Source organism: Segatella hominis (genome assembly GCF_019249725.2).
In the GTDB taxonomy this organism is placed as follows: domain Bacteria; phylum Bacteroidota; class Bacteroidia; order Bacteroidales; family Bacteroidaceae; genus Prevotella.
Genome location: NZ_CP137559.1, coordinates 2,759,557 through 2,817,227, shown reverse-complemented (window position 1 = coordinate 2,817,227; position 57,671 = coordinate 2,759,557). Strand labels below are relative to the sequence as shown.

At 43.5% G+C, this 57,671-nt stretch carries 53 protein-coding genes (2 of these 53 only partly in view); 29 read left to right on the top strand and 24 right to left on the bottom strand.

Annotated features, from left to right (window positions below):
• The 5 genes from KUA50_RS11445 to KUA50_RS11425 all read left to right on the top strand — a co-directional run.
• A protein-coding gene (locus KUA50_RS11445; protein WP_413777463.1) for a S8 family serine peptidase crosses the window boundary here: on the top strand, positions 1–183 show its final stretch. Its footprint begins 1,191 nt before the window's first position; the window shows 183 of its 1,374 coding nt (coding positions 1,192–1,374); the start codon falls outside the window, past its left edge; the stop codon is at positions 181–183.
• A 20-nt stretch (positions 184–203) separates the two neighbouring features.
• Entirely contained in the window at positions 204–941 is a 738-nt protein-coding gene (locus KUA50_RS11440) for a DUF1573 domain-containing protein (RefSeq protein ID WP_218456050.1), read from the top strand.
• A 34-nt stretch (positions 942–975) separates the two neighbouring features.
• Positions 976–1,467: a lipocalin family protein gene (locus KUA50_RS11435; RefSeq protein ID WP_218456051.1), complete on the top strand. Its 492-nt coding sequence runs from the start codon at positions 976–978 to the stop codon at positions 1,465–1,467.
• A 285-nt stretch (positions 1,468–1,752) separates the two neighbouring features.
• Complete coding sequence (locus tag KUA50_RS11430; protein WP_218456052.1) at positions 1,753–3,711, top strand: helix-hairpin-helix domain-containing protein; 1,959 nt, start codon at positions 1,753–1,755, stop codon at positions 3,709–3,711.
• A 156-nt stretch (positions 3,712–3,867) separates the two neighbouring features.
• Positions 3,868–4,797, top strand: a complete 930-nt coding sequence (locus KUA50_RS11425; protein ID WP_118116010.1) for a glycosyltransferase family 2 protein — start codon at positions 3,868–3,870, stop codon at positions 4,795–4,797.
• Positions 4,798–4,874: 77 nt separating this feature from the next.
• On the opposite strand, the gene KUA50_RS11420 is transcribed toward KUA50_RS11425, so the two are convergent.
• Entirely contained in the window at positions 4,875–6,587 is a 1,713-nt protein-coding gene (locus KUA50_RS11420; protein ID WP_218456053.1) for an ArnT family glycosyltransferase, read from the bottom strand.
• A 141-nt stretch (positions 6,588–6,728) separates the two neighbouring features.
• Between KUA50_RS11420 and KUA50_RS11415 the strand changes: the two genes are divergently transcribed.
• Both KUA50_RS11415 and KUA50_RS11410 read left to right on the top strand, forming a co-directional pair.
• Positions 6,729–8,669, top strand: coding sequence for an LTA synthase family protein (locus KUA50_RS11415; protein WP_218456054.1), 1,941 nt, complete (start codon positions 6,729–6,731; stop codon positions 8,667–8,669).
• A gap of 379 nt (positions 8,670–9,048) precedes the next feature.
• A complete protein-coding gene (locus tag KUA50_RS11410) occupies positions 9,049–10,203 on the top strand; it encodes an AAA family ATPase (RefSeq protein ID WP_218456055.1) in 1,155 nt (384 codons plus the stop codon).
• A 74-nt stretch (positions 10,204–10,277) separates the two neighbouring features.
• Here the strand turns inward: KUA50_RS11410 and glf are convergent, their stop codons facing one another.
• From glf to KUA50_RS11380, 6 genes are all read right to left on the bottom strand, one after another.
• A complete protein-coding gene (gene glf, locus KUA50_RS11405) occupies positions 10,278–11,459 on the bottom strand; it encodes a UDP-galactopyranose mutase (protein WP_218456056.1) in 1,182 nt (393 codons plus the stop codon).
• A gap of 5 nt (positions 11,460–11,464) precedes the next feature.
• Positions 11,465–12,625: a glycosyltransferase family 4 protein gene (locus KUA50_RS11400; RefSeq protein WP_218456057.1), complete on the bottom strand. Its 1,161-nt coding sequence runs from the start codon at positions 12,623–12,625 to the stop codon at positions 11,465–11,467.
• A 1-nt stretch (position 12,626) separates the two neighbouring features.
• Positions 12,627–13,466 carry a glycosyltransferase family 2 protein gene (locus KUA50_RS11395; protein WP_218456058.1) on the bottom strand — a complete coding sequence of 280 codons (840 nt, stop codon included), beginning with the start codon at positions 13,464–13,466 and terminating at the stop codon, positions 12,627–12,629.
• The gene (locus tag KUA50_RS11390) at positions 13,466–14,464 is read right to left on the bottom strand and encodes a glycosyltransferase family 2 protein (protein WP_218456059.1); all 999 of its coding nucleotides are present in this window, start codon (positions 14,462–14,464) and stop codon (positions 13,466–13,468) included. Before KUA50_RS11390 ends, KUA50_RS11395 begins: the two co-directional genes overlap by 1 nt.
• Positions 14,461–15,384 carry a glycosyltransferase family 8 protein gene (locus KUA50_RS11385; protein ID WP_256624123.1) on the bottom strand — a complete coding sequence of 308 codons (924 nt, stop codon included), beginning with the start codon at positions 15,382–15,384 and terminating at the stop codon, positions 14,461–14,463. The genes KUA50_RS11390 and KUA50_RS11385 overlap by 4 nt, the downstream gene beginning before the upstream one ends.
• Positions 15,385–15,482: 98 nt before the next feature.
• The gene (locus tag KUA50_RS11380; protein WP_218456060.1) at positions 15,483–16,520 is read right to left on the bottom strand and encodes a galactofuranosyltransferase; all 1,038 of its coding nucleotides are present in this window, start codon (positions 16,518–16,520) and stop codon (positions 15,483–15,485) included.
• Positions 16,521–16,651: 131 nt separating this feature from the next.
• Here KUA50_RS11380 and KUA50_RS11375 point away from each other — a divergent pair, with 131 nt between their 5' ends.
• Positions 16,652–17,470, top strand: a complete 819-nt coding sequence (locus KUA50_RS11375) for a glycosyltransferase family 2 protein (RefSeq protein WP_218456061.1) — start codon at positions 16,652–16,654, stop codon at positions 17,468–17,470.
• An 83-nt stretch (positions 17,471–17,553) separates the two neighbouring features.
• Here KUA50_RS11375 and KUA50_RS11370 read toward each other — a convergent pair whose 3' ends face one another.
• The 6 genes from KUA50_RS11370 to KUA50_RS11345 form a co-directional block, all read right to left on the bottom strand.
• On the bottom strand, positions 17,554–18,309 hold the full coding sequence (locus KUA50_RS11370) for a lipopolysaccharide kinase InaA family protein (RefSeq protein WP_218456062.1): 756 nt from the start codon (positions 18,307–18,309) through the stop codon (positions 17,554–17,556).
• A gap of 41 nt (positions 18,310–18,350) precedes the next feature.
• Complete coding sequence (locus tag KUA50_RS11365) at positions 18,351–19,274, bottom strand: lysophospholipid acyltransferase family protein (RefSeq protein ID WP_218456063.1); 924 nt, start codon at positions 19,272–19,274, stop codon at positions 18,351–18,353.
• An 85-nt stretch (positions 19,275–19,359) separates the two neighbouring features.
• Positions 19,360–21,213 carry an ABC transporter ATP-binding protein gene (locus KUA50_RS11360; RefSeq protein ID WP_218456064.1) on the bottom strand — a complete coding sequence of 618 codons (1,854 nt, stop codon included), beginning with the start codon at positions 21,211–21,213 and terminating at the stop codon, positions 19,360–19,362.
• A gap of 130 nt (positions 21,214–21,343) precedes the next feature.
• The gene (gene miaB / locus KUA50_RS11355) at positions 21,344–22,678 is read right to left on the bottom strand and encodes a tRNA (N6-isopentenyl adenosine(37)-C2)-methylthiotransferase MiaB (RefSeq protein ID WP_218456065.1); all 1,335 of its coding nucleotides are present in this window, start codon (positions 22,676–22,678) and stop codon (positions 21,344–21,346) included.
• Positions 22,679–22,781: 103 nt separating this feature from the next.
• Positions 22,782–23,753, bottom strand: coding sequence for a phosphatase PAP2 family protein (locus KUA50_RS11350; RefSeq protein ID WP_218456066.1), 972 nt, complete (start codon positions 23,751–23,753; stop codon positions 22,782–22,784).
• A 113-nt stretch (positions 23,754–23,866) separates the two neighbouring features.
• The gene (locus tag KUA50_RS11345; protein ID WP_218456067.1) at positions 23,867–24,862 is read right to left on the bottom strand and encodes an NAD-dependent epimerase/dehydratase family protein; all 996 of its coding nucleotides are present in this window, start codon (positions 24,860–24,862) and stop codon (positions 23,867–23,869) included.
• 124 nt (positions 24,863–24,986) lie between these two features.
• Here KUA50_RS11345 and KUA50_RS11340 point away from each other — a divergent pair, with 124 nt between their 5' ends.
• Positions 24,987–26,252 carry a serine/threonine protein kinase gene (locus tag KUA50_RS11340; protein ID WP_218456068.1) on the top strand — a complete coding sequence of 422 codons (1,266 nt, stop codon included), beginning with the start codon at positions 24,987–24,989 and terminating at the stop codon, positions 26,250–26,252.
• An 87-nt stretch (positions 26,253–26,339) separates the two neighbouring features.
• On the opposite strand, the gene KUA50_RS11335 is transcribed toward KUA50_RS11340, so the two are convergent.
• The 7 genes from KUA50_RS11335 to KUA50_RS11305 form a co-directional block, all read right to left on the bottom strand.
• Positions 26,340–26,846, bottom strand: a complete 507-nt coding sequence (locus KUA50_RS11335; RefSeq protein ID WP_218456069.1) for a hypothetical protein — start codon at positions 26,844–26,846, stop codon at positions 26,340–26,342.
• A 4-nt stretch (positions 26,847–26,850) separates the two neighbouring features.
• A complete protein-coding gene (locus KUA50_RS11330) occupies positions 26,851–27,339 on the bottom strand; it encodes a hypothetical protein (protein ID WP_218456070.1) in 489 nt (162 codons plus the stop codon).
• Between the two features lie 62 nt (positions 27,340–27,401).
• A complete protein-coding gene (locus KUA50_RS11325) occupies positions 27,402–28,928 on the bottom strand; it encodes a hypothetical protein (protein WP_218456071.1) in 1,527 nt (508 codons plus the stop codon).
• A 12-nt stretch (positions 28,929–28,940) separates the two neighbouring features.
• Entirely contained in the window at positions 28,941–29,927 is a 987-nt protein-coding gene (locus tag KUA50_RS11320; protein WP_218456072.1) for a hypothetical protein, read from the bottom strand.
• Between the two features lie 54 nt (positions 29,928–29,981).
• On the bottom strand, positions 29,982–30,938 hold the full coding sequence (locus tag KUA50_RS11315) for a hypothetical protein (protein WP_218456073.1): 957 nt from the start codon (positions 30,936–30,938) through the stop codon (positions 29,982–29,984).
• Positions 30,939–30,993: 55 nt separating this feature from the next.
• Positions 30,994–31,968: a DUF6175 family protein gene (locus KUA50_RS11310; RefSeq protein ID WP_218456074.1), complete on the bottom strand. Its 975-nt coding sequence runs from the start codon at positions 31,966–31,968 to the stop codon at positions 30,994–30,996.
• Between the two features lie 18 nt (positions 31,969–31,986).
• On the bottom strand, positions 31,987–32,481 hold the full coding sequence (locus tag KUA50_RS11305; RefSeq protein ID WP_218456075.1) for a hypothetical protein: 495 nt from the start codon (positions 32,479–32,481) through the stop codon (positions 31,987–31,989).
• Between the two features lie 209 nt (positions 32,482–32,690).
• Between KUA50_RS11305 and KUA50_RS11300 the strand changes: the two genes are divergently transcribed.
• Positions 32,691–33,260, top strand: a complete 570-nt coding sequence (locus tag KUA50_RS11300) for a hypothetical protein (protein ID WP_218456076.1) — start codon at positions 32,691–32,693, stop codon at positions 33,258–33,260.
• 283 nt (positions 33,261–33,543) lie between these two features.
• Here the strand turns inward: KUA50_RS11300 and KUA50_RS11295 are convergent, their stop codons facing one another.
• Complete coding sequence (locus tag KUA50_RS11295; protein ID WP_134843474.1) at positions 33,544–35,253, bottom strand: Na/Pi cotransporter family protein; 1,710 nt, start codon at positions 35,251–35,253, stop codon at positions 33,544–33,546.
• A 149-nt stretch (positions 35,254–35,402) separates the two neighbouring features.
• On the opposite strand from KUA50_RS11295, the gene KUA50_RS11290 reads away from it, so the two are divergent.
• Positions 35,403–37,067: a nucleoside kinase gene (locus KUA50_RS11290; protein ID WP_218456077.1), complete on the top strand. Its 1,665-nt coding sequence runs from the start codon at positions 35,403–35,405 to the stop codon at positions 37,065–37,067.
• Positions 37,068–37,195: 128 nt separating this feature from the next.
• On the opposite strand, the gene upp is transcribed toward KUA50_RS11290, so the two are convergent.
• Complete coding sequence (upp, locus tag KUA50_RS11285) at positions 37,196–37,855, bottom strand: uracil phosphoribosyltransferase (RefSeq protein WP_218456078.1); 660 nt, start codon at positions 37,853–37,855, stop codon at positions 37,196–37,198.
• 670 nt (positions 37,856–38,525) lie between these two features.
• On the opposite strand from upp, the gene pckA reads away from it, so the two are divergent.
• The 11 genes from pckA to KUA50_RS11230 all read left to right on the top strand — a co-directional run bounded on the left by pckA (position 38,526) and on the right by KUA50_RS11230 (position 50,442).
• Positions 38,526–40,139, top strand: a complete 1,614-nt coding sequence (gene pckA / locus KUA50_RS11280; protein ID WP_022121513.1) for a phosphoenolpyruvate carboxykinase (ATP) — start codon at positions 38,526–38,528, stop codon at positions 40,137–40,139.
• Positions 40,140–40,452: 313 nt separating this feature from the next.
• Positions 40,453–41,871, top strand: coding sequence for a DUF6242 domain-containing protein (locus tag KUA50_RS11275; protein ID WP_218456079.1), 1,419 nt, complete (start codon positions 40,453–40,455; stop codon positions 41,869–41,871).
• A 44-nt stretch (positions 41,872–41,915) separates the two neighbouring features.
• Complete coding sequence (locus KUA50_RS11270) at positions 41,916–42,599, top strand: DUF6089 family protein (protein ID WP_218456080.1); 684 nt, start codon at positions 41,916–41,918, stop codon at positions 42,597–42,599.
• The gene (locus tag KUA50_RS11265; protein ID WP_022110605.1) at positions 42,599–43,351 is read left to right on the top strand and encodes an isoprenyl transferase; all 753 of its coding nucleotides are present in this window, start codon (positions 42,599–42,601) and stop codon (positions 43,349–43,351) included. Before KUA50_RS11270 ends, KUA50_RS11265 begins: the two co-directional genes overlap by 1 nt.
• A 63-nt stretch (positions 43,352–43,414) precedes the next feature.
• Positions 43,415–46,051 (top strand): outer membrane protein assembly factor, encoded by a 2,637-nt coding sequence (locus KUA50_RS11260; protein ID WP_022110604.1) that lies wholly within the window; start codon positions 43,415–43,417, stop codon positions 46,049–46,051.
• A 77-nt stretch (positions 46,052–46,128) separates the two neighbouring features.
• Positions 46,129–46,644, top strand: coding sequence for an OmpH family outer membrane protein (locus KUA50_RS11255; protein ID WP_218456081.1), 516 nt, complete (start codon positions 46,129–46,131; stop codon positions 46,642–46,644).
• Between the two features lie 99 nt (positions 46,645–46,743).
• The gene (locus tag KUA50_RS11250; protein ID WP_218456082.1) at positions 46,744–47,229 is read left to right on the top strand and encodes an OmpH family outer membrane protein; all 486 of its coding nucleotides are present in this window, start codon (positions 46,744–46,746) and stop codon (positions 47,227–47,229) included.
• Positions 47,230–47,346: 117 nt separating this feature from the next.
• A complete protein-coding gene (locus KUA50_RS11245) occupies positions 47,347–47,922 on the top strand; it encodes an OmpH family outer membrane protein (protein WP_218456187.1) in 576 nt (191 codons plus the stop codon).
• A complete protein-coding gene (murI, locus tag KUA50_RS11240) occupies positions 47,919–48,755 on the top strand; it encodes a glutamate racemase (protein ID WP_134844621.1) in 837 nt (278 codons plus the stop codon). The genes KUA50_RS11245 and murI overlap by 4 nt, the downstream gene beginning before the upstream one ends.
• A gap of 90 nt (positions 48,756–48,845) precedes the next feature.
• The gene (gene rbfA / locus KUA50_RS11235; protein WP_022327967.1) at positions 48,846–49,181 is read left to right on the top strand and encodes a 30S ribosome-binding factor RbfA; all 336 of its coding nucleotides are present in this window, start codon (positions 48,846–48,848) and stop codon (positions 49,179–49,181) included.
• A 31-nt stretch (positions 49,182–49,212) separates the two neighbouring features.
• Complete coding sequence (locus tag KUA50_RS11230; RefSeq protein WP_218456083.1) at positions 49,213–50,442, top strand: FtsX-like permease family protein; 1,230 nt, start codon at positions 49,213–49,215, stop codon at positions 50,440–50,442.
• Positions 50,443–50,578: 136 nt separating this feature from the next.
• Here the strand turns inward: KUA50_RS11230 and KUA50_RS11225 are convergent, their stop codons facing one another.
• Positions 50,579–51,217, bottom strand: coding sequence for an O-methyltransferase (locus KUA50_RS11225; protein WP_218456084.1), 639 nt, complete (start codon positions 51,215–51,217; stop codon positions 50,579–50,581).
• Positions 51,218–51,260: 43 nt separating this feature from the next.
• Entirely contained in the window at positions 51,261–51,695 is a 435-nt protein-coding gene (gene aroQ, locus KUA50_RS11220; protein ID WP_218456085.1) for a type II 3-dehydroquinate dehydratase, read from the bottom strand.
• Between the two features lie 124 nt (positions 51,696–51,819).
• Here aroQ and xerD point away from each other — a divergent pair, with 124 nt between their 5' ends.
• From xerD to tyrS, 7 genes are all read left to right on the top strand, one after another.
• A complete protein-coding gene (gene xerD / locus KUA50_RS11215) occupies positions 51,820–52,779 on the top strand; it encodes a site-specific tyrosine recombinase XerD (RefSeq protein WP_118115954.1) in 960 nt (319 codons plus the stop codon).
• Between the two features lie 119 nt (positions 52,780–52,898).
• Positions 52,899–54,173, top strand: coding sequence for a methionine adenosyltransferase (gene metK / locus KUA50_RS11210; RefSeq protein ID WP_218456086.1), 1,275 nt, complete (start codon positions 52,899–52,901; stop codon positions 54,171–54,173).
• An 83-nt stretch (positions 54,174–54,256) separates the two neighbouring features.
• Positions 54,257–55,276 (top strand): DUF4271 domain-containing protein, encoded by a 1,020-nt coding sequence (locus KUA50_RS11205; RefSeq protein WP_218456087.1) that lies wholly within the window; start codon positions 54,257–54,259, stop codon positions 55,274–55,276.
• A gap of 7 nt (positions 55,277–55,283) precedes the next feature.
• Positions 55,284–56,033, top strand: a complete 750-nt coding sequence (locus KUA50_RS11200) for a uroporphyrinogen-III synthase (RefSeq protein ID WP_022110592.1) — start codon at positions 55,284–55,286, stop codon at positions 56,031–56,033.
• A 106-nt stretch (positions 56,034–56,139) separates the two neighbouring features.
• Positions 56,140–56,547: a ribonuclease P protein component gene (locus KUA50_RS11195; protein ID WP_218456088.1), complete on the top strand. Its 408-nt coding sequence runs from the start codon at positions 56,140–56,142 to the stop codon at positions 56,545–56,547.
• Positions 56,544–56,765: a membrane protein insertion efficiency factor YidD gene (yidD, locus tag KUA50_RS11190; protein WP_118115948.1), complete on the top strand. Its 222-nt coding sequence runs from the start codon at positions 56,544–56,546 to the stop codon at positions 56,763–56,765. The genes KUA50_RS11195 and yidD overlap by 4 nt, the downstream gene beginning before the upstream one ends.
• A 62-nt stretch (positions 56,766–56,827) precedes the next feature.
• Positions 56,828–57,671: the 5' portion of a tyrosine--tRNA ligase gene (tyrS, locus tag KUA50_RS11185; protein ID WP_118115946.1), read on the top strand. The gene runs 458 nt beyond the window's last position; the window shows 844 of its 1,302 coding nt (coding positions 1–844); the start codon lies at positions 56,828–56,830; the stop codon falls past the right edge of the window.

The following is a 57,671-nucleotide window of genomic DNA, read 5'->3' as shown; positions in this document are numbered from 1 at the left end:
GAGAGTGGATACACTTGTGCTGTTGGTGATGCCAATGTGGCTTCTGCTACGATAGAAGGTACTACTCTCACCGTAAAGGGACTTGCTGTAGGAAGTACTACTCTGACAGTATCAGTTGGCGGCAAGCAGCAGACTGTGAGCATTATAGTTCGTAAGAATGCCAGCAACAACGGTTGGATGTAATCTAAAAGATAATTACTGAGATGGGAAAGAGATTCACGATGATCTTCATTGCTCTCAGCCTGATGAGCATGAGTCAGGCTTGGGCACAAAAACTCAAGTTTGACCAGCAGCTCATCGATGCCGGTACGATGACCGAGGATGATGCGCCACGAACCTATTCGTTTGTAGGTAGAAACGTGAGTGGTAAGATGCTGGAAATATCCCGTATTCAGACCACCTGTGGTTGCACCAAGTCGAGTGTCAGTCAGATGAGACTACAGCCAGGTGATAGCTGTAAGATAGAATTGACGTTTACTCCTCATGGTTATCCTGGCACTATAGACACCCGCGCTTTTGTCCATCTGAAGGATTCGGACAGAGAACCGGTCACAAAGATTGGACTGAGGGGCATGGTTCTTCCAAGTGCGGATGTCTGGTATCGCTTCAAGTATAAGATGGGCGACCTGAGACTGAAGCAGGCTAAGGTAACATTCAATGAGGTGACGGCAGGTATGAAGGCTGAGGCTCGCATTCTCTGTGGCAATAGCGGGAAGAAACCGCTGAAGATCAGCAGTCTGGTGCTTCCACAGTATGCACAAGTGAAAACAGAGCCGGAAATCATCCCTGCTGGTGATGAGGCAGACTTGGTGATTACGCTGGATGTGGATAAAATCCCGCCGATGATGAAGCCGAATTTCACTTTCCCGATTATTCTGGAGGGTGTGGACGCCAAGCCGAGTGACCGTACGATTATGGTCGTAGTGAATCGCAATCAGTAATGATAAATCATAAGAAAAGAAAGAATTAAAGAATATGAAACATTTAATCAAACTCTTCACCCTGTTGGTGGTTATGCTCCTTTCTGTGGGTTTCGTATCTTGTAGCAGCGATGATGATGAACCTGCAGAGCAGCCGATAGCTGTGACTCCTGCTAATCTTGATGGAGTATGGAAAATGACTGCCTGGAACAATGGTCAGCCAATGCCTGAGGGCACATATTGCTATGTGGTTTTCCATCGCCGTGATAATACTATGGAGATGTACGACAACATGAACAGTATGTATGCAGTTCATACTACCGGTTCCTTCTTTGTGAAGCAGGATCCATATTTGGGTTATATTGTTGGCGGTACCTACGATAATGGTGTTGGTGATTGGAACCAGCAGTATATCGTGAGCAATCTTTATAAGAGCGGTTCTATGATCTGGACTGCCAAGGATGATGCTAACGATGTTTGCCGCTATGAGCGTTGCGGCGAAGTGCCAGCTGAGATTATCAAAGAGGCAAGTGATTTGAAAGACTAATATAACCAGGCTCTTTAGTTTTTTGAAGACTGATCTTATTTTTTTGAAAAACTATCATAGAGTTTTATATTAGCTCAGCATACCAATAAAAGAGACGTATGGGTGATTTCTTTCACTCGTACGTCTCTTTGTTTTTCCATTTTCCATTTCTCCTTTCTCATTTTATTTCCCTTTCTTTTGGCGTTTCGAGATAAATATTGTATTTTTGCGGCAGGATAAGGGTGGTGCTCTTATTGCATCATTTTCTGTCAAAATCGATATTGTACAAATTATAAGCGAAAACGAATGAAGAATGCAATCTATTATAGGTGTATGTTAGTGGTACTGTTTCTGGTGAATAGTATCCAGGTAAGTGATGCCCAATCTTGGCAGGAATACCTTGAACAACTCAGTGAACAGGAGGAATATGAGGATATGAATTGGGAAAGCTATGAAGATGTTCTGGAGGGATATGCTGAAAATCCGATCAATCTCAATACCGCTACCAAGGAAGAGCTGGAACAGTTTCCCTTCCTCTCTGCCCAACAGATAGAGGATATCCAGGCCTACATCTATCAATATGGTGAGATGAAAAGTCTGGGTGAACTGGCGATGATAGAAAGTATCAGTTGGTATGAGCGGCAGTTGCTTTGTTGTTTTGTCTATGCCGGGGAAGTGAAGAGGCGTTCTTTCCCTTCTTTTTCCCAAATAGCAAAATATGGAAAGCATGAAACGGTGGCTGCCGTAAAGGTTCCTCTTTATGAGCGAAAGGGAGACAAGGATGGGTATTGGGGTTATCCTTATAAGCATTGGTTGCGTTATCAGTTTCATTATAGTGACTATGTAAAGATGGGCTTTGTGGCTTCGCAGGATGCGGGAGAGCCGTTTTTTGGTGGTAAGAACAACTTGGGTTATGATTTTTATTCCTATTATCTGCAGATACGGAAATGGGGCAAGTTGAAAAATCTGACTTTGGGTAAGTATCGTCTTCGGGAAGGTATGGGACTGATATTAAATAATGATTTCGGTTTCGGAAAACTCTCCATGCTCTCGTCATTGGGGCGCATGGGAACTTCCATTCGCACACATTCTTCAAGATATGCTGCTAATTATCTGCAAGGAGTTGCAGCCACGCTGAATGTTTGCAAGGGATTGGATGTGAGTGCCTTTCTATCTTACCGCAAAATAGATGCTACGGTAAAGAAAGATTCTATTTCAACGATTGTAACTACAGGAATGCATCGCACGGAGAAGGAAATCGAGAAGCAAGGCATCGCTTCTGCTTTTCTGTTGGGCGGTAATCTGCATTATACTAAGAATGGCTTTCATATCGGTGCTACGGGCATCTGTTATTCTTATTCCTTGCCGCTTCATCCCAATAAATCCCAACTCTATAAGCGCTTTGCTCCCGAAGGCAAGAACTTTTGGAATGCAAGTATCGACTATGGTTATATTTCTCATCGGCTCACGCTGCAGGGAGAGGTGGCGACGGGAGATTGTGGAGTAGTAGCTACGGTCAATACGGCGAGTTATCTGCTTTCAGAACAGTTTTCGGTCTTGGCTCTTTATCGTTTTTATCCTTATTGTTATTATGCAATATACAGTAATAGCTATAGTGCTGGCAGCAGCGTGCAGGATGAAAGTGGCTGCTATGTGGGACTGCGATGGTCGCCTTCTTCTAAATGGGTATGTGATATTTATGGGGATGTGGCTTATTTTGCCTGGCCGAAATATCGAATGAAGGGGAGTTCTTATGCGATGGATTATTTGGCGAGCATCATCTTCCAGCCTTCCCGCTCTCTCCGTCTTGGCGCCCGTTATCAGTATAAGCAGAAATATGATGTTACTACGCAGCGAGCCCGCCTGTATTGTGGAATCGAAAAAGGAGCATGGAGCAGTAAAACTCAGGTGGATGCCACCTTCCTGTCGCAAAACTACGGAATGATGGTCAATGAATCTATGGAATATCGCTTTCGGTGGCTGAGGCTGAATGCTTTCTTGGGCTATTTCCGTACCAAGGATTATGAGAGTCGTGTCTATGCTTTTGAACCGGGATTGCTTTATACGATGAGTTTCGGTAGTTATTTTGGTGAAGGTATCCGATGTGGACTGCGGGCGAAGGCTGAAATCGGAAAGCATTGGGTGCTGGTTTGCAAGGGAGCCATGACGAAATATTTCGACCGCAATCATATTTCGTCAGGATTACAACAAATCAATGGCTCTGCTCAGACTGATTTGGAAATTCAGGTGAAATGGAAGTTCTGATGAATTACTGGTGAATGATTGTGTTGCGAAAAGCAGTTCTGAAAATCCAATAAATACTCTGTTGGGGAAATAATATCAGGTGGATTTCATAAAAGATGAGGTTTGGGCTTGGTTGTTTAAGATTTTTCTTGTATTTTTGCAGAAAAACAGATTGATATGAAAATAAACATCGTAATACCTTGCTATAATGAGCAGGAGGTTTTGCCTAAGACCCTGGAAGTTTTGGGGAATTTGGTGGCGAAAATCAAGGCAGAGACGGGTGCTGAAACCAATTTGCTATTGGTGGATGACGGCAGTCGCGATACTACCTGGCAACTCATCCGGGAAGGGGCAGAAAAACATTCGTACGTGAGAGGAATCAAACTTTCTCATAACCGAGGGCACCAGAATGCACTCTGGGCAGGTATGGAGGCTTCCATCGACCATTGTGATGCGATGGTGAGCATCGATGCGGATCTGCAGGATGATGAGAATGTAATCATCGATATGGTGCGCCAGGTGCAGGAAGGCAAAGATATCATCTATGGTGTGCGCAAGGAGCGTAAGACAGATACTTTCTTTAAGCGCTTTACCGCCCAGGCTTTTTATAAGCTGATGCAGAGTGTGGATAAGGAGACGGTTTACAATCATGCCGACTTCCGTATGATGACGAATCGCACGCTGAAGGCGCTGATGCAGTATCCAGAGCGCAATCTTTTCTTGCGTGCCATTGTTCGCCAACTCGGTTTCCAGGAGGGCTTTGTTTATTACGACCGCAAGGCGCGTGAGGCAGGCGAGAGTAAATATCCGCTTACCAAGATGCTGAGTTTCAGTATCGATGGCATCACTTCATTCTCTGTAGCTCCTTTGCGTTTCATCACCTTTGTAGGATTGCTGATGACATTGGTGTCTTTCATCATGATTATCTTTGCGCTGATAGAACATTTCCAGGGCAAGACGATACAGGGTTGGACTTCCTTGCTTGTTTCCCTCTGGTTCATCGGTGGCATTATCACTACTGGCGTGGGTGTTACAGGTGTCTATATCGGAAAAATCTATACCGAGGTAAAACGCAGACCGAGATATTTTATCGAGGAAAGAGTATAATTCATATTGAAATCATAAAAAATAAGAAGGGGTGTGTCGTGGATTTATGACACACCCCCTCTTTTGAAATATTTTTTTTAGTTGCAAGCCAAATTAGCGCTTGTTTTCACGAAACGGTAGAAACCTACGGGGCAGCGGGTTTCTGCAGTTCTCGGAATCTCCCATACCTTTTCGAAAGTATAATTCCTGCCATATTTCTCCGTGAAAATCTGGATATCATCATTTGATACCATCACGATGCCGTCTTGTGGAAGTGTCTTGTCGAACTGCTGGATCTTGTCGCCTAAATAGAAGTTGAGGCTGAAGAAGTGGAGCATATCGATTGACATGTAGGAATAGAGCTTGGATGTATCAAACTTCTTTTCTATTACTGGTGCCCAGCGCTTGTCGGCCTTGGTGTTGAGCACAGTTGGCTGAAGCGTAGAGTCCAGTATCAAGAAGAGGCTGATGATGGTAATCAACGTATGACCTACGATGCTGCCAGTATGATTCCTGCGGAGTGATTGGAACGTAGCATAAATGCCATAAATGCACAATATGAAGAACAGATATCCTATGCCTTCTGCGATACTCTGAGGTCCTTTTTCCAAAGCATGGAGCATGGCTGCGTTTTCTGCTGCATGTCTGCCGTGGAAGATAGTGTCAGGTATCAATCCGCATGAAACTGCGATTCTTGCTACGATAAGCAGGATGGCGAGCGATGCTATTACCCCTCCATATACCTTGAATGCTCCCATCTTCTCCTTCATCATCCAAACGATGTATTCAGCGATGAGATAAGCCATGAACGGATAGCAAGGCAGCAGGTAAACGCTTCGCTTGCTCTTCGGGATGCAGTAGAAGAAGAGTACCAGGAGGAAAGCAAGCCAGGTGAATACCTGGAGCGAGGTAGCCTTTTTCGCATTCTCTACAAACTTACTCTTGGAGAATTTCTTCCAGGGCAGGATAAAGAGAGAGAACAATAATAATAAGGTATAAGGCAGCCAACCGGTGATGAGCGTAAGCAGATTGTACCAGGCAGGGTTTTCATGCGACTCGTAGGCCATCTTTCCCATAAAGCGGTCGATATTCTCTTCCTTTACCAGTTCCAGGAACTCGTTGCCACCCTGGAGATAGGCGGCATAGTACCAGCAGAATGGGATGATGAGAGAGAGTACCGCAGTTGCTGCCATTCGCCAGACGATGCCCCAGAAATTTTCTCTCTGTGTGAGCATGAAGACACCCATCACAAAACAAGGCAGGATGATGCCTACTGGTCCCTTGGTCAGCGTGGCGCCACTCATGCAGAGGATGGCAAGCCAGGGCAGTTGATGTTTTCCCTTTTCCCACCAACGGTAGAGCAGATACATGGCTCCCACCATGAAGGCGGTGTTCACCATATCCACACGGCAGTTGATTCCTGCACGATGCACTTCGAAAGCAGTCAGCGTGAGGATGGCTGCGATGAGACTCGTCTGGGTATCCTTGCGCTTGGCAAAGAATATAAAGCCGCCGATGGTCATCAATATCAGCGATACAGCAGACGGCAGACGGGATGTGAATTCGCTTACGTGTCCGGCAAAGAGCGAGAAGAAGGCGATGCACCAGTGGAAGAATGGTGGTTTGTAAGGAATATCGCCTCCATTATTGATAGGCAATATCCAGTTGCCATGCTCCAGCATGGTGTAGGCAACTACAGCCTCGCGAGGCTCTCCCTTGGTATTGAATTCGGTAAGCCCGAGGAAAGGAACCAGCATCACGATAGCAAGGATGGTGACAATCCACAGGGCTTTGTTGTACTTGATGTTCATGTCTTATCGAAGTCTTATTATATGATTTTGGCTGCAAAGTTACATATAATTATTTGTTTATAGATAGAATAAGGCGGGAATTTTTGCTTTTATTGGGATATAATTATTAACTTTGCAGCCGATTTCTAAAGTAGAATAAAAATGAAACGATATTTTAAGGTCTTGGGTTATCTCCTTTCAGTGCATGTATTGGCATTGCTGGTGATGACTCTGTTCAGATTGGTGGAATTTATCGCCCTGCATGGCATGATAGTAGATGCAGGGGCGAGTAGGGTGATGGCATTTGTCAAGGGTGTATGGTTTGACAATGTCATCGCTTGTTATATTTCGGTATTGCCTGTGGCTGTGCTCCTTGTTGCTGCCAGCCTGGGGTGGTGTCATCGCCGTTTGCTGCGTGGCATCAACATCTGGTATGCGGCATGGTTTGCCATCGCCTTCATGCCTTCGGCAGCCAATACCCCTTATTTCCAGTATTTCTTCAAGAACATCAATTCCAGCATCTTCGGGTGGTTCGGCTATGTAGCCACCACATCGGGCATGCTCTTGCAGGAGTCTTCCTACTGGCTCTATATCGCCCTCTATTTCGTGTTCACGGGGGTGTTTATCTATGCGCTTATCCGCCTGCGCCGCTACTACGAGGGACTCTTCCTTCTGCCTAAGGACAATATGCACCTGGTGCAGGTGGGAGCACGTTTCCTCATTTCCCTGGCTCTGGTAGGTGCCTGCCTTTTCGGCATCCGTGGCAGAATGGGCTATAACCCTATCAAGGTGAGCCAGGCTTATTATTGCGAGGATTCTTTCCTCAACCAGCTCGGCATCAATCCGGCATTCAATCTCCTTACTTCTGCGCTCGACGATATGCGCAAGGAGAACAAGGAGTTGCATCTCATGACATACGCTGAGGCTATTACGAATACCCGCCAGTGGCTGGGTATCGCGGGAAAGGTGGATAGCACGAATATTCTGAAACGTGAGGTGGTGAACGATTCCCTGATGATGAAGAAGAATCATCCTAACGTGGTGGTAATATTGATGGAGTCGATGTCGGCAAACCTGCTGGGCACTTTCGGCAATCAGCAGCCGCTCACCCCAACGCTCGATTCGCTCTATCATCATTCCCTGGCGTTCACCCACTTCTATAGTGCCGGCATCCATACCAACCATGGCATGACGGCTACGCTCTACAGCTTCCCTGCTCTCATGTTCCGCAACCTGATGAAGGGAACGGTAACTCCACGCCGCAAGGGTATCGCCACGGTGTTGAAGAAGTATGGCTACGAGAACATGTTCTTCATGACTCACGAGGCACAGTATGACAACATGAAGGCTTTCTTCCAGACCAATGGCTACGATGACATCTTCTCTCAGGAGAACTATCCTAAGAGCGAGGTGGTGAACAGCTTTGGCGTGAGCGACCATTTCGAGATGGGCTATGCCCTCAACACCATCAACCAGAAGGCGAAGACGGGCAAGCCTTTCATGGCTACCATCCTCACCGTGAGCAATCATCCGCCATATATCATTCCTGATTTCTTCAAGCCGAAGACCAAGGAGAAGGAAACGCAGATAGTGGAGTATGCCGACTGGGCGATAGGCGATTTTCTGAAGAAGGCAAGCCGGGAGCCTTGGTATAAGAACACGATATTCCTGATTCTGGCAGATCATGGCAAGCTGGTGGGTAAGAGCGAGGGCGAGTTGCCGCAGTCTTACAACCATATTCCGCTCATCATCTTTGGTCCGGGCGTTCCGCAGCAACAGTATGCCGGTTTGGGTATGCAGGTAGATGTAATGCCTACGCTTTTCGGCTTGATGAATCTGAATTATGAGTACGAGGGCTTCGGTGTGGATCTGCTGAAGCAGCAGCGCCCGATGGTATTCTATTCGGCAGATAACCAGATTGTAGCAAGAGACCATCAGCGTTGCTTCGTCTATAATCCGTCGATGAACCGCAGTTTCTGCTATGATGTGTTGCCGAATGGCAATCTGAAGGAAACCAAGCAGGAATCTAAGTTCCAGGATTTGAAGAACTATGTCTTCTCGAATATCCAGGCAGCAGAGTATATTGAGCGACATCAGCAATAAAAAAACGATATTATCAGAAACAGTAATCCCCCATCACGCAGCCAAAGCGTGATGGGGGATTAACTGTTTATATAGTTTTTCTATTCTTCAGGGACTTGAAGTTTATTCTCTGCAAAGTTACAAAATTATACCCAAAGGTATTATACCCTAGGGTATAATTTATGAAACTATATTTTTATCAGACGAAGAATCGCTGTTTCTGCAAAAAAAAATGGCTTTAAACAACATTGTTTTAAACAACCTTGTTTAATTTGTTTTTTTTTTGCTATCTTTGCAGAGGATTTGCTGCACTCGGCAATTTGAAAGCCAGCTTTCATTGCGCTCGTTTGCAATTTCTTTGCAAAAGAAAAGCTGTATAGTATAAAATAAGGTAGTATTTATGAGAAAAAGTAAAGAAGCTCCGTTTGTGTTCGGTGTTCGTGTGGAGGGAGATTCCTTTACCGACCGTAGAGAGGAAACAGAACGCCTGAAGGCGAACTTTACGTATGGAGTGAATACGATATTGATTTCGCCTCGTCGTATGGGTAAGACTTCATTGGTGGATAAGGTGTGTTCGCTTGTAGAGAGCGAAGACATCAGGATAGCTCGTATAGATGCCTTTGGCTGTCGCTCTGAGAATGATTTTATCAATGCTTTTGCCACGGCCGTGGTTCGGGCTACTTCTTCAAAATGGGAAGAATGGATGGAGAATGCCAAGGTGTTCTTAAGCCGTTTCGTTCCGAAAATCAGTATCGGACAAGATCCTTTAACTGATTTCTCTTTGGCGTTGGAGTATAATACAGGTAACAATACTACCGAAGAGGTTTTGAGACTTCCGGAAATGATAGCTCGGTCTAAAGGTTGTCATATCGTAGTCTGCATCGATGAATTTCAGCAGATAGGCGATTTCCCTGATTCATTGACCTTCCAGAAGAAGCTCCGTAGCGTATGGCAATTACAGAGCCATGTATCTTACTGTCTTTATGGAAGCAAGAAACACATGATGGAACAGATGTTCCAGAATGCCAGTTACCCATTCTATCGCTTTGGAGATTTCTTCTATCTGAACAAGATAAGCGAGAAAGACTGGGTGGAGTATATCTGTCAGCGTTTCGAATCTACCGGCAAGCATATCTCGGAAGAGTTGGCTCGTGAAATCTGTCTGGTAACAGACAGATATTCTTCTTATGTACAGCAGTTGGCATGGTTTGTATGGTTGCGAGTACAGGATGATTCTGTAGCTACAGAAGAGGACTTGAAATATGGAATAGACAGGTTGCTGGATGCTTGCGAGCCCTTGTTTATCCAGCAGACCGAAGACCTTTCTGCCTATCAGATGAATTTTCTGCATGCTATTATCAATGGAGTACATACAGGTTTCACGCAGACAGCGATATTGGAAACCTATCGCCTAGGTACTGCCGCCAATGTAACTCGTCTTAAGAAGTCCTTGATGGTGAAAGATCTGATTACGATTCCTGCTCCTAAGCATCTGGAAATGAGTGACCCCATCTTGGCGTTGTGGCTCAAGAGAAGAGTTTGGAAGGAATCATAAAGAAAAAATCTCTTCAGCAAAAGTATATGAAAATCAAAGATATACTTGGAATACTGAAGGGATTTTATGATGAATTACTTGAACATAGCCAATGCTTTCTCTATGATTGGCGCCATGTCGTAATACTTATATTCGGCAAGGCGACCACCAAAGATAACATCCTTTTCCTGATCTGCCAGGTTCTTATATTGAGCGTATAGTTCGGAATTCTCCTTATCATTTACTGGATAATAAGGCTCCATGCCATCCTTCCATTCTGTAGAATATTCTTTGGAGATGACGGTCTTAGGACAATTGTAAACCTCTGCACCAAACATTTCGAAGTGCTTGTGTTCTATCACTCGGGTATATGGTACTTCTCGCTCAGTATAATTTACCACGGCATTTCCCTGATAATTAGGGCAGTCGATGATTTCCTGTTCGAAGCGTACGGTGCGATAGTTGAGTTTCCCGAACTGATAGTCGTAGAACTGGTCTATTTTTCCTGTGAAAACCAGTTTCTCGGCTATTTCCTGCCAGCAGTCTTTAATCAGTCCAGCTTTCTGGGAAGCCTCTTTGTTCTCTGCTAATTTTTGGATGTTGTCTGCAAAGAAATCCACGGAAGTCAAGGTGTCGATACCTTCGAGCAAGCCGTCAATCAGTTTGTTGTAGCCACCTACCGGGATGCCCTGATACTTGTCGTTGAAATAATTGTTGTCGAAGACGAGTCGTACTGGCAGGCGCTTGATGATGAAGGCAGGCAGGTCGGTACACTTACGCCCCCATTGCTTCTCGGTATAACCTTTGATGAGTCGCTCGTAGATATCTTTACCGATGAGTACCTGTGCCTGTTCCTCCAGATTGCGCGGCTCGCTTACGCCGTCAGCCTTCATTTTGGCTACAGCTTCCGCCTTCTGTTCATCTATTTTGGCTTGTGCTTCTTCAGGAGTGGTAACGCCCCACATCTGATAGAAGGTATTCATATTGAAAGGCAGGTTGTATAGCTTGCCTTTATAATTGGCCACAGGCGAGTTGGTGTAGCGGTTGAACTCAACGATAGAGTTGACGAAGTTCCACACCTCTTTGTTGGAGGTATGGAAGATGTGGGCACCATACTTATGCACATTGATGCCCTCAATATTCTCGCAATAGATATTTCCGCCCAGATGTGGTCGCTTATCTATCACCAGACAAGTTTTTCCTTGTTTATGGGCAAGGTGGGCGAATGTGGCTCCGAAGAGTCCGGAGCCAACTATAAGATAATCATATTTCTTCATACTTGCTAATTGATATGTTTATAAATATTAGCCAACTCCAACGCAGATTTTTTCCATGAAAAATGTTTTAGTCTTTCATTCTGCTTTTCTATGAGTTTCTTTTTCTCTATCCCGTCTAGATAGTAGAAAGTTTCAAACTGTTCTTCGAAATCAGTTCTCTTTTCATCCATGTGGAAGTAAACTGCTGCGTCTTCTGCGATTTCCGGAAAACAACTGGCATGATTGAGTAAAACAGGGCATTCTGCTTTGTAAGCCTCAAGAATCGGGAGCCCGAATCCTTCGTATGATGATGGGTAAACGAATGCCAGGGCATAGTGGTATAAGTCTAGCATTTCTTGATCTGTTTTGATAAACTCATGTATGAATCTATCTTCCATTTCCCATGATTTAAACATACTTTTTTCTGTCTCATTGAAAGGCTTTCCTGTGCATACTACCTTCAGTTCCTTGTGTCTTTTTAAAATAGGTACACATTGCTTGGCAAAGAAATCAAAGTTTTTATAAAAGTGACGTTCGCCAACGAAAAGTATATATTCAAATGGATGTCTGTTGTTTTCGTTTGGCGTATAAGGAGTTTCGTCTGCTCCATGATAAACTACACTCACCTGCTCTTCCTTGATATTCATGATACGGCATAAATCCCTTTTTGTCTGTTGGCTGACTGCAATGATGTGATTTGCTTTTGGTATGACAAGATGTTTTTGCAGAATCTGATAGTCATTATGGTCATAATACTGATTGTACTGTTCGGGTATCATATCATGTACCGTGACAACGTAAGGCTTACTGCCTATGTACTTGAGGAAGTAAGGGTCAAAGAAAGTTGGATGAAACAAATCGAAATCCTTAGACTTGATGTCGCAGACAGACTTGTATCTATTGATTCTTGGAGTACGATCTAATCGTGAATATTCTCCGAATTTTGCATTATAATAGAACTTATATAGCATTTTCTTTATTGCAGAATCTTTCTTCCAGAGGAAGTTATGATATAATTCTCCATCTGGTTTACTTCCTAATGTTTGGAGGTAAACATTGGCAGATTCCATGATACTGAGGCTTGCTTCAATGTCTTGAGGCAAGTGGGAATATAATTCGGCAAAACAACGTGATACGCCTCCATGCGTTTGCATATCGAAGGCTTGACTGTCATATAATACTTTCATCTTACTTTGATTTAATAGCCAAATCTTTCCATAAAAATTTAAAGCCTGTACGTAGGATTTTCCAGTCGCGTGATACCGGTTTCATCTTCAGAGCTTTTTTCAGTTTGAATGCAAAATCATCATTGATGCGTTCTTTCTTTTCTTCTGCAGTCTCTTTTATGTGAGGCAACTTGCTGGTGCTTCCAAATAACTCGGAGAACACCTCTTTTCTTTCCTTTTTCAATAAGTCACCATTTGTAAAAGAGATGCCATCAGTATAATATACAGCAACAATAGTGTTAATAGCTTGGTATGAACATTTTTTAAAATACCAGTTTTCTAAGAAGTGTGCCCAATCTGCTACGATTTTCAGATTTTCATTGTAGGGATGCTCCTTAAGTAACTGAGTCCTTGTAAATGTAGATTGATGCTGCAGAACTTTATCTCTGATAAATCGGAACGACATGTTCTGTGGTGGAAGGCAGAGTGAAGCCAGTTTGCAGTCTATGATAATGGTTTCTCCCACGTAGTAGTCTGAGCCATTGAGCATCTTGGCAGCATTCTCCAAAGATTGTGAAGAAAAGAAATGATCGCCCGAATTCATGAAGATACAATATTCGCCTTGTGCCATTCTTATGGCTTTATTCATGGCATTATATACCCCATGATCTTTTTCACTAACCCATTGATTGATATATTCTCGCTTAGATTCTATATATTCCTTGCTGCCATCTGATGACCCACCGTCAACGATGATGTATTCAAAATCGCTGAATGATTGCGAAAGCACTGAAGAGATTGTTCTTTTCAATCCCTTCAGATTATTATAGTTGACTGTTATGACTGAGACTTTCTTTTTCATTATTCGTATAAATCTAAATTAGAATGTTTGTAGAACATCAGCTTGTCCATCATTCGTTGATACAATATGAATTTATTAGGGTGTTTTAACAAGAGATAAAGCAAAACGCGTTCCTTGAAACTCTTTTTCTCTATACCGATTAGAGAAAAGGCCTTGAGATCCTTGGATATTTTGTTTACCATGACCCTAATCTCTTTTTGCTTCGATAGAGAAGTTTGGTTTCTTGATACGTATTTAGCCGCTTTGATACCTCGCTTTACTACCATTCTTTTGGCAATCTTGCGTAAAGGAGAGCGCTTGTAATAATTATATCTTGATATTTCTGCCTGAAAGAATTCATAATATCTGTTGAGAGATAAATCGTGGACGATGCTGCTTTTTCGAAGCCGGTAATGATACAGCGGCTGGTAAGTATAGACCACCTGTTTGGCATTTTCGAACCAATGTGGCAGGATGCTATAATCTTCGTAATTCTTTGAAGTAGGCATCGGCTCGTTAAGCAGTTCTCGTTTGAAGAGCATTTGCCAGATATAGCTCTTGATTTTATCCTTAATGACAAGCTCCTGTATTTCTTGGTTCTTTAAGATATATCTCTTGTCTGAAACATTTTTGCAGAGAGTCTTGTTCTTACTTTCGTCGTAATGATTACAGATAGCAATGTCTGAATTGGTAGTCTTTAAGTCATCCATCAAGACTTCATACATAGATTCTTCAATCCAGTCATCGCTGTCAACAAAGCCAATATAGACTCCCTGGCAGATTTCAAGAGCTTGGTTTCTGCAATCTGCCTGGCCGGAATTAACTTTGTGGATGACTTTGATTCTAGCATCCTTTTGAGCCCATTCTTCACATATTTCAGCCGAGCCGTCTGTTGAGCCGTCATCTATAAGAATCAGTTCCCAGTTCTTGAATGATTGCTTTAGAATAGACTCTATGCATTGAGGTAAATATTGTGCTGTATTGTAAACGGGAACAATAATGCTTAATTCACAATTCATAATGCTTGAATATTTTTATAATCGTATTTTTGAACTTTTAAGTGCATTGCATATAATATACTATCGATAAGTGTCTTGAACTTCCACGACCATGGCGTCTGAGGTCGGATACCCTTCCATCTTGTCATGTCCTGGTATTTGAAGAATAGCTTCTGATACGGACTTTGGCATATATGGAGCCATGGTTTTCTGTGGCCTGTGAAATGTATGATGACAGGATGTTTTAATTCCTCTATCAGTTTCGGTATGGCTTGCTGGCGAAGATGTCTTCTTTTTCTTAGAAAGCCGTCTTGTATGTTCCATCTGAAGGGAATTAGGAGTTTTCTGTCATGCAGAAGTCCGTTGAGTATGTCCTGATCGTTGAAGATTAACTTTTCTGCATATTTTTCTGCAAATTCCAAACTGGCTTTACTCAGATGGGCATTTCTCCAGTAATCCAAATTGATGATGAGTACTCCCGAGTTGAAATAGGTATCTTCCTGAGGGTATTCGAGGCGGGTGTAGTTGTTTGCTTTTCCGCTCCACATGTCTTCTACTGCAGCTACGGCGTATGATGTAACATCTGTCTCCCACAAATCTTTTATAGAATCGTTTATGATGAGATCGCAGTCCAGATATAGTACCTTATGTATCTCTGCAGGAAGAATATCTGCCACGAAAAGACGCAGGTAGGCTGCAAGCGATATGTGGGCGCTTTTGAACGATGAAAGATTCATATTTAAATTGTAAGCATAGAAATGTATTTGCTGATTGTATTTTCCTACTTCTTCAGTAAGCATACTTTTAGCCTCATTGCTGAGTTTCTCAGCAATGATATGGAATGTTATCTGTTCATTTCTGTTATTGTACATGACAGAAACTAAAGTAGTACAACATTGCATGATGTAATTATCATCTATGTTACAAGCTATATGAATCATATCTTTTTTTTAGAAGAAATGTACTGAGTGTACAAAACTTGCTTATGGAGTTAATTTTTTATATATTTTTAAAATTACCGCACTTCTTGAATATAAGTCTATTCTACGATATTATAATAAGCCAAAGAATCTCGAAGGAAGCCGCCTTTATTTAGTTTCTGTGCCAAATTTACCGCTTGCTTTTTCATCTCCTTTTTCTGTTCTGGGGTAAGATTGGCAAGTTTGTCATCCAGCTCTTTTAGCGAATTGATGGCAATACCTGCTCCTGCTTCTTCGATGATAGGCGCTACGGCTGCCTTTTTCCAGATGATGAGCGGCAAACCGGCACGGAGGTAGAAGGAAACCTTATGTGGAGAATTCCATTTCAAATATTGACCGTATTCGCCCGAACAGGTATCGAGTGAATCGCCATCCCATACCAACCCGAAATCGGCATCAATGCTCTTGATGAAATCTTCTGAAGGCACAAATCCCTGATAGGTGATGAGCGGATTCTCTTTCAAGCCATGTAGTCCTTCCTTGTTTCCGCAAACCAGCAGTTGCCAGTTGGTCAGCGTCTTGGAAAGTTCTACCAGAAATGAATTCTTCTTCATGCTTAGAGCACCGGCATAGACTACTTTTGGCTGCTTCCTATCTGATGCTTTTTCCTGACATGGTGAAGCTGAGTGATAGTCGAATAAGCCGAGTGCACCCACTGGTTTCTGCATTCCGTGCTCCTTGAGCCATTTCTTCATATTCTCGTTGGAGGCGATGATATAGTCGCTATGGGAGAGACGGCTGATTTCTTTCTCTACGGTCAGCTTCTTTCTGCGGAAAGAACCTAAATCGTGAATGAGGGAAACGGTCTTGGCTCCTTTCATTCTTGCTATTTTGCATAAGAAAGAAAAGTACTTTTTGACCGGATATTGCAAGAAAAGAGTGTCGCCTTTTTGAAGCAATAGGCAGGCACGGAGAATTCCTGCAAGATCAAGGAAAAATGCGATGATCTTGCTGTTTCTTACCGTTCGATGCAGACCCAGGTTGACGGCTCCCATTTCATCGAGTGTATCCTCGTTGTCCGTCTTAGCCTTGTTGCCAGCTGATGTAAGATTATAGTAGTTGCGACTTATGTAGCAAAGTCTGTTTTGTTTGTTCATGCTCTTAATGTCTTGATTTTCTGCAAAAGTACGATTTCTTTTTTATCTATGCAATTATTTGTGTCGATATATTTCATTTTACCAAAAAAAAGTAGTAAGTTTGCATTCTAATATTTAATTTTGATAAAAATATGGTTCAGAATATAACAATAGGAGTGATTATTTCTACCTATAATAATCCTGCATGGCTGGAGAAAACGCTCTGGGGATATTTATGCCAGGACAGGATGGCTGACGAGATTATCATCGCCGATGATGGTTCTGGAGAAGAAACCCGTATGTTGATCGAGCGATATAAGAAACTGTTGCCTATCAAGCATGTCTGGCATGAAGATGACGGATTCCGGAAAACAGTTATTCTCAACAAGGCTATTGTGGCAGCTACTGCCGATTATCTTGTTTTTACCGATCAGGACTGTGTGCCAAGACATGATTTCCTGGCTGTTCATAATCTTATGGCTAAGAAAGGTTTCTTTCTGAGTGGCGGTTATTTCAAACTTCCGTTGTCAATCAGCAAGGCTTTGCAGGAGGAGGATGTCAGAGATAGACAGGCTTTTTCGTTAGCATGGCTCAGAAAACAGGGCTTGCCGTTCAATTTTAAATGCACAAAATTAGTGCAAAAGAAATGGTTTACCCAGTTGATGAATAAGATTACTCCAACCAAAGCTACATGGAACGGTATGAATAGTAGTGGATGGCGTGAAGATATTCTGGCGGTGAATGGTTTTGATGAACGTATGCAGTATGGCGGTGAAGACCGTGAGATGGGAGAACGTCTTTTTCACAAGGGTATCAGATCCAGACAAATTCGTTATTCTGCCATTGTGCTGCATTTAGATCATGGTCGTCCTTATGTTAATGAAGAGGCTTGGAAAAACAATAATGCTATCCGCAAAGTAACCAAGGAAGAACGCTTGCAATGGACTTCTTGGGGAATTATTAAAAAATAGTTTATGGATTGATAGCAATAACCGGTTATAATTGGCAATAATCGGTTATTGCTAAAAAATCAGTAGTACGATGGATTATCATATTAAAACTCCATAGTGAATGGAATCTCATGTTTCTTGAGATAGTGTGTCCAGAATTTCTTTCTTTTATTTAAAATATATTTTACAGCTTTTCCTGTATCATAATATTTCAACTGGGCATATTCTTCTGCGAGGATTTCTGTAAAATGCTTTGGACCCCAGAAGCGCTTCATGTTGTCTAATCCCTTGAGGGTTGATATTTTCCCGAAATACATGCGGTTGATATCCACTATCATAAAATGAAAACCTTCATGATCACTTTTCCAGAGGATATTTCCTGGTGTAAAGTCTTTATGCATGATTCCTGCAAGATGCATTTTGGCTGCATAATGCGCAAGTGATTTCGCAAGTTGTTCATATTCCCCAGCTTTTGCATCCTTTACGTCGTATAAAGTATGAGGAAAATCGCATTGCTGCGTAATGAGGTATGAATATCCCAGTAAGTTCAGACTATTTCTTTCTTCTATTAAAGCTACGGCTTCTGGGGTTTGAATTCCTTTCTGGTTTAGAAGGAAAGAATAGTCATAGGCTCGTTGACCTTTTGGCACTCTGATATTCCAGGAATAGATGAGGCGGTTAAGGCTTCTCGGTTGATGAAATCTCTTGATATTGATGATGGTTCCGTCTGGTGCAGTTAGTACCTTGATAATATTTCTGAGATGGTAAATCTCACGTCCCTTCTCTTCGAAAACATCAGGAATGCTCTCGATGAAACTTCTCAGGTATTCATATTTCGGATTTATCTTAATCTTTCTCATTTCTTAGAATCGTTTTTGGAAATCGTTTCTTGTAATCCATTCTATTCTTTAGGTACAACTTTCCCCTTTACCACCTCGTATCGCTTGTCAAACTCCTCCCTGGTTCGCTTCCATCTGTTATGTGTCCATAAATAATAAGGTGGATTCTGGCGGATGGTTTCTTCCAGCATCTGGAAGAAGCGACGGGTAATCTCGTGCTCCGGCAGGGAGTTCGGATTGCGGGTGATGAGTTTGTAGGTTGCTGTATAGTAGCCTCGCTTAGGACAGGACATCTCTACATAGAATACGGCATCGTTCATCTTTCTCATGATTCTTTCGCCTCCTGTAAACACAGGAGTTTCGGGATGGTTGAGGAAAGGAAGCCACAGGTGGATGTTCTCCCATTTAGGCCCCTGGTCGCTGATGTAGCCGAAGATGCTGCGGATATCCCTGCGCTTGTAATCTACCAGATAGCGGAGGATATCTTTCTTAGGAACTGGCACTCCGTTTTCTTCGTGAGAACGGATGCGCTTGAAGAGTTCATCGAAGGCCTTGTTGTACAGAGGATGATAGATGAGCCCCATCATGCGGGTCTTGGGCAGTTCGATACCCACGCACGAGAGCCACTCCCAGTTGCAGTAATGTCCGAGGATGGCTGCTACATCCTGACCCTCCTGAAAGCATTTTTCCACTTCCTCGCTATTGTAAACATGGAAGCGGCGGCGGAGTTCCTTGTCGCTGATACTCAGTAACTTGACTGCTTCAAAGAAATAATCGCAGAACCAGCGATAGAATTTCTTTTCTATAGCTGCGATTTCTTCGGCAGACTTCTCCGGAAAGGAGGTGGTGAGATTCTTACGCACAATGCCCCGGCGGTACTTGATGACGTGGAACATCATGAAGTACTCGAAATCGGAGATGCAATAGAGCAGTCTGAATGGCAGCAGCGATATCGCATAAAACAGCGCATAAACAATCTTTGTCATAAGTCCTATGATTTACACCTTAATTATATATATATATAAGCAAGAATGCAACTTAACATTTAACATTCAACACTTAACATTGTTATTATACCTGCTGCATATCGTGCAATTTCTTATAATATCCGTCTTTGCCTATCAGTTCATCGTGAGTACCACGCTCCACGATTCTTCCCTCATGCATCACGCAGATTTCGTCTGCATGCTTGATAGTGCTCAGGCGGTGAGCCACGGCTACGGTAGTACGGGTCTTCATCAGTTTCTCCAAAGCATCCTGCACCAGGCGCTCGCTCTCTGTATCAAGAGCAGAAGTAGCCTCGTCGAGAATGAGGATAGGAGGATTCTTGAGGATGGCACGGGCGATGCTTACACGCTGGCGCTGACCACCGGAAAGTCTGCCTCCACGGTCGCCGATTCCTGTATCAAATCCATGTTCCGACTTCATGATAAAGTCGTAGGCATTGGCTATCTTTGCAGCATTGGCGATTTCCTCGTCGGTAGCATCGGTTTTGCCGAAACGGATGTTGTCCTTGAAGCTTGCATTGAAGAGGATAGCCTCCTGGTTCACATTGCCTATCAGCTGGCGGAGATCATTTACGGCCAGGTCTTTCACGTTGATGCCATCGATGAGCACCTCGCCTTCCTGCACGTCATAGTAACGTGGAATCAGATCCACCATCGTACTCTTACCGCTACCACTCTGACCTACGAGTGCCACGGTCTTGCCCTTCGGAATCACGAGGTTGATGTCTTTCAGCACGTATATCAGTTCGTCGCTCTTATTGTCTGTATAGGCGAATGATACGTGGCGGAACTCTATCTGATGTTCGAAGGAAGCGATATGCTCCGGGTTCTCCTTGTCCTTGATTTCCACTTCTGCCTGGAGAATCTTGTCGATACGCTCCATGCTGGCAAGTCCCTTGGGGATATTATAGCTTGCCTTGGAGAATTCCTTCAGCGGATTGATGATGCTGTAGAGCATCACCAGGTAGAAGATGATGGTAGGACCATCGATACGACCGTAATCCAATACCAGAATGCCACCAAACCACAATACGACTACGATGAGGATGGTGCCTAAGAACTCACTCATAGGATGAGCCATCTGCTGGCGGATGTTCACGCGCATGATGTTGTCGCGATATTCGCTGTTTACCTTGTCAAAGCGCCAGTTCATCTTGCTTTCTGCACAGAAAGCCTTGATGATGCGAAGCCCGCCCAATGTTTCTTCTACCATGCTCATGGTGTCGCTCCAGAGCGACTGTGCCTCTGTGCTCTGTGCCTTCAGTTTCTTGCCCACCATGCCCATGAACCAGCCGAAAGGTGGAACAAAAAGAATGGTGAAGAGGGTGAGCTGCCAACTGATGCAGATGAGGGTGATGAAGTAGAAGAGTATCAGAATCGGATTCTTGAAAAGCATGTCGAGAGATGACATGATACTGCTTTCTACTTCCTGCACGTCGCCGCTCATACGGGCAATGATGTCACCCTTGCGCTCCTCGCTGAAGAAACTCAGAGAGAGAGAATTAATCTTCTGGTAGAGCTGGTTGCGGATGTCACGCACGATACCAGTACGGATAGGTATGATGGTGGCGGAAGAAAGAAAATAAGCTCCCGTCTTCAGAAATGTCATGAATGCCAGGAATAGACCGATCACCAGAAGGGCGGTCGAAGCACTGTATTCCACGATAAATTCCTGGATGTAATAGTACAAGTTGTTGGTAGCCACTTCCTTGAGGGTTCCCCAGTCTCCGTTCCAGGTCATATAGTCGTTGGCACGGATGCCGCCATCTACCTGAAACAGGATTTGCAGGATTGGTATCAAGGCTGCGAATGAAAAGATATTCAATACCGCCGATAGGATATTGAATAATATGGATAGTCCCAGATATCTTTTGTATGGAGGGACAAATCGTTTTAAAACTTGCAAGAATTCCTTCATAGGCTGCAAATATAGTGCTTTTGGAGAAAACTACAAAATGATTTTGTGTTTTTTCGCTAAAAGTATGAAGAAAAAGGCTACTTTTACCTGTTTTGGGTAGGTAAAAGTGCCATTTTCTGTTTATTTTGAGTTATTCTTTCACTTCTTCGCCGAAGAGGGTAGCAGAGGTGGAACCGGTGATGCGAACCTTTACGAATTCGCCGATATGGTGGTTGCCCTTATCGATGACTACCGCCTTGTTCTGCTCTGTGCGACCCATCATCTGCTCACGGCTACGCTTGCTGAAGTTCTCGATGAGGATGGTGAATTCCTTACCCTCATCTTTCTTGTTCTGCTCTGCGCTCACCTCTGTCTGGAGTTTGATCAGTTCGTTGAGGCGGGCTATCTTGGTTTCTTCCGAAACATTGTCTGGCAGGTGCTTGGCGGCGTAGGTGCCCGGGCGCTCTGAATACTTGAACATGAAGGCGCTGTCGAAGCCAACTTCTTTCACCAGCGAGAGGGTCTGCTGATGGTCTTCCTCTGTTTCGTCGTGATAACCCACGAAGATGTCGGTAGTGATGCCGCAGCCTGGGATGATGCGCTTGATGTCAGCGATGCGCTGCAGATATTCCTCGCGGGTGTATTTGCGGTTCATCAGCTTCAGTATCTTGTTGCTTCCGCTCTGTGCAGGGAAGTGGATATGCTTGCAGAGGTTTGGCTCTTCGGCGATGGCATGGAGGATGTCTTCGGTCATATCCTCTGGGTTAGAGGTGGTGAAGCGCACGCGCATATCTGGTACAGCCTGGGCTACCATGTGGAGGAGTTCCGCAAAGGAAAGACTGCCTTCCTCGCGCTTTCCTGATGGCGAGAGACCGTAACTGTTCACGTTCTGACCAAGCAGGGTAACCTCCTTGAAACCACGCTGCTGCAAATCGCGAACCTCTCGAAGGATGCTCTCAGCATCACGGCTGCGCTCACGTCCGCGAGTATAAGGTACGATGCAGTAGTGGCAGAAATTGTTGCAGCCACGCATGATGCTTACGAAACCGCTCACTCTGTTGCCACCGATGCGCTGAGGCACGATGTTACGGTAAGTCTCGGTCTTGGAAAGTTCGATGTTGATGGCATTGGTGCCCATTTCGCATTGTGCGATCATATCTGGCAGGTTGAGATAGCTGTCAGGACCGCAAACCAGGTTGGCATAGTGGTTCTGGATGAGGTCATCCTTCACTCGCTCAGCCATACAGCCCAACACACCGAGGATTACCTTTCTGCCCTTTTTCTGCTCAGCATGAAGGGTGTCGAGGCGATGATAAATCTTGTTTTCCGCATTCTCTCGGATACTGCATGTGTTAAGAAAAATAGCATCAGCATCTTCTTCTTTCTCACAGATTTCATAACCAGCCATCTGCATCACAGAGGCTACAACTTCGCTGTCAGCCACGTTCATCTGGCAGCCGTAAGTTTCAATAAATAGTTTCTTCATTGTTCTAGATGAATTCTACTTTATTATATAATGTTATTGGATAATATACTTGATAATCACCATCTTTCTTGATGGTCATGTCTTTTTGTACTATTGTGAATTTTTATCTTATTCCAACTTTCTCTGTCATTCCCTTGGAAAGATACATCAGCAGGAAGTAGATGACGACGGCAGAAACAAAACCTGCCAGGGCATCGATGAGATAATGTGCCTGGATGTAAACGGTAGCCATGCAGAGGAACACATAGAATGGCAGGAGGATATATACCAACTTGCGATTTCCTGTATGCCATGCCATCAGCATGCAGATGGTACTGATTCCGACGTGCGAACTTGGGAAAGCTGCCGTTGGTCGTTCGCCTGCAGCCTTGGCATCCTCTACCAGATGATAGAATATACCGTCGGTGTAGCCTGGAGACGGTAGACAGTTGGTATGGGTGTTGAAATAATCGCCCATGGCTGGGAATATTCCCTTGGTGATTTCGCGTACGCCTACAGCATCAAAATAGAAGGTAGGACCGGCTACCGGCACGTAGATGAATATCACATAATAGATGAAGAATGAGGCGAGCATTACGAAGGAAATGCGCTCAAACTCCCTGTATCTGCAGAAGAAATAGAAGAATACGACGGCTGCTATCATCGGATAATACATGAAATAGCCCATATCCATCAGTTCGCTTACCACAGCCCAAGGTAGGGCTTTGGAGAAAAGGAGTGAAGGCTGGCAACCGAAAAGCTGCTGTTCCCATCCTGCGAACACGTGGTCGAGGTTGGGGAACATGCGGTTGATCTCGTAAGTATCCGGATACCACCATGCCAGCAGCGCCATCTGAGCCGCCACTCTCACAAGTTTAGTAGCCCTGCAAGGCACCATGCGATATACACCCCATAGCGCTCCCGTCATCACAAGCACTCTGATGCGACCCCAGATCATGGATTCGGGATTCATGAGTTTGGTGTAAGTGAAGAGCATGGTTGCTACTGTCAGAATCATATAGGCGAGCATTACCCATTCCAGCGCCAACAGCCCTTTTTTCGGGTTCTTCTCTATCTTAAAATAATCTTTTATCACGTTTTTTCTTTGAACTTTATGAATATCTATTTCTTTATCTTGTCGGGTTTTCTGCCAAATCCTTTAGGCCTTCCTGTCAAATAATCCTTCTTTTTCGGATCCTTGATCAGAAATCAGAGCCAATGGTTTTCCTTGTACCATTTGATGGCGAGTTTTACGCCACGCTCCAGAGGATAATGTGGATGATAGCCCAACTCGTCCATGGCTGGTTCAATATCACATCGCCAGTTGCGCTGTTTCAGGATGTTGTATTTGTCATTGTTGAGCGCTGACATCTTTCCGGTTATTCTGCCGATGTATTCGCCGAAGAATGTTACGATGCGCAAAACCCAGATAGGAGCTTTGATACGCAGCATCCAAGGATTGTCAAGTTCCTTTCTGATCAGGTCGCTGAATGCAGTAGATTGATAAACACCTCCGTCGCTGAGGAAGTATTTTCTGCCGTTCATACCATGATCGAGAGCGAGGAAGACGGCCTGCACCACGTCCTGTACATATACGAAGGTGATGTCCTGGCGCTTGTATCCCACGGCAAAGTCCACATGCTGCTTGATGCTTTTTGCCATCAGGAAATAGTCCTTCTCTCTTGGACCATATACGCCGGTAGGTCGCAGGATGATATAAGGGAACTGGATGCCGAGGCTATCCAGATATTTCTCTGCTTCCCATTTGCTCTTGCCGTAAGCCGTGTTAGGGTGGGGCGTATCATGTTCCGTGATTTCCTGATAAGGCTGTTCTTCTCTGATGGCACCGAAGATGCTGAGCGAGCTGACGAATACAAACCGCTTGATAGGCATCTTGAGGGCGATAAGCGCACCTACGAGATTTTTGGTACCCTCGGTGTTCACACGATAGAAATCTTCTGCATGCAGACACTTGGTAGCGCCTGCCGCATGAACCACATAGGCGAACTCCTGTCCGTCTAACTGGCTGATAAGTTCTTCCTTAGAAGAAAGATTGAGGTTGATGAAATGGATGCGCTCGTCTTGCAGGTATTTTCTGGAACTTGAAGGGCGTACTGCTGCCCATGTTTCCATGCCTTGTCGGAGAGCTTCCTCCACAATGTAGCTCCCGATAAAACCCGAAGCACCTGTTACTAAAATCTTCATTAATGATTATAAAATTGCAATTTCGCCTGCAAAAATACAACAAAAAATTGAGTTATCCTCTATGTTGCACCAAATTTCTTTCTTTCTCTTTGTTAAATCACTTTTTTATGCTAACTTTGCAGTTATGAATCAAGTGTCAGGTTTTATTTTCCCTCTTGTTGGCGAAGTTACGGAATCTTATACAGAAATCTCCGAACTCTCGTCTAGCGGTTTTAATATCCTGTTCCGTGCCAAGCGCAATGGACAGTGGTGGATATTGAAAGCGTTAGCCCCCGATGTACGTTTTGATTCAACCTATTTGCAACTTCAGCAGAAAGAATATGATATTCTGGCTCGCCTGGATCATCCGGGCATCGTAAAGGTAGAAGGTTTGGAAGAAGTTGAGGGGTATGGCAGATGTATCGTGATGGAATGGGTGGACGGAGTGACGCTTGATGAATGGCTCACCCAGAAGCATTCCTGCGCAGAGCGGAGCCAGATAGTTCGGCAGCTCTTGCAGGTGATGGAATATGTGCATGACCAGCAGATAGTGCATCGCGACTTAAAACCAGCCAATATTATGGTAGCCCGAAATGGGGGAACCATCAAGCTGATAGATTTCGGCTTGTCAGATGCCGACAGTTATGCTATCCTGAAGAGTCCTGCAGGTACAGATGGCTACGTTTCTCCTGAGCAGCAGAAGGATAGTATGCCTGATGTGCGCAATGATATCTATAGCTTAGGTGTCATTCTGAAAGAGATGCATCTCGGTCTCTCTTACCGTTGGGTGATTAAGCGATGTCTCTGTCCTATGGAGCAGCGCTATCCTAATGTTCATTCTTTGCGCATGCATATCTGGTCGTTCCAGCATCGCCTGGTAACCATGGTTTGGATTACCTTTTTCCTGGTGCTGGTGGCTTCCGGTGTTGCAATATATAATAAGGTGACGAAACCTGCTGAGCTATACGATGTGGTTGCTCATTTTACGGTTGGCAATCTGGAGTATAAATCGTGGGGCGGAGGTCTGGTGACCGTTTGTGCTGCCAATGAGAAAGATTCGGTTATAGAGATACCGCTATCGGTAAATTATCAGGGCATGAGTTATCGGGTGGATGAAATAGAAGACAGCGCTTTTGCCGCACTTCCTCAGCTTCGGCGGATTATGTTTCCAGATAATCCAGACCTTCATGTGATGAAGCATATCTTTGATGACAGTCCGCAGCTTGAAAGCATCTCTTTTCGTTGCAAGACGCCACCTGTACTAGGCAATGATATCTGGAAGGTGAAGATGCCCGATGTCTTCAATCTCGCTTGTTTTGAGCATGTTGTTCTCTATGTGCCTAAAGGTAGTGCTGCGGCTTACCGGCGGTCGGTCTGGGGATGTTTCAGAAATATTGAGGAATATAAATAACGGTATTTTTATGAAAAGTTTTACTTTAATAAGAAACTCTCACGCCTTTTTCTTTATATCATAGGAAAAGGCGTGAGTGTAATAAAGTTATTGAAGTTTCAATTTTCTAGAACCATCCCAGCTTAACTTACGGATAGATTCAGAGGAAAGCTTAAAGGTTTTATAATCCTCTGATATTGTACCTTTCAGAGTGAACTCTTTGGTATAAATGGTTACATCATAGCCATTAGATTCCCATTCTCCACTCCAAGAGCCCTCATCTTGAATAACTTCCTTGATGCTAACTTTTCCATTACTCTTAAATGTGATGCGTAAAGATACTGTGTAAGTGCTCTTGTTTAAGTCTCTTTCGTCATCATATACGATGTCGTCTTCCACCTGGCTGGTTACCTTGTATGTCATTTTCTCTCTTTGAGCAACTGTATCGCTAAAAATCTTGGTTGAATCAACCTGTGGCTCAACTTTTTCTGCGACAATTGTGTCCTTAGTTGCCGTACTGTCTGTATCGCCTGTAGTTTGGGCTTGTTTGTTGCCGCAAGAGGTTAATGATGCAATTAAGCAAAGTGCTAAGGTTGAAAAAAGTAAATGTCTCATGTGCTTATTTTTTTAGTTCTTTTATAATTTTTGCGGATGCTGTGCAGTCTTTAGCTCTAACTAAAGTGAGATCTTGCTCATAAGAATCAGGCATCATATCGAACTTTAGATTGCTGCAAAGTGGATATCCTGTTCTTATGGTATAGCCTATATTAGTAAGGAACTTCTTACCATTTTGTATCAAAATCAATTTTTCTCCTTCATGCAATCCGTCAAAACCGTCAATGCAGGCTTTCTTGACCCCAGGCTTCTGCAAAGCCTCACTTACTTTCATACCGACAACAAGATTATTTGCTTTAGCTATACTGTCAGCTTTAGCGATGCTATCAGCACGAGCGATACTATCAACTCTTGCAATACTGTCAGCCTTAGCTTGAGCTATAGCGACAGAATCCATTCCATTTTCTTCTTTGTTGCTCTTGTTGTTAGAGCAACTTGTGATACTTGCTATGACACTTGCAAGCATTATCATAAATACATATTTCTTTTTCATGTTTCGTTAGTTTCCCTTCGCTTTTGTTGGAAACGAAGGGAAGGATTTTGTGATTATATAAATTAGAAGTTGAATCTTAAACCGGCATAGATGTTCAAGCCATCACGCTTGTAACCTGTAGGCTCAAAGAAGAATTTCTCTGGGTCATTGTGTACACGCTTCTCTGTATCCTTGGCAACCTTGAACTTTACATTGAAGATATACTCTGCACCCACTACCAACTGTACTGGATAACAAATGTTCAGGTTTACCCTTGCACCCAGAGGGAAACGGACAGAGTTGGAGGTCGCACCACTTGCATATGATGCACCATCTGTACCATCATAGGGAGATGACTCCTTCTTGGTAAAGAACATACCTTCCCATTGAGCCTGGACATACGGTTGTATCTCTATACAGTGGGCAAACTCATAGCCAATGCCATAGCCAAGACCAAAGTTTGCAATGATTGGACTATAGACCAGTGATCCATTGTTGGTGGCATAGAGGCGCTTCTCAGATTTCTCATAACCACCCACGCCCATCATCAGCATGAAATATTGTGAGATGCCTATCGGACTTAACTTCAAACGATGATCAAAGGTGAAGTTGAGGTTATAGGAGTGGTCCATATAGTTGCCAGATATGGTCCAGCTGGAGTTTCTGCTTGGCTGGTAAACAGCAACGTCACCTTTCTTATAAGAAGCTTGGCCTCCTGCAAATGTGTAAAGGTTTGCAACACTATCTTTGACGTTGCAGGCTCTTGTTGTGGAGACTCTTGATGAATACATCTTGCCGTTCTTTTCTTTAGCGCGGTAGATAACAACTTTATCTCGGTTCTTAATACCAACTTCGCTACCTATATTCATCTTGAAAGGGTGGCGGCCCAAAACTTGTCCACGAATGGCAAAAGCAGGAACTTCATATGCAATTTTTCTCTTGGTCTTTCCTTTCAGGCTTTGTACTGCAGGAGAGTTTGTAGAATTAGTGGTGTCCCAAATGTTGTAACTATTTTTGGCCTCTCCAGAGGCAACGAGTGTTATCTTAACTTTAATCATGTTGTATTTTTCCATATCGTTCCAAGAGTTGAATACCTGATTAAGCACATCTTTGTCGATATTCACCTTGTAAATACTCCAGCGAGCTTTGTCGCCTTTACCGATTCGTTGCTTGATACTTTGATTGATGAAGATATACTGATTTTCAAGGATAGGCAGATAGTCTTCCTTCAATATATTATCCTTACCAATGACACCGATAGAGGCGCGTTCATCGTCTGCCTTGAGTACATTTTGGAGAGCGAGTTCCTTTAATCTTTCTTCTGAAAGCGAATTTCCATCGTAGCAGAATAGCTCATCCAGAATCTTTTTTCCAAAATTGAGCTTGTTCCAATATTCACATTTATCTTTTGGAGAAGAATATGAATCTGTCGGTATTTGAACATTCAGTGGATAGAACTTATCTGCATATTTCAGAAAGTTGTAATCACCAGTGATTCCTACGATGTTACTCTTTGAGTCATAGAATACTTTCTTCTTGGCTGAGAGTGGAGCAGCAACCAAGCATAAGAGCAAGGTGGCTATAAGATATTTCATTTTATTATATTTCATTTTTTCTACTTATTATTTTGAGTAAACTGGACGGATGAGAGCACTATTATAATAAGGGTCTTTTTGCTCGATTTTCTTTTTCTCTACATTAAATTGATACACATCGTATTTGTAGTTACCCTCTGACTTATAGTTACTTCTTTCCGAAGTGTTATAAGCAGGATTTCGATTAGGAAGAATGATTTTCTTTCCTGATGGTCCCTTTATGAGCCAGTAATTGTCGTGTAATTCCCACTGGCACTTATCTACCAGTTCCTGCCATTCGGCTCTTGTAGGAATGCGCCAGCCATCGCCGATAAGATAAGTTGCAGCATCGTATCCTGTTTTTCCTGAAATATTCTGAGGTGAGTCATCGCCACTTTGGGCATGATTTGCCCAGCCGTCTAAATCTCCCCAGGCATAGGCACGACCAACATTGTCGATGAGCTCTTTGAAATCGCGAGCATTGCTGTTATACGTATTTATTGCCTTAGAATATGCGTTGTCTATCTTGTCTAGGTACTTTTCATATTCCTGATATTCTGCGGCAAGTATCTTCATGTCGGCATAGACAAGGTATTCATCATAGCTCATGACTGTAGGAAATTGTTGGTTGAATTCCTTTACACCTGGTCGTTCTACTTTGGTAATTTGTTTTGTCTCTTTTTCAAACAAATCCTTGGCACTGATATAATCTTCATTATTGCTCAATGGGTTATTGATATTGTTTGTTGCCCATTTCACTGACAGTCCTAAATCCACATATCCGTAGTAACCGCTTCTTCCACCACTGTATGATGTGTATCCTGAGTATCCGTCAGGTTTTAGATACTTGAAATTTGCATCGATGTCATTTTCATCAATTTCTGTTTTAGGCTCTGGCAATGCCTTGATAGCCTCTATGATTTCTTTGTCTCTAAGGTCTTCTCCCACATAGACTTCCATGTCGTCGTCTTTGCAAGAAGACAATGCTAAAATTCCTCCGAAAACGAGGAATGCAAATGCGATGTTCTTTTTCATTATCATGAGTTTTATTTAATTCCTTGATTTAATAATCATTATAAGCTTATGTTTTTACCACCAGTAGTAGTGATATACTACTCTTGGACGGCTGGCAACGTAAGCTTTTGCTACAGATGCTGCAGCACGAATTCCTGCTAATCTAACCTCTTTTTCGTTTTGTTCTTTTTGAGCTTCCAGTTTGAATTCTCTGTCACTTACTGCCTTAATCCTTGCAGCCATTTCTACTTGCAGTTGTTTCGCCTCTGCTTGTATCTTAGCAGACGGAGACTCTAAGTTTTCTAACAGTTTGTTAGCCTGTGTTGCTCCTTCTTCTGTAGGATTTGCACTCCATGCAGAGCGAGCCTGACGTATTACGTCCAGATTCTTATGGTCGAGTGATGCGCTGCCATATTGGGCAATCAACGACTGTGCGGTCTGAAAATCCTTATTGTTCATAGGGATGGCAAAGAGCATATTGATGGCGTCCTCATATCTACCTGCTGCAGCAGTAGCTTTAGCAGTCTGAATGATATTGCCAGACATTTTATCATAATACTTTAAAATCATTTCTTTACCTTTGATGATGGCTCTTTGTAGTTCTTCTTGGTTCGGATTCACTTTTCTTACTGCGGCTGCTATAGCTTGATCCTCAGAACTGCCGATACCTTTCTCCTCGCAATTATAGCTTGAATAGAGTGTTCCGTCCAAACCGTCACCTACATAGATGCCGATACTTATTTCTACCGCATTTTTCTGAGGAAAAGTCTGTGTCTGGCTACTCTTGAGCTTTTGAATGTGAGCAGTGATGATGAAGCGATTGTCAAATCCTGCGCCCGACATACCATTGGCAGTAGCTATCTGCTGTAACTTACTGGTAAGCATGGATGTAGCCTTCTGCCCTAAAGCCTCTGTCTCGGGAATATGTGGGTTTAGGCAAATCAAACCGATGTCTTTTGTTGTTTGTGCATGGGCCAATGTTGAACTTATCAATGCAATGGCTATGCTGATAAATATTTGCTTGATTCTCATTTGTCGATACTTTTAGAATTGTTTTTGTGTGCTATTGTAAAGTCTTTAGTTGTGTTTATTTGCCACCTAAAACAACATAGACTTTTCCGATTCCTATTGGAGTCGTAGATACGGATATGCCAAACTGAGAGAGGAAGTTGCCGATTGGCTTGATGAAGGTATCCATATTGATGGCTCTTGGTTTTCCGCCAAACTTAGCTTTGGCAAATAGTGGGAAGCGTACCTGCTCGTAAGAGAGACGGGTGCGGGTTTTTCCATTTTGGGTGAAAGAACCATTCACGGTATGTTCATTCATCCAATAATCTATTGCTTCGTTAAGTTCGCCAGTATCTCCGTTGAGGCTTATCTCTGATTCGAAGTTAAGCGGACAATCGCTTGCTATCTTGAAGATAACTGAACCTTCTCGTCCATTGGTTGCTAAATCTTCGAAATGTCTTTGTATACTACCTGTAAAATTGTCGATAAATCCGAGGACAGATTCTTCCAATAAGGCAGAGATTGGGGCTCCAGAAGCTGAACTTCTTCCAGTCTCACCACCTATCTGTTTGTTTGTGGCTGCATCAATAGAGGTAACACGAAACTCTACCATGTTGCGTGGACCATAGGAAGTGCGAGTGAAAGCAATGTTCACCAGAATATCGGCCTGTGCGACTCGTGTCAACATGTCGAGTTCATCTTCCATAATCTCACCATTATCTTTTGATTTGAGTTCAGTATCCATTGCCTCTTCATTCTTCAATTCATCGAGTGCACTTTGAAGGTTCTTTAGGGGATAACCACGTTCTTGCATGATACCGCCCATTTTTGTGATGACATTGAGTACATCGTTATCGAGCAATGCTTTTTCATAGTCTGGGGAATTTGGATCATCAGCCTTCACGAATCCCTGGTTTATACACCATGCCTTCTCTGGCACTACCATGATAATCGGTTTCATGGCTTTGGGCTGATTGATGTTTTCTACTGTAGATTGGGCAAAAGTCCCAAGAGTACATAACAATGCAATGAATGACAAATATAATTTTTTCATATTGTTATAGATTTTGTTTTAGAAATAACTGTTTAATTTTTTAATAATGCCTTCGTCTTCTAAACGCTTACGAAGATTATCATACATGACAACAACAAAGAGTCCCACTTTGCGCCCTTTGTCGGTCTTGATATTGTTCTCGCCAGTAGGATACCCAGAGTTGGTATTCTTAACATATTGTAAGAATTCTCCTTTCTTGAAAAAGGTGTCGAAAAACTGCTTATGTTGTTCGTAAGCATCTTGATTGGTTGCTAAAGCAGGGATTTTACCTGCAATATCATTTCCTTCTACTCCAGTGAAGATACAGGCAGCTACGGCATCTTGCATGGCTCTGTCTATTGCTTTGTCGGGAGAACCTGCAACTCCCCATACTTTTAAGAACTTTGTTCCTTGTTGTGCAACTCTTACAATCTGAACCTCATAGCTATGAGCCATGTCAAATGGATAGCTCTTGGCATGGATGACAATCAGGCTCATGAATGCAAAGGCAATACATAATGTGAATCTTTTCATAAAATTTTCATTTATTGCAATTACTAATTATGTTGTTAAAAATCATTTTTGGTTGCAAAAATATACAAATCTATAAAAAAGAACTTGGTTCAAAACGGTTCAATTTCTATTTGTGGCAAAAAAATGAGAGAAAGAAGAATGATAAAGGAAAAAATGGTGTATCTTTGCTGCATAAATGATAATTAGGTGGAAAAATCTGAGTTAAGATTATGGTAGAGAATTTTAAAAAAGAAGATTTTGATAGACTCAAGGAGGAGGTGGAGCGTCTGGTGGGAAGAAAGATAGCCTCGCCTAAAGATTTCGATTTCCTGATGCGCCAGATATATGGATATACCCAAGAACTGATTTCTGTGAGTACGTTGAAGCGTATGTGGGGATATGTGAATAGCAAAAGTAATCCCAGTAAGTTCAACCTCGACTTGCTGTCACGTATGGTGGGCTTTTACGACTGGGATGCGTTTGTGGGGGAAAATTCTATAGCTTCAAGCCGGTTCTTCATGAAGAGCAGACTGATTGCGGATGCACTTGATGTAGGCAGCCAGGTGAGATTGACTTGGCAACCTGGTCGTGTTATTACCATCAAATTTATGGGAAATGATAATTTCATGGTCATGGAATCGCAGAATAGCAAGCTGGCTGCTGGGGATACGTTTACCTGCCACCAGTTTGTGACCGATGAGCCTCTTTATCTTTCCAACTTGGCCCATCCTGGTATTCCTCCCTGCAATTATGTGGCAGGACAGAATGGAGGTATCAAGTGGAATGTTCTTGAAGGATAAAAATGTAGTGAGTATAAGTATGGATGATGATAAAAGTGAAAGAGGGTGTGTCATGAATGATGATATACCCTCTTGTTAATTATAGGTAATAAACGCAAAAAATAACATATCGGTTTTATTACTCGTATGAAACAAAAACATTTCTTTGCAAAAAGTATTCCGGTATTGTAACTATCAAAATAAAACTGTGACAACTATACAATTGTCACAGTTTTCTAAGTAGGTATCTTATTCGGCAAATTCCAGATAGCCCCTTCTATTACATCTGATGTCTTGGATAGTCTTATGCCTCATGCTGTCTTACACCCATGCGGGCCTCTACTACGTTTACCACGTAGTCGCCAAGCTTCTCGCACTCCTGGATGATATCCATATACATGGTACCGATGGCATAGGTATAGAGATGGTTGTTCACATCGTTGATGTTCTGGCTCTTCAACTGGTTGCGGTAGTTGTTGATCTCGTTCTCAATGTTGAATGAGAGGTTGGCATCGTTGTCTCCCTTATGACCTACGAGGGTGATGTTCATCTGGGTGAGGGCATTGTCGGTAAGCTCCATCATCTGATGCATGTGCTCGTACTGAGAAGGGATGAAATCCTCCTTGCCACGGATGCGGCGGTTCAGGGTACGGGCAATATTGAAGCAACTGTCACCGATACTCTCTATCTCGGAAATTTCGCGGAGCATGGCGCGAATCTTAGCCTTGGTTTCATCAGAGAGATGGGAATCGCTCACCTGATCAAGGTACTTGGCAATCTCAATCTCCATATTGTCTGAGATACCTTCATACTTCTCAATACGGGTATAGAGCTTGACAAACTTATCATCGTTGGTTTCGCCTAAGAGTTCCTTCACCATACCAAACATGCGCTGGATACGCACGGCGAAGCTGTGAATCTCCTTCTGTGCCTCCAGAACAGAGATTTCTGGGGTCTTCATGATACCGCTTTGGATAAAGCGCAGGCGGAAATCATCCTCATCAGCATTCTTCTTAGGACGGATAATCTTGCATACCAACTTCTCTATCTGAGGGATAAACCATACCAGGATAAAGGTGTTGGAGAGGTTGAAGGTGGTATGGAAGGCGGCAAGCACAAAGGAGAGCTTGGCTGCATTGGCTACGAAATGAGGATCGTTCTTCTCCATCACATCATCAAAACCCACCCAACCGCAAACGAGGTGGATGAACGGACGGAACACGCAGAGTATCCAGAGTACACCGAAGACATTGAACACCATGTGTGCCATCGCCGCCCTTCGGGCCTGCGTATTGGCTGTAAGCGCAGCCACATTGGAGGTGACGGTAGTACCGATATTCTCGCCCATCACGAGCGCAATACCCTGGTAGATAGGCAATACGCCAGTGGAGCAGAGTATCATCGTAATCGCCATGACGGCTGCTGAACTCTGTACGCACATGGTGAGTACGCTACCTATCAGGAGGAAGGTGATGGTAGTGGTAAAACTGTGGGGATCAAAACTTGCAAAAAAATCCAGAACCGGCTGATTGTGAGCCAGATCCATGTCGATACCGGTTTGACGTAAAGTTCCCAAACCGAGGAACATAAAGGATATGCCGAAGATGAAGTCGCCGACGATCTTGCGCTTCTTACTATAGATAAGGATGATGGCAAAGAAGAATGCCGGCCATACAAAGTCGGTGATGTTGAATGAGAAACCGGCACTCATGATCCATGCGGTGAGCGTGGTTCCAATGTTGGCACCCATGATGACCGAGATAGCCTGGGCAAGGGTGAGGAGACCAGCGTTGACGAATGATACCGTCATCACCGTCGTGGCTGTAGAAGACTGCACTGCAGCCGTGATGAGCGTACCAGTGAGGATGCCCGTCAAACGGTTGGTAGTCATGGTTCCTAACACATGGCGGAGCTGAGGTCCAGCCATCTTCTGCAAACTGTCGCTCATCGTCTTCATACCGAACATCAGTAGGGCGAGTGCACCGATAAGCCTGAAAAATATCCAAATCGACATATTTTAATTTAATTTATGTTTTCAAAATCACCGTAGTTGCTTTTTTATTCGTATCTTTACCGAACGTAAGTGATTACTCTTGGGAAGTATGAAAATACCTCCTTGGGAGCAGGATTATTGTCAAACATTGTAACATAAACGTAGCGCAAATGAAACAAGTAATACAAATCCGTTGCAAAAATAACAAAAAAACTCAGAAAGTAGCAATCGGTAGCACACTTTTTGATATTTTTTCTGAAATTGGCCTTGAAATGAGCCATGGACCTATCTCCTGTAAGGTAAATAACAAGGTGGAAGGCATGCATTATCGTGTTTATAATAGCAAGGACCTTGAGTTCCTCGATATGACTTCTTCTTCAGGTTCCCGGGCCTATACCCGTACGCTTTTCTTTGTGCTCTGCAAGGCGGTGAAGGATATTTTTCCTACCAGTCCTGATGTGATTATCGACATCCCTGTTTCCAATGGATTTTATGTGGATGTGCGTCTGGGTAAGGAACTTACCGAGGAGGAGGTGGGGATGCTGCGTAATCGTATGCAGGAAATCATCGATGCCCGCATGCCTATCCGCAGATATATGGTGCCTACCGAGGATGCTATTGCGCTCTTCCAGGAAAAGGGAGATGTGGAGAAGGTGAAACTCCTGAAGACTTCCGGCTCTATCTATACTACCTATTATAAAATAGGTGATTACGTGGATTATTATTATGGTACACTCCTTACCAATACTTCTGAACTTTATCTTTTCGGGCTGGAGAAGTATTATGACGGTATGCTGCTGCGTATTCCTTCTCTTAAGAATCCGGATCAGTTGGGCGAAATCACCAGACAGGATAAGATGTTTGATATCTTCAAGGAGCATCATCGCTGGCAGGATATCATCGGTATCCGTACGGTAGGCGATTTCAATCAGGCTGTTACTGCAGGATTTTCAACCGATATTATCAATATCAGCGAGGCTTTGCAAGAGAAGAAAATAGCCCAGATAGCTGAAGATATAGCCCAGCGTAAGGGGGTAAAGCTTGTTCTACTGGCTGGTCCTTCTTCCTCGGGTAAAACTACTTCCTGCAAGCGCCTGTCTATCCAGCTGGCTGTAAACGGCTTGAAACCTCTGCAGATTTCGCTCGATGATTACTTTGTAGATAGGGAGAAAACTCCGAAGGATGAGAGTGGCGAATATGATTACGAGAGCATCTATGCCCTGGATCTGAAACTTATCAATGAGCAGTTTAATGCCCTCTTCCGTGGCGAGGAGGTGGAATTGCCGAAATATGACTTCCAGAGCGGAAAGAGTAAGAGAAGCGGAAAGAAACTGAAGATGAACGATCATAATGTGCTGGTGGTGGAAGGTATTCATGCCTTGAATCCGGAACTGACATCGCAGATTCCTGATGAGAAGATTTATCGCGTCTATGCTTCGGCTTTAACCACCATTCTGCTTGATAATCACAATTATATTCCTACGACCGACAACCGTTTGTTGCGCCGCATCATCCGCGATAATAAATATAGAGGTGTGAGTGCGCAGGAGACCATCCATCGCTGGCCTTCAGTGCGTGCTGGAGAAAACAAGTGGATTTTCCCGTTCCAGGAAAATGCGGATGCAATGCTCAATACGGCGATGCTCTACGAATTGGCTGTTATCAAGATGCAGGCAGAACCGCTCTTGCAACTGGTGCCAGAGAATTGTGAAGAATATGCTGAGGCTTACCGCCTCCTGAAATTCCTGAAGTATTTCAAGGGAATACCTTATAATAATCTGCCTCCTACATCGCTGCTACGCGAGTTCTTGGGTGGAAGTTCTTTCCATTATTAAAGAAAATAAGGTTTCATTTTTTTCGTCCCTGTACCCACTTTTATTTTTCCCTGCCCACGGAAAAATTCTTGCGTGGGCAGGGAGAAAAATATACCCGGGCAGAGACGGGAAATTAACAATTCTTGTTTTTATAACTTGTTTCCGTAGCAGAGGTCACCTGCATCTCCGAAACCAGGAACGATGTATTTATGCTCGTTCAGTCCTTCGTCGATGGAAGCGCACCAGATGGTGGTCTTTTCTTCTGGGAAGGTGTTCTTGATGTGCTCAATGCCTTCTGGGGCAGCAAGGACACATGCCACGTGGATATGTTTCGGGTTACCCTTGGTGATGAAGGCCTTCATGCCCATCTCCATGCTGATGCCGGTAGCGAGCATAGGGTCGGCGATGATGAGCGTCTTGTCTGTCAGGTCTGGAGTAGCAAGATATTCGATGTGGACACCGATCTCGGTATGTTCCTCGTTGGTATATTCGCGGTAAGCACTCACAAAGGCATTGCCGGAGTGGTCGAAGATGTTGAGAAAACCCTCATGGAAAGGAAGTCCGGCACGGAAGATGGTTCCGATGACAACCTGGTCGGTAGGGAGGTTGACCCTTGCTACACCGAGCGGTGTAGTCACATCCTTTGCCTCGTAATCAAGTGTCTTTGAGATTTCAAAAGCCTCATACTCACCGATTCTCTTGATATTGTTGCGGAAGAGCAAACGGTTCTTCTGATAATCACAGTCGCGCATCTCAGCCAAGTAACGGTTGATGATGGAATTTTTCTCGCTTAGGTTGATGATTTCCATTGTTGTTTATTTTTTTTGTTATTTTATGCTTGTTCTTTTGCTTCTATTTCGGCTAATTATTTTAGCTTCAATTTCAGTTTATTTCTTGCTTCAGTTTCAGCTTATTCTTCTGCCTAAATTTTTGCAAAGATAATGTAAATCCGAGAGATTACAAAATGTTTTGGCTGTTTTTTGTTTGTTCGTGTTCTCTTTTCTATTCTTTACCGTCTCTCCTTCGTTTTTTTTCGCCTCTATCTCCCCAATCCTTTCTTTTCTCTATCTTCCCAGCACATTTCCGTCTTTATTTCCAGTCCTTCCTCGTCTCTCTTTCTTTTGTCCTTTCTGTCTTTCTTTTTCCTCCTTTCTCTCCTTTCTTACTTCACTCCCGTCTCTGTTTTTTCGTTTCTCTTCTTCCCACAATCATCTCTCGCTATATATATAAATAGGTGTATTTCCTTTTTCTTTCGTCATGATGTGTCTGTTTTTTGTAAAGTCAATATGGCAAATTATGGATGAATGATTTGGATTTTAATTTCTTTAACCTAAAAAGCTTTTAAAATGTCTTATTTATAAACAAGAATCTTTGTTATCAAACAGATTTTTCGTAACTTTGCGGCGGTTTTGAAAGAAAATCAGTTTTAAGGATTCAGGTAAGAAGAATTAATTCACAACTTAAATACATTTAAAAAAAATGGCAAAGTTTGATAAGTCAGTTTTAGCAAAGTACGGAATCACAGGTACAACTGAGGTTCTCTACAATCCTTCTTATGAGGTATTGTTCAATGAGGAGACTAAGGAAGGTCTCGAGGGTTTTGAGGTTGGTCAGGAGACTGAGCTCGGTGCAGTTAATGTAATGACTGGTATTTACACTGGTCGTTCTCCTAAAGACAAGTTCATCGTTGACGATGCTACATCTCACGACACAGTATGGTGGGATTCTGAGGAGTATCACAACGATAACCACAAGGCTACTCCAGAGGCTTGGAATGCCGTTAAGGAGATCGCTAAGAAGGAGCTTTCTAACAAGAAGTTGTTCGTAGTAGATGGTTTCTGCGGTACACACAAGGATACACGTATGAAGGTACGTTTCATCGTTGAGGTAGCATGGCAGGCACACTTCGTAACAAATATGTTCATTCGTCCTCAGAACGAGGCTGAGTTCGATCAGGAGCCAGACTTCATCGTTTACAATGCTTCTAAGGCAAAGGTTGAGAACTGGAAGGAGTTGGGTCTCCACTCAGAGACAGCCGTTGTATTCAACGTAACTTCTAAGGAGCAGGTTATCATCAATACATGGTATGGTGGTGAGATGAAGAAGGGTATGTTCTCTATGATGAACTACTTCTTGCCATTGAAGGGTATGGCTTCTATGCACTGCTCTGCCAACACAGATATGAACGGTGAGAATACAGCTATCTTCTTCGGTCTTTCTGGTACAGGTAAGACTACATTGTCAACAGACCCTAAGCGTAAGTTGATCGGTGACGATGAGCACGGATGGGACGACGAGGGTGTGTTCAACTTCGAAGGTGGTTGCTACGCTAAGGTTATCAACCTCGACAAGGAGTCTGAGCCAGATATCTACGGTGCTATCACACGTGACGCTCTTCTCGAGAACGTAACTGTAGCTAAGGATGGTAAGATTGACTTCGCAGATAAGACTGTTACCGAGAATACTCGTGTATCTTATCCTATCTACCACATCAAGAACATCCAGCGTCCATTCTCTCAGGGTCCAGCTGCTAAGCAGGTTATCTTCCTCTCAGCAGATGCATTCGGTGTATTGCCACCAGTATCTATCTTGAACGCTGAGCAGACTAAGTATTACTTCCTCTCTGGCTTCACAGCTAAGTTGGCTGGTACAGAGCGCGGTATCACCGAGCCTACTCCAACATTCTCTGCTTGCTTCGGTCAGGCATTCTTGGAGTTGCACCCAACTAAGTACGCTGAGGAGTTGGTAAAGAAGATGCAGAAGTCTGGTGCTAAGGCATACTTGGTTAACACTGGTTGGAACGGTACAGGCAAGCGTATCTCTATCCGCGATACACGTGGTATCATCGACGCTATCCTCGACCACTCAATCGACGCAGCTCCTACAAAGACTATCCCATTCTTCAACTTCGTAGTTCCTACACAGTTGGAAGGCGTAGATCCTAAGATCCTCGATCCACGTGATACATACGCTGAGGCTTCTCAGTGGGAGGAGAAGGCTAAGGACTTGGCTGCTCGCTTCATCAAGAACTTCAAGAAGTATGAGACAAACGAGGCTGGTAAGGCTCTCGTTGCTGCTGGTCCACAGCTCTAATCATTCGAAACTTCGAATTATTAAGAATTATCATATTAGGGTCCTATCTCTCGAAAGAGGGATGGGACTCTTTTTTTTTAGTTTCCCATTTCTCATTTGTCATTTGTCATTTCTCATTTTAAAGTCTTTCTCATTTGTCATTTCTCATTTTTTTAAAGTTTTTCCTCTCAAAAATGCCTTGATTGTTGGGAATAATCACTAAACAAACTTAAAAATTACCGATAAAATCAATAATTTGCATAATAAACCGACAAAAAGGGGCTTTATTTGAAGAATTCTCTGTAAATTTGCAGCTAAAAATAAATAAATAAGAATGAAAAGGAAGTTTTTTGCTTTCATCCTGCTCCTTTCTGCAGGCCTGTCATTGTCTTCATGTTTGAGCAGTGACGATGATACAAATATTGAATATACCCATGATACTGCCATCACTGCTTTTTCTCTTGGCACGATGAATCGCTATTATCTGGGAAAGACATCGGATGGTACGAAGGATTCAACTTATGCTACCACGATTGCTGGTTCTAATTATAAATTTTATATAGATCAGACCGCTGGTAAGATCTATAATGCAGACTCTTTGCCTGTTGGGACAAAGATCAGTGCTGCCTTGGCTTCTATCACAGCCAAGCAGAGCAGTCCGCTGCTTTGGGTGCTGAAAGATAAGGATAATAAAGACTCTTTGGCTTATTATTCCAGCTCTGACTCCGTAGATTTCTCTAAACCAAAGGAAATCCGAGTATATAACAACGATTATTCTGCATATCGTACTTATACGATTACCGTAAATGTACACAAAGAAGGTCCTGATTCCTTCGTATGGCATTCTCTTGCAGCCCAGAATGGTGACTTGGCAGCTTTGGCTGGCATGAAAGCCGTTTCTGCGGGCAACTGTGTCTATGTTTTCGGTAAGAGTAATGGTGGTACCAAGATTTTCAAGACTGGCCTGAATGGTGGTGCTTTTGGAAATCCTCTAACTCCTAATGTTGCTTTGGGTGAGGATGCCTATAAGAGCGCAATCGCTAAGGATGGTAAACTCTATATTCTCAATAATGGCGAAGTTCTCAAGTCTGATGATGCTATCAATTGGGAATCTGTTACTACTGACGCCTCTCTTCTGCAGTTGATTGGCGCAAGTAGCAACTATCTGTATGCTTATACTGCTGCTGGTATTGCCGTATCTAAGGACAATGGTGCCAGCTGGACTCCTGATGCAATGGATGACAAGGGCGCAGACTTCCTGCCAACAGAAAACCTCAGTTTGGTGGTTAAGCCTGTTCGTTCTGTGAAAGGCGCAGAAAACCTTCTTCTCCTCGGTAATCGAAAGGTTCGTGAGAATGAAAAGAAGGATACGGTCGCAACGATCTGGACTCGCACTTTTGATGCTGGTGAAGCTACAGATTCTTATCAGTGGAACTATGTAGAATATCAGCCTCATCAGGCTGGCATGTTGCCTTATCTCAATACCCTCCAGGTGGCGCTCAACGATAGCGGTTATGTGGCTTTGGCTGCTGGCGATTATAAAGTGGGTAGTACAACTGTAGAAAAATGTAAGTGGTATGTGAGCAAGACTGGCTTAGACTGGAGTGTGGATACAACGGTTGTGATGCCTGCTGAATTTGCAGTAAGCAGACCAGCTGCTTTCGTACGTGATGCCAATAACTATTATTGGGTTATCAACAACGGATACGTCTGGAAAGGAAGATATAATAGAGATGGATGGAGAAAGGAATAAACTTATTTCTTTCTCTTGAGTCTATATATATAATAAGGTGTAAAATGCACAGAATAGTTCTGACGATAATCGGTTTGGTGGTTGCTCTTGTCCACATCAGCGCCCAGGATGATCCCCAATATCGCATGGAGATAGGTGCGGGGGTAGGAATGGTCAGTTACGAGGGTGATTTCAATGGCAACGTGTTGAAAAACATGCAGCCGATGGCCTCGCTGCTTTGGAGATACAATTTCGACCCTTATAAAGACTTGCGCCTGAGCGCCAGTTATGGAAAACTGAAAGGATCGTCGGCGGATGTCAAGACTTATTATCCGGATTATGCAGAGTCAACCTATGAGTTCAATCATAATGTGGTGGATGTAAGTCTCATCTTCGAGTATAATTTCTGGCCTTACGGTACAGGAAGAGACTATCGAGGAGCCAAGCGGTTGACACCCTATATTTATGGCGGACTGGGAGCTACTTCCGTGTCTGGAGGCAGCAAAAGTGTCTTTACCGCCAATGTGCCTATCGGTATAGGTGTGAAATATAAAGTCAGAGAACGGCTGAATGTAGGTTTAGACTGGGGATTCCATTTCTCTCTGAATGATGAACTGGATGGAGTGAAAGACCCCTATAGAGTGAAGAGCAGCGGTGCATTCAAGAATACAGACTGCTATTCCATGCTGCAGCTCACAATAACCTATAGTTTCAAGGCAAAATGTAGAACATGTAATAAAGAAGAATAATGGCAACAAACTTAGATATGAGCAGAATACCAGAGCATATTGCCATCATCATGGATGGTAACGGGCGATGGGCGATGGAGCGAGGCAAAGAAAGAAGTTTCGGCCATCAGGCTGGTGTGGATACCGTTCGTCGTATCACTTCAGAATGTACTCGCTTAGGTGTGAAATATCTTACACTCTATACTTTTTCTACGGAAAACTGGAATCGTCCTGCCGACGAGGTGGCTGCTCTGATGGGACTTGTACTCACTTCTCTTGAGGATGAAATCTTCATGAAGAACAATGTACGCTTCCGTGTGATAGGTGATATAGGTCGTTTGCCAAAGCCTGTGCAGGAAAAGTTGCAGGAGACCATGGAACATACGGCTAAGAATGACGCCATGACGATGGTGGTGGCTTTGAGCTACTCTTCTCGTTGGGAAATCATGGAAGCAATGAGACGTTCCCTGAAGGATGCGATGGCTGATGGCAAGAAAAGCTATGATGAGATAGCTGGTGAATTGACTGAGGAGAATTTCGCCAAGCATCTCGAAACCAACTTTATGCCAGATCCTGATCTCCTGATCCGTACGGGCGGTGAATTGCGCATCAGCAATTATCTCTTGTGGCAGATAGCTTATTCTGAGTTGTATTTCTGCGATACCTACTGGCCAGATTTCATGGAGGAAGATCTCCAGAAGGCAATAGCTGACTATCAGAATCGTCAGCGCAGGTTTGGCAAAACTGAGGCTCAGGTGGAAAAAGGAGAGTAATGCTACTATTACTCGGGAGTCATATTAGGAAAGAATACATTTGAAAATATACATAATAAGTAAATGAATAAGATAAGAAAGGTTTTCATCCTGCTGTTCGGTGTAATGGCTTGTTTGCAGGTGACGGCACAAGACAAGATTGTGAATCCTGACATCTCGTATGCAGGAAATCCCCGTAATCTGGTCATTGGAGGCATCAACGTATCAGGAGTGGAAGGATATGAGGATTATGTGCTTACTGGCATCTCTGGCCTGTCGGTCGGTGATAGAATCGATGTGCCGGGAGATGATGTGACCAATGCCGTCAAGCGATATTGGAAGCATGGACTGTTTTCAAAAGTGGCGATTGCTGCCGACTCTATTGTGGGCGAAAAACTTTATCTCCACATCTATCTGGCCGTTCGCCCTCGTATCTCTAACATCAACTATATCGGCCTGAAAAAGAGCGAGCGAGAGGATATGGAGCAGAAATTGGGTATGGTAAAGGGTACACAGGTGACTCCAAACATGCTCGACCGTGCCAAGATTCTTGCCAAGAAATACTTTGATGACAAAGGTTTCAAGAATGCGGATATCCAGATCAACCAACGTGATGATGTAGCCAACAAGGGACAGGTTATCCTGGATGTAATCGTAGATAAAAAGGAGAAAATCAAGGTTCATCAGATTACCATCGATGGCAATGAGAAACTTTCTGACCGCAAGATTAAGGGTGGCTTATTCTCCAAAGGCGCATTCGCCAAGACTCATGAGGCAGGAAAATTTGCTACTTTCTTCAAATCTAAGAAGTTTACACCTGAACGCTGGAAAGAGGATAAGGCTAAGCTGATAGATAAATACTACGAGTATGGTTATCGTGATGCCCAGATTCTGGAAGATAGCGTCAGCAACTACGATGAGAAGCATGTCAATGTATATGTGAAGGTAGATGAGGGTAAGCAATATTTCATCCGTAATATCACGTGGGTGGGTAATACTGTCTATGATACAGACCGTCTGAATGCTCTGCTCACCATGAAGAAGGGTGATGTATATAATCAGAAACTCTTGCACAAGCGCTTGAATGAGGATGATGATGCGGTGGGAAACCTCTATTATAATAATGGTTATGTGTTCTCTAACATCAATCCTGCCGAAATCAATATCGATGGCGACTCTATCGACCTCGAAATGCGCGTCACTGAGGGCCCTCAGGCTTATCTGAGCCATGTACGCATCAACGGTAATACCCGACTCTATGAGAATGTAGTACGCCGCGAACTCCGTACGAAACCAGGCGATCTCTTCTCTAAGGATGCTATCATGCGTTCTGCCCGTGAGTTGGCTTCTATGGGACACTTTGATGCTGAAAAGGTGAACCCGGATATCAAGCCAAACTATGAGGATGGTACTGTGGATATCAACTGGAACCTGGAGCAGAAGAGTAATGACCAGATTGAGTTCTCACTCGGTTGGGGACAGACTGGTGTCATTGGACGTGTGGGCTTGAAGCTCAACAACTTCTCTATGGCCAACCTCTTCAACAAGAACAAGGAGCATCGTGGTATCATGCCTATCGGTGATGGAGAGGTGCTCAGTATCGGTGCACAGACCAATGGTACCTACTATCAGAGCTACAATGTAAGCTACTCTACCAACTGGTTTGGTGGCAAGCGACCTGTTCAGTTCAGTGTAGGTGCATACTATAGTAAGAGTACTGACGTGTCAAGCAACTATTATAACAGTGCTTACATGAACAACTACTATAGCTACATGTATGGTTACGGTTCCAGCTATTACAATAACTACGAGAATTATTACGACCCAGATAAGTATATCCAGATGGTCGGCGTAAGCCTCGGTTGGGGTAAGCGTCTCCGTTGGCCGGATGACTACTTTACTCTGTCTGTGCAGTTGGCTTACCAGCGCTACATGATGAAGAACTGGAGCTATATGTTGATGAATAATGGTAATGCGAATAACTTGAACTTGACAATTTCGCTGAACCGTACATCCACAGATAATCAGCTATTCCCACGTACTGGTTCTGAGGTAGAGGCTTCTGTCAACCTGACTCCACCATGGAGCTTGATGAACAACAAGGATTATGAGCATCTGGCAACCAACAGAAACTCACCAACTTATGCTCAGGAGCAGCAGGAGAAATATCGCTGGATAGAGTATCATAAGTGGAAGTTCAAGGCTAAGACTTATACCGCATTGAGCGGAGGTCAGAAGTGCTTTGTGTTGATGACCCGTGTGGAACTCGGTTTGTTGGGAGCTTACAATAAATACAACAAGAGTCCATTTGAGACCTACTATGTGGGTGGTGATGGTATGAGCGGTTATTCATCCTATTATGGTGAGGAAACCATCGGTCTCCGTGGTTACGAGAATGGTTCTGTATCTTATAGTGCCAGCACAGGTTACTATGCTTATGCATACGACCGTTTCTCATTGGAACTCCGTTATCCGTTCCTTTTGGGTAATACCACTATTTATGGTTTGACCTTCGTAGAGGCTGGTAATGCATGGTATGACACCAAGAAGTTCAATCCATTCAGCATGAAGCGTAGTGCCGGTGTCGGTGTACGTATCTTCTTGCCAATGGTCGGCTTGATGGGTATCGACTGGGCTTATGGTTTCGACAAGGTTTGGAACGGAAGCCAGTACAAGAAGGGTGGAAGCCAGTTCCACTTTATCCTCGGCCAGGAGTTCTAAGTTGAGTGAAGAACGAAGAGTGAAGTATCCTCTTGCTAAAAGATGGATGAATTAATAATTCGTGGAGGACAGATAAAATGAAGAAATTCGTGATGATGCTGATGATGGCTGTAGCAGCCATCACAGCCCATGCGCAGAAATATGCGCTGGTTGATATGGAATATATCCTGAAGAATGTGCCTGCTTACGAGCGTGCCAACGAACAGTTGAATCAGGTGAGCAAGAAATGGCAAGCTGAGGTAGAGGCGCTCAATCTGGAGGCAAGTACTATGTACAAGAACTATCAGAACGAGGTGGTTTTCTTGTCACAGGAACAGAAAAAAGCCAAGCAGGATGCCATCATGCAGAAGGAGAAGGAAGCCAGTGATCTGAAGAAGAAATACTTCGGACCTGAAGGGGAACTCTACAAGAAGCGTGAAGCGCTGATGACTCCTATACAGGAGGAAATCTACAATGCAGTGAAGGAAATCGCTGATTTGCGTGGCTATTCGCTGGTGCTCGACAGAGCCAGCAATGCTGGTATCATATTTGGTTCTCCAAAAATCGATATTAGCAACGAAGTGCTTCAAAAATTAGGTTATTCCAATAATTAGTTGTATATTTGCAGCGAGAGTTATAAAAGTGAGTTGACTGTGGACAATATGTCCATCTGAAAACCTATTTGGAAATTAATAATTAAAAGAATAAAAACAATGAAAAAGCTTATTTTAATGTTGATGCTTTGTGCACCAATGACAATGATGGCACAGAAGTTTGGTAAGGTAAATACCCAGACTATCATGCAGGCTTTGCCTGATGTTGCTAAAGCTAATGGTGAGCTTGAGGCACTCCAGAAGCAGAAGGAGAACGATTTGAAGTCTATGCAGGATGAGTTCCAGCGCAAGGCTGACGAGTATCAGAAGGCTCAGAGCACAATGAACGCTACTGCTAAGAAGCAGAAGGAAACTGAGTTGCAGGGTCTTCAGCAGAAGATTCAGCAGGCTTATCAGGATGGTCAGCAGGAATTACAGAAGAAGAGCAGCGAGCTGATGCAGCCTATCGTGGCTAAGGTGCGTACTGCTATCGAGGCTGTTGGTAAGGCTGGCAACTACACTTACATCTTCGAGGAAGGTGCTGCTGTTTACACAGGTACCAATGTAGTTGATGTAACTAAGGAAGTACAGGCTAAGATCAAGTAATTTCGGTTATTTCCAACTAAGATAGTGGGGGCAGGCACAAGTGCTTGCCCTTGTTTCTCTTTTCAGTATTTATATATAATAGGTATGAATATGCCTATTCTAATCCAACACTTCATGATGAAAAAGACATTCCTTTATTTGGTTCTGGCAATGATGCCTGTGCTGGCATCTGCCCAGCAGGTGGCTAATTCTGCTCCTAAAGCGAGTGAGGCTACTGCTGCTCCTACTGCGGGTGCAGAGGCTCCGTCTGCAATCCGTTTCGGCTATTTCAGCTTCGAAGAAGTCTTTCGTACAATGCCTGGTTATGCGATAGCCAAGCATCATATGGACGATCTTCGCTTGAAGTATGATGCCGAAACCAAGCGCTCGGAGGACGAGTTTAACAGCAAGTATGAGGAGTTTCTGGATGGTCAGCGTAATTTCGCTCCTTCCATCCTGGAAAAACGACAGGCGGAACTTCGTGAACTGATGGCTAAGAATATGGCTTTCAAAGCTGAGTCGGAACGTCTGCTGAAACAGGCTGAGGAAGATGCTTATGCTCCTCTGAAAAAACAAATCAGAGAGGCTTTGCAGAAGATAGGCAAGGCGAAAGGATATGCGTTTATCCTGAATGCCGACCACGATTCACTTCCATACGTTGATGCTGCGATGGGAGAGGATATTACCGAACTAATCAAGGAGAATTTGAAATGATGTTGCCTTCTAATCCTGGTCCTATCGGAATATTTGATTCCGGATATGGTGGGTTGACTATCCTGCATGGACTTCGTCAGCTTCTTCCTCAGTACGACTATATGTACTTGGGTGATAATGCACGTGCGCCGTATGGTTCCCGCTCTTTCGAGGTGGTGTATAAGTTTACGCGCCAGGCAGTACTCAAACTGTTTTCCATGGGTTGCCACCTGGTGATTCTGGGTTGTAATACGGCTTCAGCCAAGGCGCTTCGCTCTATCCAGCAAAGAGATATCCCTGAGTTGGATCCAAGCCGCCGTGTGCTGGGTATTATCCGACCTACTGCTGAGGTTATCGGTAATATCACCAAGAGTAACCATGTCGGTCTGTTGGCTACGGAAGGTACTATCAAAAGTCAAAGCTATGACTTGGAGATTGCCAAACTCTGGCCTGAAGTCAAGGTTAGCGGTGTCGCTTGTCCGCTATGGGCTGCCATCGTAGAAGCCAATGAGGCTGATAGTCCGGGTGCTGATTATTTCGTCAAGAAGCGCATTGACCAACTGATGCGTAAAGATGCTGACATAGATACGATTATCTTGGGATGTACACATTATCCATTGCTGATGAACAGCATTGTGAAAAACCTTCCCGATGGTGTGCGGGTTGTGCCACAAGGAATGTATGTAGCTGAGAGTCTGAAAAATTACTTGAAGCGGCATCAGGACATGGAGAATATGATTACCAAGAAAGGTACCTGCCAGTATCTGACTACTGAAAGTGAGGAAAAATTCAAGGAGTCTGCTCAGATCTTCCTGCATGAAAGTGTGGAGGTGAAGCATGTGGACCTTGAATAGTGTTAAGCTGAGTAATGTTTAATTTTTTAGTCAATCATACTAATTTGATTATTCATTCTAATTTAGTCAATCATTCTAATTGAAAAGATTATGCAAGAAACAAGACAAAACCGTATATCCAGACTTCTCCAGAAGGAGTTGAGTCTTATTTTTCAGTCACAAACTCGTATGATGCATGGTGTCATGGTGAGTGTGACCAAGGTTAAAATCAGTCCAGATCTCAGTATCTGTACTGCTTATCTGAGTGTGTTCCCTTCTGAGAAAGGAGAGGAAATCCTGAAGAATATCACCGCTAATGAGAAAACCATTCGTTATGATTTGGGCAAGAAGGTAAGAAACCAATTGCGTATAATTCCTGAATTACGCTTCTTCCTCGATGACAGTCTGGATTATTTGGAGCGCATAGATGAACTTTTGAAAAAGTAAAAAAGTAAAAGAGTAAAAAGGTAAAAGACAAATGAATTTTCCATTTTTCATTGCTCGCAGGTATCTCTTTTCCAAGAAGAGCACTCATGCCATCAATATCATTAGTGCTATCTCGGCGATTGGTGTGGCTGTGGCTACGATGGCGCTGGTCATCGTGCTGAGTGTGTTCAATGGATTCCATGACTTGGTGGCAACTTTGTTTACCAGCTTTGATCCACAGTTAGAACTCGTTCCTACAAAAGGTAAGACGGCTCCTTGCGATGACCCTATCTTGACCAAAATTCGCCAGTTGCCGCAGGTAGATGTTGCAACAGAGTGTGTGGAAGATCAGGCGCTGGCTGTCTATCAGGACCGTCAGGCTATGGTTACCATCAAGGGTGTGGATGATAATTTCAGCGACCAGTCGCATATCACAGACATTCTCTATGGTGATGGCACATTCTCACTTCATGCTGCCAACTTGGAATATGGAACCTTGGGTATCCGCTTGGCGCAGACCCTTGGTATCGGTGCACAATGGGATGGTTTTCTGAAGATTTATGCACCGATGAAGGAGGGACAGTTGGATATGTCGAATCCTTCTGAGGGATTTGTAGTTGATTCTCTGGTCTGTCCGGGCGTATTGTTTGCTGTCAAGCAAGCCCGTTATGACAAGAGTTACATTCTGACTTCCGTAACATTTGCCCGTAATCTCTTTGGACAGCAGGGAATGCTTTCTTCGCTCGAACTCCGACTGAAAGATGGTAGTGATTTAGATGCCGTGAAGAAGGAGATGCAGCAGATTGCTGGAGATAAGTACCGGGTGCTGGATAGATTTGAACAGCAGGAAGATACTTTCAAGATTATGTCTATCGAGAAGATGATAGCTTATATCTTCCTTACGTTTATCTTGATAGTGGCTTGCTTTAATATCATCGGTTCGTTGTCCATGCTGATCATCGATAAAAAAGATGATGTGCTTACTTTGCGCAACTTGGGAGCCAGCGACAAGCAGATAGCCCGTGTGTTCCTTTTCGAAGGTAGAATGATTTCTGCCATTGGAGCCATCATCGGTATCGGTATGGGTTTGTTGCTCTGTCTCTTACAGCAGGAATTTGGATTTGTGAAGCTGGGTGATTCTGCTGGCTCTTTCATCGTTGATGCTTATCCGGTAAGTGTACACTATTCAGATGTTGCCATTATCTTTGTCACGGTGCTGGCTGTCGGTTGGTTAGCCGTCTGGTATCCAGTAAGGGCTCTGAGCAAAAGATTATTGAGCTAAACAATTGAGAAACAGATATAATTCAATTGGTTAGAGAATCCCTGTTCTTAATAGAAAAAGGGATGCTTCATAAAAACAATAAAGGCTGCGTCATAGAATACGCAGCCTTTATTGTTTTCTATTCTAATATTGTTTCCTATTTCTTTCTTATTAAAGTCAGTCCATCTCTTAATGGGAGGATTACAACTTCTACGCGAGGGTCTTGAGCGATGAAGTCATTAAACTTACGGATACCTTGCGTCTGCTGATCGCGGTCATAGGCAGGATCGATAACGTGCCCATCCCATAAGGTGTTGTCGGCAAGGATATAACCGTTGGGTTTCAAGACACTCATCACCATCTCATAGGTCTCGATGTAAGTGCGCTTGTCGCCATCAACAAAAGCCATGTCGAACATAACTCCCAATTTGGGTGCTTCTACGTTGGCATCACCTATGCGGAAATCTATCTTGTCGGCTACACTGGATTCCTCTATCCATGGTCGGGTGAAATCCTCCATCTCATCATTGATTTCAAAGGTGTAGAGTTTGCCGCCTTCCTGCAAACCCTCAGCCAGACAGATGGCGCTGTAACCGCTGAAGGTTCCAACTTCCAGGATATTTTTGGGGCGAATCATTTCTACCAGCATTTTGAGCAGTCTGCCCTGGATGTGCCCACTTGCCATCCTGCCATGAATAGTGTGGATATTGGTGGCACGATAAAGTCGGTAAAGGTAATCTCCCTCTGGCTCAATGTGTTGGCAGATATATTTGTCGAGACTTTCTGTTTCTGTCATGATTTTATAGCTAAAGAGTTAAATGTTGGAAGCAAGGTGAGCTTTACTTCTCATTTTCTTTTTGAGCGAGAATACCAGCTATGGCAAGGTCGTAGGATGCCAGACCGAAGCCACAGATGACTCCGAGGCAGGCGCAAGAGATATAAGAGTGGTGGCGGAACTCCTCACGCTTATGGACATTGGAGATATGAACCTCCACGCATGGGCACTTCAAGCTGCGGATGCAATCTTGCAAGGCAATGCTCGTGTGGGTATAGGCTCCTGCATTGAGGACTACGCCATCGTATGAAAACCCCACTTCCTGCAACTTGTTGATCAGCTCGCCTTCGATATTGCTCTGGTAATATTCGATTTCTACATCAGGAAATTTTTCCTTCAATTTTGGCAAATAACTTTCGAAGGAGTTGCTGCCATAAATGCCCGGTTCACGGACACCGAGGAGGTTCAAGTTTGGACCATTGATAATTTGTATTTTCATAATCCCTTATTATTTTATCCGTTTATGAATATTTTTTTGTAATTTTGCAGAAGTTAGAGTGTTCTTCCATCATGGAAGATTGAGGCTGTCTCTTTTACTTCTAACTGCAAAGGTAATAATAAAAATGGAAACAAGCAAGAAATCAAGTACGAATATTGTTAAGGATTATGTGAGATACCTCAAATTGGAGCGTAATTACTCACCCAATACGTTGGAAGCTTACCAGCGCGACTTGCGTTATCTCCTTGAATTTGTCAAATCCAAGGAGATTTCCCTCTTGGATGTCAAACTGGAGGATTTAGAGGAGTTTTCTGCGGGCTTGCATGATAAGAATGTGGGTGCTCGTTCACAATCGCGTATCTTAAGTGGAGTGCGTTCTTTCTATCGTTTCTTGATGATTGAGGATTATTTGAAAAATGATCCTACGGAGCTGCTTCCTTTCCCGCAGATTGGACAGCATTTGCCGGAATATCTGACTGTGGAGGAGGTGGATCTGTTGGAACAGGCTATTGATCTGACGAAATGGGAAGGACAGCGTAACAAGACAATCATAGAAGTCCTGTTCTCCTGTGGGTTACGAGTGTCGGAATTGGTAAATCTCAAACTAAGCGACATCTTTGAGGAGGAAAAATTCATCCGTGTTTTGGGAAAGGGAAGCAAGGAAAGACTTGTTCCGATTTCTGAAACTGCCATCAAACAGTTGCATTATTGGTATATGGACCGCAATCAGATGAAAATCAAGCAGGGAGAGGAGGATTATGTTTTCCTCAATCGACGGGGTGCTCATCTTACCAGAACGATGATTCTTATCATGATTAAGAATGCGGCAAAGGATGCAGGAATCAAGAAAACCATCTCGCCTCATACCCTTCGGCATAGTTTTGCAACAGCCTTGCTCAAGGGTGGTGCCGATTTGCGTGTTATCCAGGCCTTGTTGGGTCATGAAGATCTGGGAACGACAGAAATCTATACACATTTGGAAACTTCCGACTTGAGGCGGGAAATCTTGGAACATCATCCGAGAAATATCATGTATCGCGAGAAGATGAAGCCGGAAAGTGCTTCTGATGACCATCTTGACTGATAAACATTTAAAACTGGAATATTTTTCATTCTAATGTGACTGAATATGAAAATAAATGCGTAACTTTGCAGCCGCAAATAAATGATATATCAATTTTTAAAAGAAGAAAAGGAATAAATATGGCATATTTGTTTACATCAGAATCAGTTTCTGAAGGACATCCTGATAAAGTTGCAGACCAGATATCCGATGCATTGTTAGACCAGTTCCTGGCTTACGATGAGCATGCTCATTGTGCTATCGAATCTTTCTGTACTACTGGTCAGGTGGTTATCATGGGCGAGGTTCGCTCTAACGAATACGTAGATTTGCAGACTATCGCCCGCAAAACAATTAAGAAAATCGGTTATACCAAATCAGAATACCAGTTTGATGGTGACTCTTGTGGTGTTCTTACTGCCATTCATGAGCAGAGTGATGATATCAACCGTGGTGTGAGCCGTGAGGAAGATGAAGACCAGGGTGCTGGTGACCAGGGTATGATGTTCGGCTATGCTACCAATGAGACAGATAATTATATGCCAGTCTCTCTTGACTTGGCACAGCGCATCATGAAGGAACTCGCTGCTATCCGTAAGGAAGGTAAGGTAATGACTTATCTCCGTCCGGATTCCAAGAGTCAGGTAACGGTAGAATACTCTGATGACAATATTCCTCAGCGTATTGATACAATCGTTGTTTCTACTCAGCATGATGATTTTATCAAGGATGCAATGGGTAATGATGATGACGATGCTATGCTGGCAAAGATTCGTGAGGATGTTATCAACATTCTCATCCCACGCGTGAAAGCACAGTTGGGCGACAAGGTATTGGCTCTTTTCAATGATGACATCAAGTATTTCGTCAATCCTACAGGTAAGTTTGTTATCGGTGGCCCTCATGGAGATACCGGTCTGACAGGTCGTAAGATTATCGTGGATACTTATGGTGGTAAGGGTGCACATGGCGGTGGTGCTTTCTCTGGTAAGGATTCAAGTAAGGTGGACCGTTCTGCTGCTTACGCTGCTCGCTATATTGCCAAGAACATGGTAGCTGCAGGTGTGGCTGATGAAATGTTGGTGCAGGTAAGTTATGCTATTGGTGTGGCTGAGCCTGTCAGCATCTATGTGAATACTTATGGACGTAGCCATGTGAATATGAATGATGGTGAAATTGCCCAGAAGATTTCTCAGATGTTTGATCTCCGTCCAAAGGCTATCGAGCGTCAGTTGAAGCTCCGTCAGCCAATGTATCTGGAGACTGCTGCGTATGGTCACATGGGTCGAAAGAATGAGGTAGTGGAAAAAACTTTCACCAGCCGTTATCATGATACCAAGACTATGCAGGTAGAGTTGTTTACTTGGGAAAAACTCGATAAAGTAGAGGAAATTAAGAAAGAGTTTGCCCTTTAAAATGGGATTAGACTCAAAAAAATAGAATTTATTCCCTAGAGAGCCTGGCTTTCTAGGGATAACTTATTATTTATAGTAGAAGGATGGCGCAACAAGCAGATTCAACAATCATAGAAACTCCTGAGTCAGATGTGGCACAGGAGCCTTTAAAGCATACAGGAGAATTGACTCCGAAGCAAGTGCTGAGTTGGTTGCCCAAGAATGCGACACCTGCTCAGCAAGATTCCATGGTGCGGGCGCATATCAAACCATGTGAGATTCATTGGAGCAAAATGCCCGATACCTTGCATCTTCCTGGGCATCAGCCAGGCAAGAGCTTTAGGGACGTCAGCTTACCGCAGTATTATCGTGAGTCTTTCTTCTCGAAAGATTCGCTCTTTCATCCAGAATTGAAGGGTGGAAGATTGGGCGTGGCAGGTGACCCTGTGCCTTATACTGTAGCAGGCGATGATTTTGTCACGATTTTGCTCTTGTTCTGCTTTCTGATAGCATGTGTGGCCTTCACCAAGTCTCGTCAGTTTATCATTCGTCAGGCAAAGACTTTCTTCCGTGTACCACGATTTGGTACCACGGTGATAACCGAGACATCCAACGAGTTGCGCTTCCAGTTGTTTCTGGGATTACAGACTTGCTTACTGATAGCCATCGGCTATTTTATGTATTCCAGGGCTTCTATCAGTGATACATTTACGATAGACCAATATCAGGTGATTAGCATCTATGCAGGGTATGCTGCAGCTTATTTCCTGTTGAAGGCATTGCTCTATTCGATAACAGGGTGGGTGTTCTTTGATAAGAAAAAAAACGAACAATGGATGAAGGCATATCTCTTCTTGGTGTCGTGTGAAGGTGTACTACTTTTCCCTGCTATCATGCTGATGACATACTTTGGTTTTTCCATACAAGCGGCTGTGATTTATACACTTATTGTAGTCGGAATCATCAAAATATTGTCTTTTTATAAGTGTTTCATCATCTTTTTTCGAAGAAAAGGCGCTTTTTTGCAAATAATTTTGTACTTTTGTGCCCTCGAAGTGGTACCTCTTTTCGCTTTGTCAGGCGGATTGGTATTGATTAGTCATTATTTGAAAATAAACTTTTAGGACAAAAATGATAAAGAAGATTTTAGTTTCTCAGCCAAAACCAGCGAGTGATAAATCTCCGTATTATGAATTAGAGAAGGATTATGGCGTAGAATGCGTGTTCCGCCCATTCTTCAAGGTTGAGGGACTTACAGCGAAGGAGTTTCGTCAGCAGAAAATCAATCTGCTCGACTATACTGCAGTAGTTTTCACCTCTCGTCATGCAGTGGATAACTATTTCAAGTTGGCCAAGGAGATGCGTATTACTATTCCAGAAGATATGAAGTACTTCTGTGTGATTGAGACGATTGCACTATATATCCAGAAATATGTGCAGTATCGTAAAAGAAAGGTATTCTTTGGTGAAACAGGTAAGATTGATGGTCTCCTCGCACAAATGTCACGACACAAGACAGAGAAGTATCTCGTGCCACTGAGTTGTGTTCATAATGATGATATCAAGAATGCTCTCGACGAGAAAAACCTGAAGCATACAGAATGTGTGATGTATCGTACAGTAAGCAATGATTTCACAGAAGAGGAAATCAAGAGCTTCGATTATGATATGATGATTTTCTTCAGCCCAACTGGTGTGAAGGCTTTAAAGAAGAATTTCCCTGATTTCAAGCAAGGTGATATCGCTGTTGCTGCTTTTGGTCCCGCTACAGCCAAAACTGTAGAGGATGAGAATCTCAGACTCGATCTGGAGGCTCCTTCCAAGAAATTCCCTTCTATGACAGGTGCCTTGAAAGATTATCTCGAGAGAAATAACGAATAATTAAGTTCTGGGAGAAGTACTGAGGGATCTCTAATAAATCCGGAGCGATTTCTATGGTCCTAAGATCTCTATAGAACTGTATATTAATATAGCCTAATTGATAGGAATGTCAGAACAGAAGACTTTTACATTACCGAAACAAGAGAGGTTGTGTAGCAGGACGCTCATAGAACAACTCTTTTTGGGTCATTCCCAACATAAGAAAGAATGGCCGGTGAGGGTAGTGTATCAAGTCGTGAAAAGGAAGGATGAGGATGATGCGCAAGCGGAAGTATTGATGAGTGTGTCTAAGCGCTATTTCAAGAGAGCTGTAAAGCGCAACTTGGTGAAACGCCAACTTCGAGAAAGCTATCGTCTTCATAAGGCAATTTTGACAGATGTACTTGCTTTGCATCCGGATACTAAAATCCTCATTGCCTTTATTTGGCTTTCTGGACAAACCTATGATTCAGTGAAGGTTGAGAAAGCTGTTAAGGCGGCATTGGAAAAAATAGTAGATAGTTTGGAACGATGAAAAAGCTGCTAACTTACCTGCTGGTGATGCCGATACTCTTTTATCAAAGATGTATCACGCCATTTACTCCGCCGTCTTGTCGCTTTACACCCACTTGTTCTGAGTATGCTCGTCAGGCGATTCTGAAGCATGGACCGTTTAAAGGGCTCGCTTTGGCTATCTGGCGAATATTAAGATGCAATCCATGGGGTGGTTCGGGTTATGACCCCGTGCCGTAAGTTTCCGAAGGTGATTCGGGCCCCTTACACATATTTTATATAATATATAACAATCTCATTCGATGGCAAAAAACTTTGTTGAAGAATTGAAATGGCGTGGTATGCTGGCTCAGATTATGCCAGGTACAGAGGAATACCTCAACACCCACATGGTGTCTGCTTATCTTGGTACTGACCCTACCGCAGACTCTCTTCATATCGGTCACCTTTGTGGAATCATGATGTTGCGTCACTTGCAGCGTTGTGGTCACAAGCCTTATCTGCTTGTTGGCGGTGCTACAGGTATGATTGGCGACCCTTCTGGCAAGAGTCAGGAGCGTAATCTTCTCGACGCAGAGACTCTCTATCATAACCAGGAGGCTATCAAGAAGCAGGTATCTAAGTTCCTTGACTTCGATGGCAATGAGCCAAATAAGGCCGAGTTGGTAAACAACTACGACTGGATGAAGGACTTTACTTTCCTCGATTTCGCTCGTGTGGTAGGTAAGCACATTACCGTTAACTATATGATGGCAAAGGATAGTGTACAGAAGCGTTTGAATGGTGAGGCTCGTGACGGCTTGTCTTTCACAGAGTTTACTTATCAGTTGCTTCAGGGTTACGACTTCCTTTATCAGTATGAGAAGTATGGTGTGCGCCTTCAGCTCGGTGGTAACGACCAGTGGGGTAACATGACTACAGGTACTGAGTTGATTCATCGTACTCTCGGCAATGATGCAGAGTGCTTCTGCCTCACTTGTCCTTTGATTACCAAGGCAGATGGCAAGAAGTTTGGTAAGACAGAGAGTGGTAACATCTGGTTGGACCGTAATCGTACTACTCCTTACGCTTTCTACCAGTTCTGGTTGAACGTAAGTGATGACGATGCTGAGAAATATATCAAGATCTTCACCGACCTCGATAAGG

What these genes read in the sequence shown, in the direction of transcription:
- KUA50_RS11440 (WP_218456050.1), top strand. Translation starts at nt 204, where the DNA reads ATGGGAAAGAGATTCACGATGATCTTCATTGCTCTCAGCCTGATGAGC.
- KUA50_RS11435 (WP_218456051.1), top strand. Translation starts at nt 976, where the DNA reads ATGAAACATTTAATCAAACTCTTCACCCTGTTGGTGGTTATGCTCCTT.
- KUA50_RS11430 (WP_218456052.1), top strand. Translation starts at nt 1,753, where the DNA reads ATGAAGAATGCAATCTATTATAGGTGTATGTTAGTGGTACTGTTTCTG.
- KUA50_RS11425 (WP_118116010.1), top strand. Translation starts at nt 3,868, where the DNA reads ATGAAAATAAACATCGTAATACCTTGCTATAATGAGCAGGAGGTTTTG.
- KUA50_RS11420 (WP_218456053.1), bottom strand. Translation starts at nt 6,587, where the DNA reads ATGAACATCAAGTACAACAAAGCCCTGTGGATTGTCACCATCCTTGCT.
- KUA50_RS11415 (WP_218456054.1), top strand. Translation starts at nt 6,729, where the DNA reads ATGAAACGATATTTTAAGGTCTTGGGTTATCTCCTTTCAGTGCATGTA.
- KUA50_RS11410 (WP_218456055.1), top strand. Translation starts at nt 9,049, where the DNA reads ATGAGAAAAAGTAAAGAAGCTCCGTTTGTGTTCGGTGTTCGTGTGGAG.
- glf (WP_218456056.1), bottom strand. Translation starts at nt 11,459, where the DNA reads ATGAAGAAATATGATTATCTTATAGTTGGCTCCGGACTCTTCGGAGCC.
- KUA50_RS11400 (WP_218456057.1), bottom strand. Translation starts at nt 12,625, where the DNA reads ATGAAAGTATTATATGACAGTCAAGCCTTCGATATGCAAACGCATGGA.
- KUA50_RS11395 (WP_218456058.1), bottom strand. Translation starts at nt 13,466, where the DNA reads ATGAAAAAGAAAGTCTCAGTCATAACAGTCAACTATAATAATCTGAAG.
- KUA50_RS11390 (WP_218456059.1), bottom strand. Translation starts at nt 14,464, where the DNA reads ATGAATTGTGAATTAAGCATTATTGTTCCCGTTTACAATACAGCACAA.
- KUA50_RS11385 (WP_256624123.1), bottom strand. Translation starts at nt 15,384, where the DNA reads ATGATTCATATAGCTTGTAACATAGATGATAATTACATCATGCAATGT.
- KUA50_RS11380 (WP_218456060.1), bottom strand. Translation starts at nt 16,520, where the DNA reads ATGAACAAACAAAACAGACTTTGCTACATAAGTCGCAACTACTATAAT.
- KUA50_RS11375 (WP_218456061.1), top strand. Translation starts at nt 16,652, where the DNA reads ATGGTTCAGAATATAACAATAGGAGTGATTATTTCTACCTATAATAAT.
- KUA50_RS11370 (WP_218456062.1), bottom strand. Translation starts at nt 18,309, where the DNA reads ATGAGAAAGATTAAGATAAATCCGAAATATGAATACCTGAGAAGTTTC.
- KUA50_RS11365 (WP_218456063.1), bottom strand. Translation starts at nt 19,274, where the DNA reads ATGACAAAGATTGTTTATGCGCTGTTTTATGCGATATCGCTGCTGCCA.
- KUA50_RS11360 (WP_218456064.1), bottom strand. Translation starts at nt 21,213, where the DNA reads ATGAAGGAATTCTTGCAAGTTTTAAAACGATTTGTCCCTCCATACAAA.
- miaB (WP_218456065.1), bottom strand. Translation starts at nt 22,678, where the DNA reads ATGAAGAAACTATTTATTGAAACTTACGGCTGCCAGATGAACGTGGCT.
- KUA50_RS11345 (WP_218456067.1), bottom strand. Translation starts at nt 24,862, where the DNA reads ATGAAGATTTTAGTAACAGGTGCTTCGGGTTTTATCGGGAGCTACATT.
- KUA50_RS11340 (WP_218456068.1), top strand. Translation starts at nt 24,987, where the DNA reads ATGAATCAAGTGTCAGGTTTTATTTTCCCTCTTGTTGGCGAAGTTACG.
- KUA50_RS11335 (WP_218456069.1), bottom strand. Translation starts at nt 26,846, where the DNA reads ATGAGACATTTACTTTTTTCAACCTTAGCACTTTGCTTAATTGCATCA.
- KUA50_RS11330 (WP_218456070.1), bottom strand. Translation starts at nt 27,339, where the DNA reads ATGAAAAAGAAATATGTATTTATGATAATGCTTGCAAGTGTCATAGCA.
- KUA50_RS11325 (WP_218456071.1), bottom strand. Translation starts at nt 28,928, where the DNA reads ATGAAATATAATAAAATGAAATATCTTATAGCCACCTTGCTCTTATGC.
- KUA50_RS11320 (WP_218456072.1), bottom strand. Translation starts at nt 29,927, where the DNA reads ATGAAAAAGAACATCGCATTTGCATTCCTCGTTTTCGGAGGAATTTTA.
- KUA50_RS11315 (WP_218456073.1), bottom strand. Translation starts at nt 30,938, where the DNA reads ATGAGAATCAAGCAAATATTTATCAGCATAGCCATTGCATTGATAAGT.
- KUA50_RS11310 (WP_218456074.1), bottom strand. Translation starts at nt 31,968, where the DNA reads ATGAAAAAATTATATTTGTCATTCATTGCATTGTTATGTACTCTTGGG.
- KUA50_RS11305 (WP_218456075.1), bottom strand. Translation starts at nt 32,481, where the DNA reads ATGAAAAGATTCACATTATGTATTGCCTTTGCATTCATGAGCCTGATT.
- KUA50_RS11300 (WP_218456076.1), top strand. Translation starts at nt 32,691, where the DNA reads ATGGTAGAGAATTTTAAAAAAGAAGATTTTGATAGACTCAAGGAGGAG.
- KUA50_RS11295 (WP_134843474.1), bottom strand. Translation starts at nt 35,253, where the DNA reads ATGTCGATTTGGATATTTTTCAGGCTTATCGGTGCACTCGCCCTACTG.
- KUA50_RS11290 (WP_218456077.1), top strand. Translation starts at nt 35,403, where the DNA reads ATGAAACAAGTAATACAAATCCGTTGCAAAAATAACAAAAAAACTCAG.
- upp (WP_218456078.1), bottom strand. Translation starts at nt 37,855, where the DNA reads ATGGAAATCATCAACCTAAGCGAGAAAAATTCCATCATCAACCGTTAC.
- pckA (WP_022121513.1), top strand. Translation starts at nt 38,526, where the DNA reads ATGGCAAAGTTTGATAAGTCAGTTTTAGCAAAGTACGGAATCACAGGT.
- KUA50_RS11275 (WP_218456079.1), top strand. Translation starts at nt 40,453, where the DNA reads ATGAAAAGGAAGTTTTTTGCTTTCATCCTGCTCCTTTCTGCAGGCCTG.
- KUA50_RS11270 (WP_218456080.1), top strand. Translation starts at nt 41,916, where the DNA reads ATGCACAGAATAGTTCTGACGATAATCGGTTTGGTGGTTGCTCTTGTC.
- KUA50_RS11265 (WP_022110605.1), top strand. Translation starts at nt 42,599, where the DNA reads ATGGCAACAAACTTAGATATGAGCAGAATACCAGAGCATATTGCCATC.
- KUA50_RS11260 (WP_022110604.1), top strand. Translation starts at nt 43,415, where the DNA reads ATGAATAAGATAAGAAAGGTTTTCATCCTGCTGTTCGGTGTAATGGCT.
- KUA50_RS11255 (WP_218456081.1), top strand. Translation starts at nt 46,129, where the DNA reads ATGAAGAAATTCGTGATGATGCTGATGATGGCTGTAGCAGCCATCACA.
- KUA50_RS11250 (WP_218456082.1), top strand. Translation starts at nt 46,744, where the DNA reads ATGAAAAAGCTTATTTTAATGTTGATGCTTTGTGCACCAATGACAATG.
- KUA50_RS11245 (WP_218456187.1), top strand. Translation starts at nt 47,347, where the DNA reads ATGAAAAAGACATTCCTTTATTTGGTTCTGGCAATGATGCCTGTGCTG.
- murI (WP_134844621.1), top strand. Translation starts at nt 47,919, where the DNA reads ATGATGTTGCCTTCTAATCCTGGTCCTATCGGAATATTTGATTCCGGA.
- rbfA (WP_022327967.1), top strand. Translation starts at nt 48,846, where the DNA reads ATGCAAGAAACAAGACAAAACCGTATATCCAGACTTCTCCAGAAGGAG.
- KUA50_RS11230 (WP_218456083.1), top strand. Translation starts at nt 49,213, where the DNA reads ATGAATTTTCCATTTTTCATTGCTCGCAGGTATCTCTTTTCCAAGAAG.
- KUA50_RS11225 (WP_218456084.1), bottom strand. Translation starts at nt 51,217, where the DNA reads ATGACAGAAACAGAAAGTCTCGACAAATATATCTGCCAACACATTGAG.
- aroQ (WP_218456085.1), bottom strand. Translation starts at nt 51,695, where the DNA reads ATGAAAATACAAATTATCAATGGTCCAAACTTGAACCTCCTCGGTGTC.
- xerD (WP_118115954.1), top strand. Translation starts at nt 51,820, where the DNA reads ATGGAAACAAGCAAGAAATCAAGTACGAATATTGTTAAGGATTATGTG.
- metK (WP_218456086.1), top strand. Translation starts at nt 52,899, where the DNA reads ATGGCATATTTGTTTACATCAGAATCAGTTTCTGAAGGACATCCTGAT.
- KUA50_RS11205 (WP_218456087.1), top strand. Translation starts at nt 54,257, where the DNA reads ATGGCGCAACAAGCAGATTCAACAATCATAGAAACTCCTGAGTCAGAT.
- KUA50_RS11200 (WP_022110592.1), top strand. Translation starts at nt 55,284, where the DNA reads ATGATAAAGAAGATTTTAGTTTCTCAGCCAAAACCAGCGAGTGATAAA.
- KUA50_RS11195 (WP_218456088.1), top strand. Translation starts at nt 56,140, where the DNA reads ATGTCAGAACAGAAGACTTTTACATTACCGAAACAAGAGAGGTTGTGT.
- yidD (WP_118115948.1), top strand. Translation starts at nt 56,544, where the DNA reads ATGAAAAAGCTGCTAACTTACCTGCTGGTGATGCCGATACTCTTTTAT.